This window comes from Bacteroides mediterraneensis, from assembly GCF_900128455.1.
Lineage (GTDB): Bacteria > Bacteroidota > Bacteroidia > Bacteroidales > Bacteroidaceae > Phocaeicola > Phocaeicola mediterraneensis.
In genome coordinates, this window is sequence record NZ_LT635783.1 from 3,263,560 (window position 1) to 3,321,230 (window position 57,671).

At 44.7% G+C, this 57,671-nt stretch carries 57 protein-coding genes (2 of these 57 only partly in view); 16 read left to right on the forward strand and 41 right to left on the reverse strand.

Going from position 1 to position 57,671, the window contains the following annotated elements:
* The 13 genes from BQ7480_RS13955 to BQ7480_RS14015 form a co-directional block, all read right to left on the reverse strand.
* Positions 1-581 carry the 5' portion of a hypothetical protein gene (locus BQ7480_RS13955; protein ID WP_072544055.1) on the reverse strand. 142 nt of this gene lie to the left of the window's left edge, so 581 of the gene's 723 nt are visible here — the first part of the coding sequence; the start codon lies at positions 579-581; its stop codon lies off the left edge, out of view.
* 15 nt (positions 582-596) lie between these two features.
* The gene (locus BQ7480_RS13960; protein WP_072543345.1) at positions 597-1,811 is read right to left on the reverse strand and encodes a porin; all 1,215 of its coding nucleotides are present in this window, start codon (positions 1,809-1,811) and stop codon (positions 597-599) included.
* Between the two features lie 25 nt (positions 1,812-1,836).
* A complete protein-coding gene (locus tag BQ7480_RS13965; RefSeq protein ID WP_072543346.1) occupies positions 1,837-3,264 on the reverse strand; it encodes a di-heme oxidoredictase family protein in 1,428 nt (475 codons plus the stop codon).
* Between the two features lie 27 nt (positions 3,265-3,291).
* Complete coding sequence (locus BQ7480_RS13970; protein WP_072544056.1) at positions 3,292-4,473, reverse strand: imelysin family protein; 1,182 nt, start codon at positions 4,471-4,473, stop codon at positions 3,292-3,294.
* Positions 4,474-4,503: 30 nt separating this feature from the next.
* Positions 4,504-5,868: a hypothetical protein gene (locus BQ7480_RS13975; RefSeq protein WP_072543347.1), complete on the reverse strand. Its 1,365-nt coding sequence runs from the start codon at positions 5,866-5,868 to the stop codon at positions 4,504-4,506.
* Positions 5,869-6,398: 530 nt separating this feature from the next.
* Positions 6,399-6,983: a hypothetical protein gene (locus tag BQ7480_RS13980; protein ID WP_072543348.1), complete on the reverse strand. Its 585-nt coding sequence runs from the start codon at positions 6,981-6,983 to the stop codon at positions 6,399-6,401.
* A gap of 10 nt (positions 6,984-6,993) precedes the next feature.
* On the reverse strand, positions 6,994-7,473 hold the full coding sequence (locus BQ7480_RS13985; RefSeq protein ID WP_072543349.1) for an RNA polymerase sigma factor: 480 nt from the start codon (positions 7,471-7,473) through the stop codon (positions 6,994-6,996).
* Positions 7,474-7,867: 394 nt separating this feature from the next.
* Positions 7,868-9,028, reverse strand: a complete 1,161-nt coding sequence (locus BQ7480_RS13990) for a sodium ion-translocating decarboxylase subunit beta (RefSeq protein WP_072543350.1) — start codon at positions 9,026-9,028, stop codon at positions 7,868-7,870.
* A 2-nt stretch (positions 9,029-9,030) separates the two neighbouring features.
* Positions 9,031-9,459, reverse strand: coding sequence for a biotin/lipoyl-containing protein (locus tag BQ7480_RS13995; RefSeq protein ID WP_007563146.1), 429 nt, complete (start codon positions 9,457-9,459; stop codon positions 9,031-9,033).
* A gap of 21 nt (positions 9,460-9,480) precedes the next feature.
* Entirely contained in the window at positions 9,481-10,410 is a 930-nt protein-coding gene (locus BQ7480_RS14000) for an OadG family transporter subunit (RefSeq protein WP_072544057.1), read from the reverse strand.
* A gap of 25 nt (positions 10,411-10,435) precedes the next feature.
* Positions 10,436-11,989: an acyl-CoA carboxylase subunit beta gene (locus BQ7480_RS14005; protein ID WP_072543351.1), complete on the reverse strand. Its 1,554-nt coding sequence runs from the start codon at positions 11,987-11,989 to the stop codon at positions 10,436-10,438.
* A gap of 48 nt (positions 11,990-12,037) precedes the next feature.
* Positions 12,038-12,442, reverse strand: a complete 405-nt coding sequence (gene mce / locus BQ7480_RS14010; protein ID WP_072543352.1) for a methylmalonyl-CoA epimerase — start codon at positions 12,440-12,442, stop codon at positions 12,038-12,040.
* Positions 12,443-12,605: 163 nt separating this feature from the next.
* Positions 12,606-13,574: a GNAT family N-acetyltransferase gene (locus BQ7480_RS14015; protein ID WP_072543353.1), complete on the reverse strand. Its 969-nt coding sequence runs from the start codon at positions 13,572-13,574 to the stop codon at positions 12,606-12,608.
* Positions 13,575-13,649: 75 nt separating this feature from the next.
* On the opposite strand from BQ7480_RS14015, the gene BQ7480_RS14020 reads away from it, so the two are divergent.
* The 5 genes from BQ7480_RS14020 to BQ7480_RS14040 are packed head-to-tail and all read left to right on the forward strand — an operon-like array spanning position 13,650 to position 16,460.
* Positions 13,650-14,186 (forward strand): nitroreductase family protein, encoded by a 537-nt coding sequence (locus BQ7480_RS14020; protein WP_072543354.1) that lies wholly within the window; start codon positions 13,650-13,652, stop codon positions 14,184-14,186.
* Complete coding sequence (locus tag BQ7480_RS14025) at positions 14,186-14,521, forward strand: hypothetical protein (RefSeq protein ID WP_072543355.1); 336 nt, start codon at positions 14,186-14,188, stop codon at positions 14,519-14,521. Before BQ7480_RS14020 ends, BQ7480_RS14025 begins: the two co-directional genes overlap by 1 nt.
* Positions 14,518-15,321: a Rossmann-like and DUF2520 domain-containing protein gene (locus BQ7480_RS14030; RefSeq protein WP_072543356.1), complete on the forward strand. Its 804-nt coding sequence runs from the start codon at positions 14,518-14,520 to the stop codon at positions 15,319-15,321. Before BQ7480_RS14025 ends, BQ7480_RS14030 begins: the two co-directional genes overlap by 4 nt.
* 10 nt (positions 15,322-15,331) lie before the next feature.
* Complete coding sequence (locus BQ7480_RS14035) at positions 15,332-15,850, forward strand: KdsC family phosphatase (protein WP_072544058.1); 519 nt, start codon at positions 15,332-15,334, stop codon at positions 15,848-15,850.
* Positions 15,851-15,872: 22 nt separating this feature from the next.
* Positions 15,873-16,460 carry a Maf-like protein gene (locus BQ7480_RS14040; protein WP_072543357.1) on the forward strand — a complete coding sequence of 196 codons (588 nt, stop codon included), beginning with the start codon at positions 15,873-15,875 and terminating at the stop codon, positions 16,458-16,460.
* On the opposite strand, the gene BQ7480_RS14045 is transcribed toward BQ7480_RS14040, so the two are convergent.
* Positions 16,457-17,488, reverse strand: a complete 1,032-nt coding sequence (locus tag BQ7480_RS14045; protein ID WP_072543358.1) for a glycosyltransferase family 2 protein — start codon at positions 17,486-17,488, stop codon at positions 16,457-16,459. The two genes, BQ7480_RS14040 and BQ7480_RS14045, sit on opposite strands and share 4 nt — an antisense overlap.
* On the reverse strand, positions 17,485-18,801 hold the full coding sequence (gene mtaB, locus BQ7480_RS14050) for a tRNA (N(6)-L-threonylcarbamoyladenosine(37)-C(2))-methylthiotransferase MtaB (RefSeq protein WP_072543359.1): 1,317 nt from the start codon (positions 18,799-18,801) through the stop codon (positions 17,485-17,487). Before mtaB ends, BQ7480_RS14045 begins: the two co-directional genes overlap by 4 nt.
* A gap of 304 nt (positions 18,802-19,105) precedes the next feature.
* Here mtaB and BQ7480_RS14055 point away from each other — a divergent pair, with 304 nt between their 5' ends.
* Positions 19,106-19,306 carry a PG1828 family lipoprotein gene (locus tag BQ7480_RS14055; RefSeq protein WP_072543360.1) on the forward strand — a complete coding sequence of 67 codons (201 nt, stop codon included), beginning with the start codon at positions 19,106-19,108 and terminating at the stop codon, positions 19,304-19,306.
* Positions 19,307-19,611: 305 nt separating this feature from the next.
* On the opposite strand, the gene rplI is transcribed toward BQ7480_RS14055, so the two are convergent.
* From rplI to rpsF, 3 genes are read right to left on the reverse strand one after another with little or no spacing between them, the layout of a single operon-like run.
* Positions 19,612-20,061 carry a 50S ribosomal protein L9 gene (rplI, locus tag BQ7480_RS14060; protein WP_022353203.1) on the reverse strand — a complete coding sequence of 150 codons (450 nt, stop codon included), beginning with the start codon at positions 20,059-20,061 and terminating at the stop codon, positions 19,612-19,614.
* 18 nt (positions 20,062-20,079) lie between these two features.
* Positions 20,080-20,349, reverse strand: a complete 270-nt coding sequence (gene rpsR / locus BQ7480_RS14065) for a 30S ribosomal protein S18 (protein WP_005841178.1) — start codon at positions 20,347-20,349, stop codon at positions 20,080-20,082.
* A gap of 2 nt (positions 20,350-20,351) precedes the next feature.
* Entirely contained in the window at positions 20,352-20,699 is a 348-nt protein-coding gene (gene rpsF / locus BQ7480_RS14070; protein ID WP_007563184.1) for a 30S ribosomal protein S6, read from the reverse strand.
* A 203-nt stretch (positions 20,700-20,902) separates the two neighbouring features.
* Here rpsF and BQ7480_RS14075 point away from each other — a divergent pair, with 203 nt between their 5' ends.
* On the forward strand, positions 20,903-21,349 hold the full coding sequence (locus tag BQ7480_RS14075) for a MarR family winged helix-turn-helix transcriptional regulator (protein WP_072543361.1): 447 nt from the start codon (positions 20,903-20,905) through the stop codon (positions 21,347-21,349).
* Between the two features lie 185 nt (positions 21,350-21,534).
* A complete protein-coding gene (locus BQ7480_RS17980) occupies positions 21,535-21,711 on the forward strand; it encodes a hypothetical protein (RefSeq protein ID WP_167363326.1) in 177 nt (58 codons plus the stop codon).
* 82 nt (positions 21,712-21,793) lie between these two features.
* Here BQ7480_RS17980 and rprY read toward each other — a convergent pair whose 3' ends face one another.
* The 3 genes from rprY to BQ7480_RS14090 all read right to left on the reverse strand — a co-directional run bounded on the left by rprY (position 21,794) and on the right by BQ7480_RS14090 (position 26,472).
* Entirely contained in the window at positions 21,794-22,492 is a 699-nt protein-coding gene (rprY, locus tag BQ7480_RS14080) for a response regulator transcription factor RprY (RefSeq protein WP_007563193.1), read from the reverse strand.
* Between the two features lie 3 nt (positions 22,493-22,495).
* Positions 22,496-24,046: a sensor histidine kinase gene (locus BQ7480_RS14085; protein ID WP_072543362.1), complete on the reverse strand. Its 1,551-nt coding sequence runs from the start codon at positions 24,044-24,046 to the stop codon at positions 22,496-22,498.
* A gap of 266 nt (positions 24,047-24,312) precedes the next feature.
* The gene (locus BQ7480_RS14090; RefSeq protein ID WP_072543363.1) at positions 24,313-26,472 is read right to left on the reverse strand and encodes an elongation factor G; all 2,160 of its coding nucleotides are present in this window, start codon (positions 26,470-26,472) and stop codon (positions 24,313-24,315) included.
* Positions 26,473-26,689: 217 nt separating this feature from the next.
* Here BQ7480_RS14090 and hemW point away from each other — a divergent pair, with 217 nt between their 5' ends.
* Positions 26,690-27,823: a radical SAM family heme chaperone HemW gene (gene hemW, locus BQ7480_RS14095; protein WP_072543364.1), complete on the forward strand. Its 1,134-nt coding sequence runs from the start codon at positions 26,690-26,692 to the stop codon at positions 27,821-27,823.
* Between the two features lie 75 nt (positions 27,824-27,898).
* Complete coding sequence (locus tag BQ7480_RS17905; RefSeq protein WP_154670767.1) at positions 27,899-28,057, forward strand: hypothetical protein; 159 nt, start codon at positions 27,899-27,901, stop codon at positions 28,055-28,057.
* A gap of 121 nt (positions 28,058-28,178) precedes the next feature.
* Here BQ7480_RS17905 and glmM read toward each other — a convergent pair whose 3' ends face one another.
* The 10 genes from glmM to BQ7480_RS14145 all read right to left on the reverse strand — a co-directional run bounded on the left by glmM (position 28,179) and on the right by BQ7480_RS14145 (position 39,558).
* Positions 28,179-29,567, reverse strand: coding sequence for a phosphoglucosamine mutase (gene glmM, locus BQ7480_RS14100; protein ID WP_072543365.1), 1,389 nt, complete (start codon positions 29,565-29,567; stop codon positions 28,179-28,181).
* A gap of 24 nt (positions 29,568-29,591) precedes the next feature.
* On the reverse strand, positions 29,592-30,260 hold the full coding sequence (locus BQ7480_RS14105; RefSeq protein WP_072543366.1) for a BamK family beta-barrel-assembly machinery protein: 669 nt from the start codon (positions 30,258-30,260) through the stop codon (positions 29,592-29,594).
* A 109-nt stretch (positions 30,261-30,369) separates the two neighbouring features.
* Entirely contained in the window at positions 30,370-31,407 is a 1,038-nt protein-coding gene (locus BQ7480_RS14110) for a DHH family phosphoesterase (RefSeq protein WP_072543367.1), read from the reverse strand.
* Between the two features lie 60 nt (positions 31,408-31,467).
* Positions 31,468-33,351 carry a ComEC/Rec2 family competence protein gene (locus tag BQ7480_RS14115; RefSeq protein ID WP_161946441.1) on the reverse strand — a complete coding sequence of 628 codons (1,884 nt, stop codon included), beginning with the start codon at positions 33,349-33,351 and terminating at the stop codon, positions 31,468-31,470.
* A gap of 90 nt (positions 33,352-33,441) precedes the next feature.
* On the reverse strand, positions 33,442-34,098 hold the full coding sequence (gene rpe / locus BQ7480_RS14120) for a ribulose-phosphate 3-epimerase (protein ID WP_072543368.1): 657 nt from the start codon (positions 34,096-34,098) through the stop codon (positions 33,442-33,444).
* A 69-nt stretch (positions 34,099-34,167) separates the two neighbouring features.
* The gene (locus BQ7480_RS14125) at positions 34,168-35,472 is read right to left on the reverse strand and encodes a porin family protein (RefSeq protein ID WP_072543369.1); all 1,305 of its coding nucleotides are present in this window, start codon (positions 35,470-35,472) and stop codon (positions 34,168-34,170) included.
* Positions 35,473-35,475: 3 nt separating this feature from the next.
* The gene (locus BQ7480_RS14130) at positions 35,476-36,018 is read right to left on the reverse strand and encodes an RNA polymerase sigma factor (protein ID WP_072543370.1); all 543 of its coding nucleotides are present in this window, start codon (positions 36,016-36,018) and stop codon (positions 35,476-35,478) included.
* A gap of 176 nt (positions 36,019-36,194) precedes the next feature.
* Entirely contained in the window at positions 36,195-37,166 is a 972-nt protein-coding gene (gene fmt, locus BQ7480_RS14135; protein ID WP_072543371.1) for a methionyl-tRNA formyltransferase, read from the reverse strand.
* A gap of 16 nt (positions 37,167-37,182) precedes the next feature.
* Positions 37,183-38,982, reverse strand: a complete 1,800-nt coding sequence (locus BQ7480_RS14140) for a chloride channel protein (RefSeq protein ID WP_072543372.1) — start codon at positions 38,980-38,982, stop codon at positions 37,183-37,185.
* Positions 38,983-38,994: 12 nt separating this feature from the next.
* Complete coding sequence (locus tag BQ7480_RS14145; RefSeq protein WP_072544060.1) at positions 38,995-39,558, reverse strand: L-threonylcarbamoyladenylate synthase; 564 nt, start codon at positions 39,556-39,558, stop codon at positions 38,995-38,997.
* A gap of 129 nt (positions 39,559-39,687) precedes the next feature.
* Between BQ7480_RS14145 and dinB the strand changes: the two genes are divergently transcribed.
* Positions 39,688-40,788 (forward strand): DNA polymerase IV, encoded by a 1,101-nt coding sequence (gene dinB, locus BQ7480_RS14150; protein WP_072543373.1) that lies wholly within the window; start codon positions 39,688-39,690, stop codon positions 40,786-40,788.
* A 22-nt stretch (positions 40,789-40,810) separates the two neighbouring features.
* On the opposite strand, the gene BQ7480_RS14155 is transcribed toward dinB, so the two are convergent.
* The 3 genes from BQ7480_RS14155 to BQ7480_RS14165 all read right to left on the reverse strand — a co-directional run bounded on the left by BQ7480_RS14155 (position 40,811) and on the right by BQ7480_RS14165 (position 45,335).
* Positions 40,811-43,939 carry a type I restriction endonuclease subunit R gene (locus tag BQ7480_RS14155; protein ID WP_072543374.1) on the reverse strand — a complete coding sequence of 1,043 codons (3,129 nt, stop codon included), beginning with the start codon at positions 43,937-43,939 and terminating at the stop codon, positions 40,811-40,813.
* 31 nt (positions 43,940-43,970) lie between these two features.
* Complete coding sequence (locus BQ7480_RS14160) at positions 43,971-45,005, reverse strand: AAA family ATPase (RefSeq protein WP_083581837.1); 1,035 nt, start codon at positions 45,003-45,005, stop codon at positions 43,971-43,973.
* A 150-nt stretch (positions 45,006-45,155) separates the two neighbouring features.
* Positions 45,156-45,335 (reverse strand): hypothetical protein, encoded by a 180-nt coding sequence (locus tag BQ7480_RS14165; protein ID WP_072543375.1) that lies wholly within the window; start codon positions 45,333-45,335, stop codon positions 45,156-45,158.
* A 515-nt stretch (positions 45,336-45,850) separates the two neighbouring features.
* Between BQ7480_RS14165 and istA the strand changes: the two genes are divergently transcribed.
* Together istA and istB are read left to right on the forward strand one after the other, a co-directional pair.
* Positions 45,851-47,413 (forward strand): IS21 family transposase, encoded by a 1,563-nt coding sequence (istA, locus tag BQ7480_RS14170; RefSeq protein ID WP_072542568.1) that lies wholly within the window; start codon positions 45,851-45,853, stop codon positions 47,411-47,413.
* 29 nt (positions 47,414-47,442) lie between these two features.
* Positions 47,443-48,198, forward strand: a complete 756-nt coding sequence (istB, locus tag BQ7480_RS14175; protein ID WP_071150252.1) for an IS21-like element helper ATPase IstB — start codon at positions 47,443-47,445, stop codon at positions 48,196-48,198.
* 199 nt (positions 48,199-48,397) lie between these two features.
* Here the strand turns inward: istB and BQ7480_RS18265 are convergent, their stop codons facing one another.
* The 7 genes from BQ7480_RS18265 to trmB form a co-directional block, all read right to left on the reverse strand.
* Complete coding sequence (locus tag BQ7480_RS18265; RefSeq protein WP_210436336.1) at positions 48,398-49,288, reverse strand: restriction endonuclease subunit S; 891 nt, start codon at positions 49,286-49,288, stop codon at positions 48,398-48,400.
* Complete coding sequence (locus BQ7480_RS18410; RefSeq protein WP_394332659.1) at positions 49,266-49,370, reverse strand: hypothetical protein; 105 nt, start codon at positions 49,368-49,370, stop codon at positions 49,266-49,268. The genes BQ7480_RS18265 and BQ7480_RS18410 overlap by 23 nt, the downstream gene beginning before the upstream one ends.
* A gap of 26 nt (positions 49,371-49,396) precedes the next feature.
* On the reverse strand, positions 49,397-49,618 hold the full coding sequence (locus BQ7480_RS18415; protein ID WP_210436338.1) for a restriction endonuclease subunit S: 222 nt from the start codon (positions 49,616-49,618) through the stop codon (positions 49,397-49,399).
* Positions 49,619-49,623: 5 nt separating this feature from the next.
* On the reverse strand, positions 49,624-50,724 hold the full coding sequence (locus tag BQ7480_RS14185) for a PDDEXK nuclease domain-containing protein (protein WP_072543376.1): 1,101 nt from the start codon (positions 50,722-50,724) through the stop codon (positions 49,624-49,626).
* Positions 50,725-50,766: 42 nt separating this feature from the next.
* Complete coding sequence (locus BQ7480_RS14190) at positions 50,767-52,275, reverse strand: type I restriction-modification system subunit M (RefSeq protein ID WP_072543377.1); 1,509 nt, start codon at positions 52,273-52,275, stop codon at positions 50,767-50,769.
* Between the two features lie 381 nt (positions 52,276-52,656).
* A complete protein-coding gene (locus BQ7480_RS14195) occupies positions 52,657-53,754 on the reverse strand; it encodes an Mrp/NBP35 family ATP-binding protein (RefSeq protein WP_022354847.1) in 1,098 nt (365 codons plus the stop codon).
* 17 nt (positions 53,755-53,771) lie between these two features.
* Positions 53,772-54,530 carry a tRNA (guanosine(46)-N7)-methyltransferase TrmB gene (trmB, locus tag BQ7480_RS14200; RefSeq protein ID WP_072543378.1) on the reverse strand — a complete coding sequence of 253 codons (759 nt, stop codon included), beginning with the start codon at positions 54,528-54,530 and terminating at the stop codon, positions 53,772-53,774.
* A gap of 136 nt (positions 54,531-54,666) precedes the next feature.
* On the opposite strand from trmB, the gene BQ7480_RS14205 reads away from it, so the two are divergent.
* From BQ7480_RS14205 to BQ7480_RS14215, 3 genes are all read left to right on the forward strand, one after another.
* A complete protein-coding gene (locus BQ7480_RS14205) occupies positions 54,667-56,391 on the forward strand; it encodes a fimbrillin family protein (RefSeq protein WP_072543379.1) in 1,725 nt (574 codons plus the stop codon).
* A gap of 69 nt (positions 56,392-56,460) precedes the next feature.
* Positions 56,461-57,330, forward strand: a complete 870-nt coding sequence (locus BQ7480_RS14210) for a hypothetical protein (RefSeq protein WP_072543380.1) — start codon at positions 56,461-56,463, stop codon at positions 57,328-57,330.
* A 10-nt stretch (positions 57,331-57,340) separates the two neighbouring features.
* Positions 57,341-57,671 carry the 5' portion of a S41 family peptidase gene (locus BQ7480_RS14215; protein ID WP_235816694.1) on the forward strand. 1,079 nt of this gene lie beyond the right edge of the window, so 331 of the gene's 1,410 nt are visible here — the first part of the coding sequence; the start codon lies at positions 57,341-57,343; its stop codon lies off the right edge, out of view.

Sequence of the window (57,671 nt, forward strand, 5' to 3'; positions counted from 1 at the left end):
GGCTCTACCCTCTTCCAGTCTGGTTGTACAGAAGAAGGCACGTCTACCAGTTGCTCGTAACTTTTTCCTTCGGTCAGAAACAGACCGGCAGCCGCCGATGTACTTCCTCCGTGGCAGTTTACACACCGAGAATCGAACACATGCTCCTGAATGGCTTGAAACATGCCTACCGACTGCTCACCTACCTCCAGACGGATGGTATCTTCCGTCACTTCCGAACAGTCTACCTTAACAAAAGTAACAACCCGCTCCCGGATACGGTTAATGACACACAATTCGACCTGTGTCACCTCATCCGTCACTCCCGACATCACGACCTGAATCGTTCCATCCTCTTCTGCCTGCGAAGGCATCACATTGGCAGAAGTCAGAGCATATTCACTTTTTGCATCAAAACCAGCCACTACCACCGTATAGCCCGAGGGCCAACTCTCAATGCCGGATACCTTTCCGATAAACTTTACCGTACGTCCTCCTTCTGCTGTGACAGAGACGGTATCATAAATTCGCCCTTCATCACAAGCAGTCAGCCATCCGGAAACAGCCACCCAAAGTATCCATAGAAACATATTTTTTCTCATACCCATTTCCTTTCCTTAGAATGTGTACTGAAGCAGTACCGTAGCGCTATGGGTAGCAATCCCCAAATCGTCATTATCACGGTCCAACTGTGTATCGTGCCCCCAGCGTCCCACAAACTGATACATAGCCTGCAATTTCAGGTTACATCCCCTGAAGAAATAGTTCACTCCTACTGCCGGCATATTCATAAATCCGTTTGTATCCATCCCGTTACGATTGAAAAAATCATAGCGAGCCGTAGCCTGCAAACGGGATGTCACAAAATAACCTCCCTGCACATATCCTCCCAAGTAATGATAAGCCTCATCAATTTTCTGTCGCTTGGTAAAACCGACACGCATATAATACAACTCCGCACCCAAATACAGTTTTCTTTTCAACATGGCAAACTCTAATCCGGCACGATAATCGTTCGTACTTTCATTCTCGCTTTCTACGTTCAACGAAGTAGATACCCCGAACATCAGCTTGTCTTCTTTCAGGCGATTGGGATTACCTTGCGTAGAAGGCATCACTCCTTTCGGCATATAAGTAAACCGTCCAGCATACAGCAAGGAAGGAATGTGCCAATCATCACTGAATGTCTTCCCTGCCGTATTGACCGATATACCCGTTCCATTAAAGAGTCCGACTTCATACCCAAATCTATCTGCTAACAAACCGTGGACTTCTACCCCCAAATCGAATCCCGTACCAATATTGGGAGTCACGGCATTCAACGAATAAGGCAAGATTACAGAGGAGGTCAACGAGAGCGGAAGAGAAGGCATCAATGTTTCTCCTAAAGTAGTCAGATAACCGTGTGAAAAAGGTGTCTTGAACTTTCCGACACGAATGGAAAACTGTTTTTTCAATTCTACATCAAACCATGCCTGCTGCAACAACGCTGCCCCTGTAGCTGCCGCATTAAGTGAAAGATTGAAAGAAACCTTTCCAAAAGCCTTTCCTGTAAATCCCAACACCGCATAAGGAATAGCAAATCCAGAATTAGCCACATTATCCTGATTATACGCCTTATCCAGCCCTTCATCGTCATACCAGTTGAAGTTTGCACTGGTCTGTACCAGCAGATAAGGCTTGAACACAAAGTCGCCCTTTTTAGAAGCGATGGTAAATCCCTCTCTCCCGGCCAGCGACACAACACCGTTTTCCGTATCCTCTTCATGCTGTGCCAAAACTGTCAGCGGCATCATGGCAGCCAGACACATCGCAATCATTATTCTTTTCATAAATCGTTCGTTTCAGTTCTAAAAATTAAAGTGAATTCAAAAACGCAATCAGCGCATCACGGTCTTCCTTACTCATGCGTTTGAACAGATTTTTCGAGGCTTCTGCCTCTCCTCCGTGCCACATGATGGCCTCCACCAGGTTACGGGCACGCCCGTCGTGCAGGAAATACGTATGACCGTTCACCACTTCCTGCAGGCCGATGCCCCACAAAGGAGTCGTACGCCATTCATTTCCGCGAGCCAGTCCACTCACATAATTGTCGTTCAACCCTACCCCCATGATCTCCGACCCCATGTCGTGCAGCAAAAAATCAGAATATGGATGAATGGTTTGATTTCCTAACCACGGCAATTCCGTTCCATTCAGTAAAGTAGCTCCTCTTGTCTTTGTGTGCAAAGTAGTAACATGACAAAGATGGCACTTTGCCTCGTAAAATTTCTGCTCACCTTGCTGTACCTGTGCATCATTCACATTCCGCCGAGCCGGCACTCCCAAACAATGCATATAAAGGTCCACATCTTCCATATCCTCCGTCGACACATCCAACTGATCGTACGAGAGCCCCATCATGCTTCCCTGATCCATCTGTATCTGTCCCTCGCAGATTTCTTCCGGATAACGGCTGTTGGTCACTCCCATGTCACTGGAAAATCCCAGCTCCACCGTCAGGTCGGCATGCTGTGCCTTGTTGCCTGAAAGTCCCAAACGGGTCACGCCACGCTCACTGATATAATTACACCGCCCACTAATACCGTATTCCGGATAATTGCTTTTGGCTGCCAGTGCTTCAATCTCTGTTTGGTCAAGTGCCATCATCTGCCCCATCCCAACATGACGCAACGGAATGCGAACAGAACAGAACAAATCTTCCGGACGAATACTGTCGGCATACCATTCTGTTATGGTATAAGTCGGCTTACAAAGCTCATACGTTTCTCCATCAGGAAATTCAAACGTCTGATAATCATATTTCACCGAAAGTTTTCCTTCCGGTTTGACTCCGTAGATAGCCTGATCGTGCAACACACGCCCATAGTTCTGGAAAAAAGCTCCATTCTTTCGAGTAATATACACCAGCATGGAAGAAAAACCGTAATTTCCCGAGCCACCTTCGCTCCATAATGTCGGTTTGGTACGCCCCGCATTCCGGTGGCAGCTTCCACATGAATATCCGGCATATACCGGTCCCAGTCCACCGCCCTGATTGCTGCTGGTACGTACATCGTCATACAATCCATCACCGTCATTAAAACGGGTACTATAGATTCCCGAAACCCATGGAGCTTCAAAATCGTATGCTTTCGACGAGGCTAGAAAATTGGTAGCAGTACCGGCGGACAATGCATATCCATCCGGTACTTCCACATATTGCTGGTCAATGCCTTCCTTGTGACAGCCCCACAAACAGCCAGGCAAAAAAACATATAATACAAACTTCAAAATCCTCCTCATTCTTCTTTCATTTAATATAGCCATGTTTCAATCCACCGAACGAGCCTGTCCGTCTTTGAACAACAGAAATTCCAGTGTATGGAAACCACGTACATTCTGTGCGGCAGAAATACTTTCACTATCTTCCGAATAGTCACCGCTCCATTCCATCTGACTGTAATCTCCCGAATTCAAAATATTTACGATGGCTGCCTGGTCAAGCGGCCAGCTGTCCATGTTCGGATCCAGTCCCTGGTCGGCTACAGGACCAAACAAAAACGCCTCACTCATTTCCCAAGGTTCACGGGCTGTAATCCAAGCATCACACGCATCCTTAAATGCCTGATTGGTCGGATTGGCAGCCAACGCATTCACTTTCTCATACAAAGTACCAACCTTCGACTTCAAATCAGCATAAGTAGGCAACACCACTACATCTACATAATTCTCTACCACCGGACTCAATACATTTTCAGATAATGCATCACAAGCTGGCTTCAACTGATTTTTCAGCAATACACTCAACTCACTGCAAGCTTCCTGTGCAGCCAGACTCTGTCCACTATTGATATGATTACGGAAAGGCTGAGGTATGGCCAGAATTTTATCGTAAGCATTCTTGATAGCTGTCAAGGTATTGTCGGCCAATTCCTGTTGGCCGTTGTTTACCAACGCTGCATACAACGATTTTCCAGCCACCTGACTCTTATCGATTGTAGCCCCACTGATCAATGACTCGCTACGTACTCCACAAATTGCATTGCAAATGGATACGATGTTATTGGAATAATCCTCACGTGAATGCCAGCTATACCACGACTCTACGGCATAAAGCGCTTCGGTCACGTTCCCTGCCTGATATTTGGAATAAGGATCACCGATTTTTGTCTCCCCCACTTCATTGGCGATATCCACACAACCATCTATCACCTGTTGCACGCACGAACCTGCACTGTTGAACGGAGCACTGTGGTTTTTAAAAGTTGTGGCATAACTTTCACCTCCTTTATAGGACACCGCCCAATAATCATACAAATCGGAAGCATCCTTACGGAGCAGAGTCACTACGGCTTTCATGTAATTATTCCAACTAGCAGCATTTTCCGATGTATAATCTATATCGGCCGCATCAATCGGTTCTGGTTGAGGATCATCATTGTTACTGCACGCGGTTGAAGCAAAAGCCAAGCCTACCGCAAAGGCTGCGGCATAAAAGAAATTCTTTTTCATATTCATAATCATTTTTAGGATTTAACAGATTCATTTTTTGAAGAACCAGCCTACGTATGCCAGTCCGATGGAAAACTCATTTTCACTGGTATAAGGCCCTGTACCAAACATCTTTCCTGTACCAATCTGACGAGTGGTATAATCCGCCTTTACCACCAGATTCGGCAATGCAAACCAGTTCAGTCCAGCCACCCACATGCTCACCTTATTACGCAAGTCCATAGTTTGTCCCACTTCTCCCTTCTCCTGCGGATTATAGTATTCATAGCGGAGAAATGGATAAATTACAGGAACCTTACAATTGTGATTGAAAATGGAGCGCAGATTAACACCTACTTCTCCGGCATAACTGGCCGCATTTTTTGCCACTGGCACCACCCGACTGTAGGAAGCATTGTTCGAAAGGCGGACATTCTTACTACTAATAAACTTAGAATTCGTCAAATTTCCATACAGCACATTGGCGCGCAGCGTCACGTAATCATTCTTATACTGCAAGTCACCTGAATAAATTCGCAGCGGAGCCTTCCGGCCTTCATAAAAGTCTGGTTTGTCGGAATTGCCGGCAGTATTGGCACAATAATAAAAAGAACCTCCCACACGCAGTCCCGGCACTCCCCGATAGTCCAATCGAACCACATAACCGGGAGAGTTGAAGTTATCTTCTTCAAAAATTCCTTGCTTGCCACTACCTACCCATGTATTCCGGTCGAAACCATTCGCATTCAAACCCGCTACGACCAGCACCTGATAATCAAACGTGGTATATCCCTTACCAAACGTACCGAAAAACTCAATCCCGGTCTCATGCCACGTAGAAGGAAGAATCGTCGTTTCTCCTTCCGGGCGCACTGTTCCAAAAAAATTAACCGGCTCATGATGCGCATTGGTCAGCCCCACAGGCACTATGATATGCCCGGCCCGCACGTTGAAAGCCGGATGAATCAGACGGGTAATATGAAACTGTTCCAAGGCCACTTCTCCTCCTTTTTCCATTTCGGTCTCATACTCGCCGTTCTCTGAGTTTTCAAGTTCCATAGCCGTACCTACTCCTCCGGATTCAAATTCTATCTCCGCTCCCAAAATCCATTTAGGAGTAAACTTATAATCAAAAGCCAAAACAAAACGTGGAATGGAAATCGTATTCCGATGGTCACGGGTATTCCCGTTCGGATTTCCATAATAGCGATTAATACCATAATCCTTGAAACTGGCCACAGCCTCTCCATACCCTCCTACACGAAAGCGGGTATATCCGTCTTTGTCCACACGTTGCTTCTGTATCGTTGTTTTCACATATTCTTCAGCTACCTGCACCGAATCAACTTCACTAGCTGAAGCAGCTCCCGCAATACAACAAAGAGCAGTAAAAAATAAACTAACTTTTTTTTTCATTTCTCTGCGATTTTGAACATCGCAAAGGTAAACTACCCAAAAAAGTTTATCAATACCTAAAAATCACGAAAACAACAAACAAAACCTACTTATTTCTCAGTATATATCCAACTTAATTTTTACATAAATCAGGACACCCTTATATTGCTGGTTTATAGAAACATAGAATAAATCGGTGGATAATTATCCTTTTAAACTTCTCCTTATAATCCTCCATTATATACCTAAAAGAGACTAATCCCAATATACCAGTCCAGCCCCAATTCATTTATTAAATTGAAACATTCACTAGAACATAGAAACCAACTTACCTCGGCATAAATATGACAAGGTATTTTCATGAAAACACTTTGAAGAAATGAATGAAACAAAATGAAATCACCTTTGACCTACCCGTACAAAATGAACATTATCTCAAATTAAACTGCCTCCAAAAGTTAAACACAAAACTTTTTGGAGGCAGCACAAAACAAAATTAGAATGACCCCTATTTTTCAAAACAGATACAACAAGAACCAATCAGTAATTGCTCAATTATCTATGGTGTATTCTTCAATGCCACGAATTGCCTCTTTGGCCTTACGACGCACTTGAACACAGTGTAAAATTCCTCCGACAGCACCCAATACAAAGCCGACACTACCCCCGTAGCATATCATTTCACCTCCCACTTTCGGATAGCTTTCGAACATAAACCATACAATCCAACACAAAGCAAAGGGAATACCGAAATAAAGCCATCTCAAACCAAGCTGGTTCATTCGTACCAATGCTTTGCTGATATCCAACAAGTTCCCCGTTGAAATGCAATCAATACTGACACCCTTATGGCTATATCGCTGGTAAATTCCGGCTATAATCAAAAACACAGAAGTAAAAACACAAAAGATCCACGAATATCCCATCAACAAGAAAAATGTATTGCAATACACCAGTGCGAAACCTATCAAAAAATAGATAAACCTTTTCTTCCGATTAATATAGGCAACCTTGTCCTGCGTAGAGTTTTTAAGTAACTTTTCACTAACGATGATTTCTTTGGCCAGCTTGTCCCTTAGCAACTGAATCTGTTGCTTCATCTCATCTAATTCAAATTCATCTACATAATTTTCCATGATAGCACAGTTAATGGTTCGACATTTTTTTCAACTCTTCTTTAATACGATACAAACGCACAGATACATTTTTGGTAGAAATTCCGACAATAGCACCGATTTCTTCATAACTCATATTTTCCAGCCACAACAAAACAATGGCACGATCAAAAGGATTCAGCCGATGAATGCGGTCATAGAGCAGACGAATCTGCTTGGAACTTTCATCTTTATCTTCAAACAGATTGATATCCATGGTCAAAGGAACAACAGCACGCCTTTTCTTTTTCCTTTCGTATGAAATGCAGGTATTGAAACTCACTTTCCATATCCATGTATTGACGTTAGTAAGATTCTTGAAAGAATCATATCCTTTCCAAAGATTAATAAGCACTTCCTGAAAAAGATCACTTACTTCATCAGCATCCTTCGAGAACATAAAACACACCGTATAAATGGTACTCTTATGCTCTTTGACCATTTGCGCAAATGCAGTATCCAATGTTTTCATATCGTATGAATTTGTTTTTGACCATTAGACGCTTAGACCATCAGAAAAACTACACAAAAGTAGAAACTTTTTTAAAGAAAATACGGAAATACAGAAGTAGGAACAAAGTTATCCCAAGTAATATGCTCGTTTTCCAACAACTGTTCTCAATTTTCTCAAAGACAACATTCCAACTTACCTCGTCACGAACGTGACGATATCTTGACACAAACGTGACGCGCTCTTATCAGCAACGTGACGAGGTCTCCGCACGATTGTACCGAGGTATATTCATAAAGACACTTTACCAAAATAAATGGGACAAAAGAGAATCATCTCTACTTGCCCCATACAAAAACAGAAGAGGGACGCACGGTTGAACATGCATCCCTCTTTCCTATGCTATGGTGATTTTTTAAATCAAGAATCCCAGCAAAATACCGGCAGCTACTGCCGAACCGATGACACCGGCCACGTTCGGACCCATGGCGTGCATCAGCAGGTAGTTACTCGGATCGTATTCCAACCCTACCACCTGCGAAATACGGGCAGAGTCGGGTACCGCAGATACACCGGCATTACCAATAAGCGGATTGATTTTATCGTTTTTGGGAAGAATCAGGTTGAATATCTTCACGAAAATCACACCGGAAGCGGTGGCAATCACGAATGACAAGGCACCCAGACCGAAAATCTTCAAAGAGTCCACGGTCAGGAACTCAGAAGCCTGCGTGGAAGCTCCCACGGTAAGTCCCAACAGGATAGTGATGGTATCAATCAGCGGACCACGGGCTGTTTCAGCCAGACGACGGGTCACGCCACTTTCCTTCAACAAGTTACCGAAGAACAGCATACCCAGCAAAGGCAAACCGGACGGAACCAGGAAACAGGTCAACAACAAGCCTACAATCGGGAACATCACCTTTTCTGTGTGGGATACGGCACGAGGTGCTTTCATGCGGATCAGCCGCTCCTTCTTGGTGGTAAGCAAACGCATGATAGGCGGTTGTATCACAGGTACAAGGGCCATGTAAGAATAAGCCGACACGGCAATCGCTCCCATCAAGTTAGGTGCCAGCTTGGACGAAAGGAAAATAGCTGTCGGACCGTCGGCACCACCAATAATACCGATGGCTCCTGCCTGCATCGGGTCGAACCCCCAAGCAAGGGCAATCATGTAAGCTCCAAAAATACCGAACTGTGCAGCCGCCCCAATCAACATCAGCTTTGGATTGGATATCAAGGCCGAAAAATCGGTCATGGCCCCGATACCCAAGAAGATGAGGGGCGGATACCAGCCGGAGGTCACTCCCTGGTATAGAATATTCAGAACGGAACCCTCTTCATAAAGCCCGACTTTCAGGCCAGCCTCCATGTTGAAGGGAATGTTACCAATCAAGATACCAAAGCCGATGGGAATCAGTAACATCGGCTCAAACTCTTTTGCCACAGCCAGATAAATGAAAAAGATACCGACCAGAATCATCACCACATGCTGGATAGTGGCGTTATGAAAGCCGGTATAGGTCCAGAAATCGGCCAGGTTATTCTGTAAAAAACTAGCAAATTCTCCCATAATTATTCAATGATTATCAGGTCTGTACCTTCGAGTATTGATTCTCCTTTGCTCACCTTGATGGCAGTCACCTTACCGTCACGGTCGGCTTTGATGTCGTTTTCCATCTTCATGGCTTCAAGCACAAGCAGCGTCTGCCCACGTTTCACGGTATCTCCTTCTTTCACCTTGATTTCCAGAATGACACCCGGAAGCGGAGACTTGATACCCGATTTGCTTCCTGCTACTACCGGACGGCTTACAGCTGGAGGAGGAGCAGCCGGAGTGGTAGCTGCCGTGCGAACTACCGGTTTAATTTTCGGACCGGCCTTTTTCTCCAGTTCTACGGTATAGGCCGTTCCATTCACTTCTACATGTACGTTGTTGTCTTCTATGTCTCCCACGGTCACCTTATAAAGATTTCCGTTGATTTTATATCTGTATTCTTTCATGGTTATCTTTTTCTTTAGAGGTTATTTCTTATGAGGAGTCTCACGCAAGGTATAAATCTTGGAACTCCATGGTGAATAGCTTCGTTTCACCCGACTGATGGTCAGAATGGTTTCTTCCACATCGTGGTCGGCACCTTGGGCTTCATGCAAAGCCATGGAAATGGCGGCAATCACTTCACCCGGAGCTTCACCTAGCTTGCGTTCCTTTGCCTCCTGCTTGTCGGTCACATTCTGGGCCTTCATCGCATTGCGTTTACGCAACTTGACAGCCAACTTACCTACAAACTTGAAACAGAGGTAAAGCAATATCAACCCGAAAAATACCACGCTCATAGCAGAAATGGCCATGCCGATACCTACCGGGTCATGCTGTTCGAACTTTTCCATCTTCGGGTTGCTTTCAATGGTCTGGTTGTTGGTGCTCGGAGTCACGTATTTATCCTCGCTTCCACCTTTTACCTCCCATTCCTTAGAACCATCCCCCACACGTGCATACGACTGATCGGCTTGAAGCACACCTGCCGGAACGACTACCTGGTCTAACAGCTTCTTACCCGAATCATACAAACCAATCCAGTTGTCCTGTGTCTTGCTCAAGACAAAATTCGTATGGAACGTACCTCTTCTTGGTGCACCGTCAGCCCAAAACAAGGCATGCTGGCGAGGCTTCAACAGGGTCAACACATCCCCTTTCGGAATAAAATAAGAAAGGGTATCACCAGGCTGACTACTTACCCTCAGATAACATCCAGCCAAGTCGGCACTACTGTATGCTCTGTTGAATATTTCCACCCATCCACTGTGTACGCCATAATCGTCCTGAAAATTGGCTTCATTATCCACCAGCACCTCATTGATGAGCAGCTTGGAAGTGGTGTTCTGTTCTTTACAGGACGAGAAACCAACCAACAGCAACAGGGCCAGAAATATTCCGCTTTTATGTATTTTCATCATTATTGTCGTTTTTTAGTTACTATTACAAAGGAATATTACCGTGTTTCTTGGCCGGATTGGTCAGTTTCTTGGTCTGCAACTGCTGCAAGGCGCGGATAATACGGAAACGCGTGTTACGCGGCTCAATGACATCATCAATATAGCCATACTTAGCTGCATTATACGGGTTGGCAAACAGCTTCGTATATTCAGCTTCCTTCTCTGCCATGAAGGCTTTCGGGTCGGGAGCTTCCTTGGCTTCCTTAGCATACAACACTTCTACAGCACCGGCTCCACCCATTACGGCAATTTCGGCAGTTGGCCATGCATAATTCATGTCGCCCCGCAACTGCTTACAGCTCATCACAATGTGAGAACCTCCATACGACTTGCGAAGAGTAACCGTCACTTTAGGTACAGTGGCCTCTCCATAAGCATACAACAGTTTGGCTCCGTGCAGAATGACGGCATTGTATTCTTGTCCCGTACCCGGCAAGAAGCCCGGCACATCCACCAATGATACGATAGGAATATTGAAAGCGTCACAGAAACGGACGAAACGAGCGGCTTTACGGGATGCATTGCAATCGAGCACACCGGCCAGAAACTTCGGTTGGTTGGCAACGATACCGACCGACTGTCCGTTAAAGCGAGCAAAACCGATGATGATATTCTTGGCAAAATCACGCTGCACTTCGAGAAACTCCCCATTATCGACAATGGCACCGATTACTTCGTACATATCGTATGCCTTGTTCGGGCTGTCAGGAATAATTTCGTTGAGTGAATCTTCCAAACGATCAATCGGGTCCATACAGTCCACATAAGGAGGCTCTTCCAGATTGTTCTGTGGGATATAGCTCAACAATTTACGAATCAATGCCAAGCCTTCTTCTTCAGTAGCTGCCGTAAAATGCGTCACACCTGAACGAGTGGAATGGACACTGGCACCTCCCAAATCTTCCTGTGACACATCCTCTCCTGTCACCGTTTTCACTACCTTCGGACCTGTAAGGAACATGTAAGAAGTACCTTCCATCATCAAGGTGAAGTCTGTCAAGGCCGGAGAATATACTGCACCTCCTGCACAAGGACCAAAGATACCGGAAATCTGCGGAATCACTCCTGAAGCTAGGATATTGCGCTGGAAAATTTCCGCATAACCCGCCAAGGCATTGATACCTTCCTGAATACGTGCACCTCCAGAGTCGTTCAATCCGATACATGGCGCCCCCATCTTCATGGCCATATCCATCACCTTACAAATTTTCAACGACATGGTTTCTGACAAGGAACCGGCAGAAACGGTGAAATCCTGAGCAAAAACATAAACCAGACGGCCTTCGATAGTCCCGTAACCGGTTACGACGCCGTCTCCCAAATAATGTTTCTTGTCCATTCCGAAATTTGTACAGCGATGCTGCACGAACATGTCCATTTCTTCAAAGCTTCCTTCATCAAGGAGCATGGCTATACGTTCACGTGCAGTGTACTTTCCTTTATCATGTTGTTTGTCGATGGCTTTCGTGCCGCCACCCAGACGAGCCTGCGCACGAAGCTCTATCAGTTCTTTTACTTTTTCAAGTTGGTTACTCATGGTATTAGTCTTTAATATGGATAAAATAAAAAAGAGGTTTCTGCCGGGTTATTTTTCACAAAGTTCTGTCAATACTCCCATGGTTGATTTCGGGTGCAGGAAAGCAATATGCAGTCCTTCTGCTCCTTTACGGGGAACCTTGTCAATCAAACGGATTCCTGCTTCTTCTGCCTGTGCCAACGCATTTGCCACTCCGTCTTCTACTGCAAAAGCCACATGATGTACGCCCATCCCGCGGTTTTCAATAAACTTGGCTATAGTACTGTCCGGACCCGTCGGTTCCAATAATTCGATTTTTGTGTCACCACATTTCAAGAAAGCAGTCTTTACCTTCTGGTCTTCTACGGTTTCTATGTTATAGCATTTCAATCCGAGGACGTTTTCATAATAAGGAAGGGCTTCTTCAATACTTTTGACTGCGATGCCCAAATGTTCAATGTGAGAAATTTTCATAATAGAATTGTTTTTTATGGGTATTAATTTAAAGCTGTGTATCAGATACACACAGACAAAGAAAAGAAAATTGCGGTGAAAAAAGAAACTTTTTGACGATTTTTTCAAAGAATACCCGTTGTTTAAAGAGAGCTTAATCCCTTTATGGCTTCCGTTTCAACAGCTATACATAGATTTTGGTAAGTAATCGGTTGAGCCACCCCCAACGCACATGAAACCAACGACGGCTGCTCATCTGCTTTCCTCCAAAACGCAGAATAAAGTCGCGATAACCGTATTTCTTAAAAGGCAGACCGGCATCAATAAACTCAAAGTGATCACATCCTTGTGAACGGGCATATCGAATGGCTCCCCATACAGCCAGCACACCCGGATACTGCAAAGGATAACTTTTACGCATCCCTCCGGAGAATAAAAGGTAGGCATCACTCCCCGAGAACAGACATACGGACCCCCCAATAATTTTATCCTTGTAACGCACGATAAAAATCTTTCCACAATGGGAAAAATGTTCCAACAAAGTACTGAAAAATCCTATATCCGGCAAATAACGGTGAATTTTGGGCGAATAATAACGTTTTAACATGCTAAAAAAAGCGTTCAGCTCTTCCTTTGTATGAGCCACCTCAATAACAGCCCCATTCTTCAGTCCGTGACTGATTTGCTTTTTACGGGAAGTACTCATCCATTTGTCCAAGGAATCATGGTGAAGAGAATTACGAACCCGTAGCCAGCGGACAGGGAAATAACCGTTCCGACGAAAATAGCGATAGCCAAACAGAGGCTCTTCCAAATTACGAAACTCCAACACAAAAGCCCGATCAGCAAATTGAAGGGTAAAATACGAGAGCAATTCCCGAAAAATCTCTTCCCTTCGGTAAGAGGAAGGAAAATATTCACCCACTCCATACGCATATCCTTTCTCCACAAAACGACTCAGGCGCGTACTCTTACGCAAAATACACAGTAACTTACCCACAGGGGTCACTCCTTCGTAAGCGACCAGTAAACGTGGACAGTATCCTTTCGTCTGTTCCAATACATGAAACAGTTCGGTAGAATGAAAGATGTTGGAACCCGGCAGTTCGGGTACATCCTTAGCGTGGTAATATGTAGCTAAACGGATGCTCATGTCACGCAAATTTACATTTTTTTATTGAGGATTTAACAGGGAAGCCTTATATTTGTCCACGTAAACTTATTTTTTATGGAAAACTTCAGTGATTTAATTAGAAACAGGCGAAGTATGCGTAAATTCACAGGTGAGGAACTTACCCAAGACCAAGTGCTCACCTTACTGAAAGCAGCCTTGATGTCTCCCTCATCCAAACGCTCCAACTGCTGGCAGTTTATTGTCATCGACGACAAAGACACATTGGAAAAGCTTTCTTTCTGCAAGGAATCGGGAGCTGCCTTTGTAAAAGATGCAGCGGTAGCCATTGTGGTTACAGCCGACCCTCTTGCCAGTGATGTGTGGATTGAAGATGCTTCCATCGCCTCTATCATGATACAATTGCAAGCCGAAGATCTGGGATTGGGAAGTTGCTGGGTCCAAATCAGGGAACGTTTCACAGCCAACGGTCTGTCTGCCAACGAATATGTCCACGAATTGCTGGATCTTCCCTTACAATTACAAGTACTGTCTATCATCGCCATAGGACACAAAGGAATGGAGCGAAAGCCTTTCGACGAGTCACACCTGCAATGGGAAAAGGTACACATTAATAAATATGGAGGAAAATAATGGCTACAGCAATAGGTAAACACAAGGATACGTACCGGGCTACCGCCGTTTTCCTCGTACTGACGGGACTGCTCTATCTGATTGACAAATGGGTGGGATTCGGGAATCTGGGACTACCATGGGTAATGCAGAAAGATACCATGCTACTCTATGCAGCCGTAATTTACCTATGGTTTAAAAGTGACAAGTCGGTTGGCCTCATTCTATTGGGTATCTGGCTGATACAAAACATCGGGCTGGTGATTTCCCTGCTGGGACAAATATCGACATTTCTGTTACCTGCAGTCCTGCTGGCCATTGGAGTTTTATTGTATTTCTTATCTTCACGCGGATGATGAACACGAATAACAAATCGATTGTATGCATCGGGGCTGGCAACGTGGCCACTCATCTTTCAAAAGCCTTGCAACAAAAGGGCTTCCAGTTACAGCAGGTGTACAGCCGAACCGAAGAGTCTGCCCGTACGTTAGCAGACATACTGGGATGCGAATGGACTACCCAACTGACACAAATCCACGCAAAAGCTGACATATACATTGTTTCGGTAAAAGATGCCGTACTGGAAACGGTTATTTCACAATTGACTCACTGCAATCCCAATGCGCTCTACCTGCATACGGCAGGAAGCATGCCCATGGAGGTGTGGAAAGGAAAACAAAAGAACTATGGCGTAGCATACCCCATGCAAACTTTCAGCAGGCAGCGGGAAGTACGGATAGAAGAAATTCCGTTCTTCATTGAAGCCAATACGGCAGAAAACCTTTTACAGCTCCGAAAGATTGCCGAAGTCTTGAGTCCCAAGGTATATGAAGTCACTTCTGCACAACGGAAATACCTGCACATCGCAGCCGTATTTGCCTGCAACTTCAGCAACCACATGTATGCCATCTGCGAGCATTTGCTCACGGCACATCAGCTGCCTTTTGAAACCATGCTGCCCCTGATTGACGAAACTGCCCGGAAAGTACACGAACTGCCGCCCGTCGAAGCGCAGACAGGCCCTGCCCGAAGGTATGACGAGAATGTCATCCACCGGCATCTGAACATGCTGAAAGAAGAAGAACCACAACTGGCCGAAATCTACCGGATACTGAGCCTGCATATCCACCAATATGAAACTGAACATCAGAAATAAAAATCCAAATATGATTAATTACGATTTGACGAAAATAAAAGCTCTGTTCTTCGACGTGGACGGAGTATTGAGTGCGGAAACCATTTTCCTGCACCCGGATGGAGAGCCGATGCGCTCTGTCGATATCAAAGACGGATATGCTCTTCAGTTAGCCGTGAAATGTGGCCTTCATGTAGCCATTATCACAGGAGGAAAAACAGAAGCCGTACGCAAACGCTACGAGGGATTGGGTATCAAGGATGTCTGCCTGGGAGCCGCCATCAAGACCCGTGAATATCAGGAATTGCTGACTAAATACAACCTACAACCGGAAGAAGTACTTTACATGGGAGACGATATTCCGGACTATGAAGTGATGCAACTGGTAGGATTGCCCTGCTGTCCGGCGGATGCAGCTCCGGAAATCAAAGCCATCAGCAAATACATTTCTCATTGCAAAGGTGGATATGGTTGCGGAAGAGATGTGATTGAACAGGTACTGAAAGCACAAGGAAAATGGATGGCCGGACAGGCCGCTTTTGGCTGGTAAACCATTGAAGATTTATAAAGACATGAAACCACTGGAGAATATTCAACATTATAAAATTGTATTGGCTTCCAATTCCCCGCGTCGCCAGGAATTGTTGAGCGGACTGAACCTAGGCTACACAATAAGAGTGTTACCGGGAATTGACGAAAGTTATCCGGATTACCTGAAAGGAGAAGAGATACCGATGTACATCTCACGTAAAAAAGCAGATGCCTATCGTAATACCATGGGAGAAGATGAACTGATTATCACGGCAGATACGGTAGTATACATCCACGGAAAAGTGTTAGGGAAACCCAAGTCGTTGGAAGAAGCCAAAGAGATGCTGCGGGAGCTTTCTGGTGATACCCACCAAGTGATTACCGGTGTTTGCCTGACCACCCGAGAAATACAACGCACGTTCTCGGCAATGACACAGGTAACCTTCGACACGCTGACCGAAGACGAAATAGAATTTTATGTAAAAACATATCAACCCTTGGATAAAGCCGGAGCCTACGGAGTGCAGGAATGGATTGGCTTCGTAGGTGTATCGAAATTGGAAGGTTCGTATTTCAATGTCATGGGACTCCCGGTGCAACGCCTGTACCAAGAGCTCAAGAAACTTTAATGCAAAACTCTAGAAAGGGCTGAATAGGTGTTTCGGCCCTTTATTTTTGCCTGCCAAATCAAACTGAAACCCCACCGCTCAGGAATTGTTTTCAATACGGTATTCGCCAAGTTGTGCCGACGGTCGGCTGCGAACTGTGGGCGGAGACGGTGAAATTCCTTCCGTGCCTCACACACGGCTTTCACATTGGCCCAATCACCTTTCAACAGCCAGACAAGGGCAGCACAATAATCCAGAATAGTACGCACACGCATCACCGGAGCAAGCTCTTCTTCCGGCAAATTCTTATAGAGCATCAGCAGATTATTGCGGAAATTCAAAAAGGTTTTCCGTGGATTTTCTTTCTTCAACGTAGCTCCTCCCACGTGATACACCTTACTTGAAGGGACACAGACCAATTGAAATCCTCGGCTGCGCAAACGCCAGCACAAATCGATTTCTTCCATGTGAGCAAAAAAGCGGGCATCCAGTCCCCCGATTTTCCGATAGACCTCCAGGCGAATCAGCAAAGCAGCTCCTGTAGCCCAGAATACCGGGATAATCTCCTCATATTGACCTTTATCCTCTTCCACCGTATCCATCACACGTCCACGACAAAACGGATAACCATAACGGTCCATAAAACCTCCACTGGCACCTGCATATTCAAACATGTTTCGATGACGATAAGAAAGAATTTTAGGCTGGCAGGCAACTGTATCGGGATGGACATCCATATAAGCCACCATATCCCGAAGCCAACCTTCGGTCACCTCTACATCACTATTCAACAATACCACATATTCAGCCTCGACCTGTTGTAAAGCTCGGTTATATCCCTCGGCAAAACCGTAGTTTCTGTCCAGACGTATTAATTGTACAGAAGGAAATTCTTTTTCTACCACCGCACACGAATCATCGGTAGACGCATTGTCTGCGACATATACCACTGTCCCTTCTTCACAAGAACCGGAAACCACCGAAGGAAGGAACTGACGAAGCATTGCCTCGCCGTTCCAATTCAAGATGACCACTGCTGTCTTTATCATAAAATTGTACCTTTAAGCGACGTTTCGTCTTCGTTGAAATCTCCCAGACGGACTTTCACCAGATGATTGTCCAGTTTCTCATCATGAGCCAACTCCACCCGGATATAGTTCTTCGTAAAACCGTGCATAGGGGCACCTGACTTGGATTTTTCCATCAGTACTTCCGCTTCCAGCCCTATATGACTGGCATAGAAGGCCTTCGTCTTCTCATCCGATAATTCAAGCAGCCGCTGACTTCTGGCGTGTTTTTCAGGCGCAGGAACTACATAATCTATTTTTAAGGCCTGTGTCCCGGGACGCTCAGAATAGCTGAACACGTGCAGCTGTGTTACATCCAAACTTTTAATAAACTCATACGCACGCTCAAAATATTCAGGGGTCTCTCCTCTCGTCCCCACAATCACATCCACACCTATAAAAGCATCAGGCATCAAGGACTTTATCTTAGCCACTTTCTCCGCAAACAAGGCGGTATCATAACGGCGACGCATCAACTTCAACACTTCATCGCAGCCAGACTGCAAGGGAATATGGAAATGAGGCATGAAACGACGGGAACGGGCTACATACTCAATAATATCATCCGTCAACAGATTTGGCTCAATGGAAGAGATACGGTAACGTTCAATGCCTTCCACCTCGTCCAGCGCCTTGACCAAATCAAAAAAGGTTTCTCCGGTAGTTTTCCCAAAATCTCCGATATTCACCCCGGTCAACACAATTTCTTTTCCACCTTCAGCTGCCGCCTGACGAGCTTGTGCCACCAAATCTTCAATCTTTCCATTTCGGCTTCGCCCACGGGCAAAAGGAATAGTACAATAAGAACAGAAATAATCGCAACCGTCTTGCACTTTCAAGAAATAACGGGTACGGTCACCGCGTGAACAAGAAGGCGAAAAAGTGCGGATATCTTTCGTAGCCGTCACTACCGCCTCACCATGAGCATGCTTTTCCAAATTACCCAAATATTTCATAAGTTCACCTTTCTGCTCTGCCCCTAAGACCAAGTCTACTCCTTCTATATCAGCCACCTGTCCTGGTTTTAACTGTGCATAACATCCAGTCACCACAATAAAGGCCCCCGGATGCTGGCGGGAAAGACGATGAATCGCCTGACGGCATTTCTTGTCGGCCATCTCCGTCACCGAACAGGTATTAATCACACAAATGTCTGCCTTCTCACCTTTCCGAGCCGTACGAACTCCCGCCTCTTTTAAAGTCTTACCAATAGAAGAAGTCTCTGCAAAGTTTAACTTGCAGCCCAGCGTATAATAAACAGCTACTTTATCCTGAAAAATAGTTGTATCAATCATATCTCTTTATCATTTTAGAAGTCTGCAAAGGTACACATAATTCACGACTCATGAAACGAGTTCGCATAGATTGAAGTCTCCATTAGGAGTTTTTGAGGGCTTTTCATTCTTCTTCTAAAAAAATATCAAATTAAAAAACAAAAAAATATGTTTTGCAACACGTTATAATTCAAGCAGATAAGTTTTAAAACATATTTTTTTGAAAAAAAATCGCTCAAAAGTGAACAACGTATTAGAAAAGTCTATATCTTTGCAACGTTTTAAGAAAACAACATAAGTATTACAGATTTAAAAAGCAAAGAAAATGAAAAAATTAGTATTTTTGTTCGTAGCATTTGCTGCAGTTTCTTTCGCTTCTTGCGGAAACAAAGCAGCTAACAGTGAAGCAGCATCTGATTCAGATTCAGTAGCAGTAGTTGAAGAAGCAGCTCCGGTTGTTGATTCAGCAGCAGTAGTTTGCGACTCAGCTGCAGTATCTGCTGACTCTGCAGTAGTAGCTGAATAATCTCGAACACTAGAGAGAATTGAAAGTCTGTAAGCTCAGCCTACAGACTTTTTTTTATGCCTTTTTTGCTGTAATATACGATTTCCACACACTTCTATTTCTTCCCAACCTTTTTCATCTAGAGGCAATCCATTACAACACCCTCTCTCCTATCCCTCCCTACTCACCCTCATCCCGAACAACCACTAACAAAATCTACAACCACCCAGCCCTATTACCGCCTCCTTACTCATCAGACAAAAATTAAAAACCCCGAACAGACAAACGTCCATTCGGGGGATTTATCAAGTATTTACAGATACGAATTAAGCTTCTTCTGCGACAACTTCGAAAGGAATTTCTACAGAAACTTCCTTGTGAAGTTTAACGATAGCTTTGTAGTGTCCAACTTCCTTTACATTGTCTTTTACAACGATAATCTTACGATCGATGTTGTGACCCAACTTAGCCAATTCATCAGCAATCTGAATGCTGCCTACTGAACCATAGATTGAACCAGTTGCACTAACCTTAGTAGCAATAGTCAATGAAACGCCCTTCAGTGTTTCTGCTACAGCTTCAGCATCTTTCTTAATCTTCTCCAATTTATGAGCACGCTGCTTCAATTCTTCAGCCAACATTTTCTTTGCAGCCGGAGAAGCAATCACTGCTTTACCAGTCGGAATAAGATAGTTACGACCATAACCAGACTTAACGGTTACAATATCATTCTTGTAGCCCAAGTTAACTACGTCTTCTTTCAAAATCAGTTCCATATTCTTATTCCTCCTTTATTATTTCATCATATCAGTTACGAAAGGCAGCAAAGCCAAGTGACGAGCTCTCTTAACAGCCTGCGCAATACGACGCTGGAACTTCAATGAAGTACCTGTAATACGGCGCGGAAGGATCTTTCCCTGTTCGTTCAAAAATTTCTTCAAGAATTCAGGATCTTTGTAGTCGATATACTTAATACCGCTCTTTTTGAAACGACAGTATTTTTTCTTCTTCACGTCTACTGAAGGCGGAGTTAAATATCTGATTTCTGATTGTTGCTGTGCCATGATTAGTTTTCCTCCTTTTTAGTTGATTTTACATTTCTTCTCTTAGCAGCGTATTCTGCAGCATACTTATCCATCTTGAAAGTCAAGAAACGGATTACACGTTCGTCACGACGGTAGTTTACTTCCAGCTTCTCGATTACAGACGGTTCTGCTTTGAATTCAATCAGCTGATAGAATCCTGTAGATTTTTTCTGAATTGGGTAAGCCAATTTCTTCAATCCCCAGTTTTCTTCATTGATGATCTCCGCACCTTCCTGAGTCAGGATAGCTTTGAACTTCTCTACCGCTTCCTTCATCTGAACATCAGACAAAACGGGAGTTAAAATGAAAACGGTTTCGTATTGATTCATACTATTCGTTGATTAAATTATTAATAATGATTTTTTATTTGCGCGGCAAAGGTACGACTTTTCAATCAAGAAACCAAAGTTTCTCAATGATTTATACAATAAAGATTCTTAAAAAAAGATGAATTACCCAAGAAGAAGCCTTTTCCTTATTTTAATCTACATGAAATATCGTATATTTGCAAAGTTGCTTAAACAATAATTACATGATAGAACAGTTCAATTTTGACATTCAACTAATATTTGCCATCCTGAATGGGAAAGTATCTGCCGCCATCAACCGTAAGTTAATCCGCAACTTCCGTTTGAACGACATGGAAATTACGCCTGAACAATGGACCGTACTACTCTACCTATGGGAAAAAGACGGAGTAACCCAACAAGAATTGTGCAACGCCACTTTCAAGGATAAGCCCAGTATGACCCGCCTAATTGACAACATGGAAAAGCAGCACTTAGTGATACGTGTACCGGACAAGAAAGACCGCCGTACCAATAAAATCCATCTGACCGAAAACGGCAAGAAATTGGAAGAGAAAGCACGGTTCATTGCCAACAAGACATTAAAAGAAGCCTTGCACGGACTTACCTTGGAAGAACTGAGAGTAAGCCAGGAAGTGCTTCGCAAAATATTCACCAACACCAAGGATTAGACACGTATTTCCACACAGCCAATGCTTACAAGAAAGCTAAAAATCATTACATTTGTCAAGCTTTTATAAAAGGCAGTATATATATGCTTGAATTTCCGTTTTTTTTCACGAAATAATTTTTTGAATAGAAGAATTATGCTTTAATTTGTAACCATGAATAAATAAACCATAAAAAGAAGACACACATGAAAAGCTTATTACAGAATTTAGGAGTGATATTAGTCATCATTGGTGCTGTGATTCTCATTGCAAGCTATGCAGTGGGTAATGTGAACAACAACGCCGTATTAGGAGGTTCCTTGGCACTTGTGGTAATAGGACTAATTGCTTACATCATCCTGAACAAAAGAATTACAGACTGAATTTTCTCAGCCAAAAAACAGCAATAAAAAAGCCTGAATTTTTCAATTCAGGCTTTTTTATTGCTCACTCGGAAACTGAGTCTTATTCACCTTCCGGAGTAATCAATTTATATCCCTTTCCATGGATATTGATGATTTCAATTGAATCATCTTCCTTCAAATGCTTACGCAACTTAGTGATATACACATCCATACTTCTTGCATTGAAATAGTTGTCATCAATCCAGATAGTCTTTAATGCAAAATCACGCTGCAAAATTTCATTGGCATGCGCACAAAGCAAACCTAACAATTCAGATTCTTTCGTAGTCAATTTCGTCTGCTTGTCACCGATAGACAAAATCTGCTTCTGGGTATCAAACGTAAAGCGGCCAATTTTATACACCGTACTTTCACGATTACGTTTGCCACGTACACGGCGCAGAATAGCCTCAATACGGAAAGTCAATTCTTCCATACTGAAGGGTTTCGTGATATAATCGTCCGCACCAATCTTAAAGCCTTCCAATATATCTTCCTTCAAAGTCTTTGCCGTCAAGAAAATAATAGGCACTTCCGCATTTGCCTGACGAATTTCCTGTGCCAAGGTAAAACCATCTTTTCTCGGCATCATCACATCGGTCACAACCAAATCATATTTACTCTTCAGGAAAGCCTTAAAACCAACTTCTCCATCTGGGAAAAGATCGGCGTTATAACCTTTCGCCTGTAAATATTCTCTCAAAAGCATGCCAAGATTCTCGTCATCTTCGCATAACAAAATACGCAATTTGTCGTCCATATCTTATTCTTCTTTAAATAGTGGTATCGTTATTATAAATTTCGTTCCTACGTTCAATTCACTCTCGGCACGGATAGCCCCCTTATGGTCTGTAATTATTTTCTTCACATAAGCCAATCCGAGGCCAAAGCCTTTCACGTCATGCAAGTTCCCAGTATGTACCCGGTAGAACTTATCAAATATCTTTTTTAAATTCTCCTTCTTAATACCAATTCCATTATCCTCTATGGATATGCACAGCTTACCGGTTTCGTTCCAAGTACGAATCTTCAAAGCAATATCCCGATCCGGACTCTTATATTTCACCGCATTATCCAGCAAATTGAATATCACATTCGTAAAGTGCATCTCATCCACAAAAATAACAGGATCCTGTGCATTCAATTCCGCATCCAGCGTACCGTTATTCTTTTCGACCTTCAAACGGAAGGTATTCACCACTCCGTTAATCAGTTCATGGGCATCGATTTCCTTCTTTTTCAGCGTCACACTCTGTCTTTCAAACATAGACATCTGCAACACCTTTTCCACCTGGAACCTCAAACGCTTCGTCTCATCGTTAATAACGCCGGAGATATGCTTGAACATGACAGGCGACTTACCTACCGCCGGGTCATTCAACATCTGTGCGGCCAGAGATATGGTAGAAATCGGAGTTTTAAACTCATGCGTCATATTATTGATGAAATCATTCTTTATCTCTGTCAGGCGTTTCTGACGGAAAATAATGTAAATCGTAAAAATAAAGGTAATCAGCAATACCACCGTAAAAATAATGGAAGGTATCATGAATTTCACCGAACTAAAAATATAGTTATCCAATGTGGGGAAAAAGATATTCACAAATCCCATTTTGGCCGGAGGATCTTTCTCAAAAATCAATCTGGAATAAACCTTCTCGTCATCATGCACATAATCCGAACAACGGTACACCTCTTTTCCATCCCGGTCTGTCACTGAAAAGTGATAGGGTATATCTATCCCGTTATTGAACAGTTCCGTTTTCAGGAAATGATCCAGCTGCTTAAAGTTGATTCTTTCCTTCAGCGGTTTGTCACTTGCCGTATAGAGGATGTTATAAACCACCTCGTCAAGCAACGCCCGTTGGTACACATAACGCTCCTTCAACACCTCCTGCAAGGCACGTGAGGTTTGTGGGATAGTCCTCCCCGTAGAAATCACGACTTTCGGCACATTGGAAGGCCGATTCATGATAGTCTTTAATTCAAACGTGGAGTAAGTAGAACCGTCGGGAGCCGTAATCGTGTATTGATGATGCTCTACCACATTCTCTCCCGCGTCATTTCCCTCCTGGTATCTTTTCGATAAAAGTGCCGCCCGTTCTTGCGCCGCGACATCTTTTTCAAGATATCTTTTCGTTTCTACCAGTTCCAGATTATGCACAGCCTTACCCAGACTGCGGTTCACATTCTCTTCAAACTGACTGCGCCGCATTTTGACCATCTCTTCAATGTAGCTCACCTGCAGATAAAGCAAGCTTAAAAAGGACAGTCCCATTACAACTCCTAATATCCAAATAGTAGACTTTTTCATACGGGCAAATTTAACAACCTCACAAATACCACACTAGCTACTTAACAAGCTTTAAACCGGCGTTTGTCGTATATTAACCAAAATCCGAATTTTACCTGATAAAACATTCATCATCGTCACTTTTTCACCCACACACATCGCAAAAATAATAAAATATTAGATTAATAACAAATAAACAAGCCGATTTGTTTAAGCAAAGTTAAACAAAAAAGGCCGCGTTTTTTAAGAAACGCAGCCTTTTTATCTATAAAAATCACAACTAGCACTTATGCTTCGTCCTTTTCTTGCTCTTCAAATTCTTTCATCAACTTGGTCTGTACATCCGTCGGAACCAGTTCATAGCTGGCAAACTTCATGATAAACGAAGCGCGCCCTCCAGTCAATGAGCTCAAAGCAGTAGAATAGTTCGACATTTCCTTCAGAGGAACCTTGGCACTCAGCTTCTCGTAACCTTTTTCACTGGTCATGCCCATAATCATACCGCGACGTCCCTGCATATCGCTCATCACGTCACCCAATTTATCGCTTGGCACGAACACTTCTACATCATAAATCGGTTCCAGAATCTTCGGACCGGCATTCTTGAAGGCTTCACTGAATGCATGACGTCCAGCCAACATAAAGGAAATTTCATTGGAATCTACCGGATGCATCTTTCCATCATACACAATGACACGTACGTCACGTGCATAAGAACCTGTCAACGGACCTTGCTCCATACGGCTCATGATACCTTTCAAAATAGCCGGCATGAAACGTGCATCGATGGCTCCACCTACCACACTGTTCACGAATACCAGTTTTCCACCCCATTCCAGGTCGATAACTTCCGTACCTTTCACGTTCATCTTATATTCCTGTCCGTTGAACTTGTAGGTCTCCGGAGCTGGCATACCTTCATAATATGGCTCTACAATCAAGTGTACTTCACCAAACTGACCGGCGCCTCCCGACTGCTTTTTATGACGATAGTCGGCACGTGCAGCCTTTGTGATGGTTTCACGATAAGGAATCTTCGGTTCATAGAACTGAATCGGCAATTTCTCATTGTTTTCCAGACGCCATTTCAACGTACGCAAATGGAACTCACCTTGTCCGTGTACCAGAATCTGACGCAGTTCTTTGGATTGCTCTACGACCCATGTCGGATCTTCCTCACGCATACGATTCAATACCGCCATCATCTTTTCTGTATCCGCTTCATTGACCGGTTTGATGGCTCTTGTATATTTCGGATTCGGATACTTGATAAAGTTGAAACGGTTTTCACAATCCTTGCCGTTCAACGTATTTCCAGTCTTTACGTCTTTCAGTTTCACCGTACAACCGATATCTCCCGCACGAAGTTCATCCACTTTTTCACGAGTGGCACCTGCACACACATAAAGCTGTGCCATACGTTCCTTCGAGCCACGATCGGCATTGCTCAAGTCGTCTCCTTCGTGAACCACTCCACTCATCACCTTGAAATACTGTACATCACCGATATGAGGTTCTACAGCCGTTTTAAAGAAATAAAGTGAAGTCGGACCATTCGGATCAGGAGGAACAGGTACACCGCGTGTGTTATGCACCACCGGCATTTCATCTACAAACGGAACCACGTTGCCCAGGAATTCCATCAAACGGCGAACACCCATGTCTTTTCCGGCACACACACAGAATACAGGGAACATCCCTCTGGCTGCCAATCCCTTTCGGATACCTTCACGCATTTCGTCTTCCGTCAGTGATTCAGCCTCAAAGAATTTCTCCATCAGACTTTCATCATGTTCCGCAGCGGCTTCCACCAAAGTCTTATGCCATTCCTGCGCTTTTTCCATCTCTTCCGCCGGAATATCTTCGATGGTAGGTGCTCCACCGTCAGGTCCCCAAGAATATTTCTTCATTAAAAGTACATCAATCAACGAATTGAAGTCGGGTCCTGTAGCCAACGGATACTGAACCGGAACAACCTTAGAGCCATAATTCTCTTTCAACTGTTCAAGCACATGGTCGAAATCACATTTTTCACTATCCAGCTGGTTCACCAGGAAAATCACCGGTTTACCCAGTTTTTCAGTATAACGGAAGTGATTCTGCGTACCCACTTCCGGACCATATTGCCCGTTCAGCAACAAGATGGCAGTATCAGTCACATTCAACGCGGTAATGGCAGCCCCTACGAAGTCATCACTTCCCGGGCAGTCTATGATATTGAGTTTCTTCCCGTTCCATTCCACATGATATACAGTAGAAAATACTGAATACCCATATTCCTGCTCCACCGGGAAATAATCACTCACCGTATTCTTGGCAGTAATTCTTCCGCGACGTTTTATAATACCACTCTCATAGAGCAAGGCTTCTGTGAGAGTGGTTTTACCTGAGCCGTCATTACCGAGAAGGGCAATGTTCTTGATTTCGTTTGTCTGATATACTTTCATGGTATTTCAAGATTTAGTTTAGTAACGAAAGGATATGCTTTTCATATCTCTTATTTTTTAACGAAGCGCAAATTAGAGATTATAATTCAGAAAAACAATAAAAAGTTTCGTGTTACTAAACTATGTTTTCAGACATAGTAATCCGAAATTTCTTCCGTCCTCCCCAAATTATCCGTATATTTACACCCGCAAAACCAATTCTTACAGTTAATTGTTTATGGCTGGAATCTATCTTCATATCCCCTTCTGCAAACGACGTTGCATTTACTGTGACTTCTTTTCCACTACTGAAAATGAAAAGAAAGAGGCCTATATTCAAGCCCTCGTCAAAGAACTGGAACTCCGGAAAGACTACCTAAGTGGAGAAGCCATAGATACCATTTACTTTGGAGGGGGTACCCCTTCCCAACTGGAAGAAAAAGATTTTGCCCAGCTGTTCGACCATATATATAAGGTATATACTGTAAACCCTGAAGCTGAAATCACACTCGAAGCCAATCCAGACGATTTGACACCAGCATACGTGAAGATGCTCCGCAAACTTCCTTTCAACCGACTGAGCATGGGCATACAGACTTTCAAGGAAGACACCCTCCGCCTGTTGCATCGCCGGCATACAGCCGCCCAGGCTCAACAAGCATACCAGTGCTGTCGAGAAGCCGGATTTCAGAACATCAGCATCGACTTGATGTACGGACTACCCGGTGAAACACTGGAAGACTGGCAGAAAGACCTGCAAACAGCCATCGATATGCACCCGGAGCATATTTCTGCCTATCACCTGATTTATGAAGAAGGTACCCCCCTGTGGAAACTGAAAGAAGCGCACAAAGTGGAAGAAACCGACGAGGACTTGAGCGTATCCTTGTTCAAGGAACTGATTCATACCTTAAAAGCCCATGGATACGAACATTATGAGATATCCAACTTCTGCCAACCTGGGTATTATTCACGCCACAATTCAAGTTACTGGACGGGCAAAAAATACTTAGGATGCGGGCCTTCCGCCCATTCATACAACGGCATCTCCCGCCAATGGAATGTGGCCTCCCTTTCCCAATATATACAAGGTATCCAACAGGGAACACCCTGCCAGGAGAAAGAAGAGCTTGATCTCTATACCCGCTACAACGACTTTGTCATCACCCGCCTGCGTACAGCTTATGGAATCCCTACCGAGCTATTGAAAAATGTATTTGGTGAAACTTTATACAACTACTGTATGCGTATGGCCTCGTCTTATCTGAAACAAGGCCTGCTGACTTGGGACCATCATATCCTGAAACTGACCGAAAAGGGGATATTTATCTCCGATGGAATTATGAGCGACCTGCTTTGGGTGGAAGATTAGATTTTTTAACACTCTTTCTGTAGGGGATTTACCACACTTCTGCGTTTTCATAACAAACCCCTAAAAACAAATGTCATGGAAACTCAAAAAGTAATTCTGCCTTTCTTTTACGCGTTGTTCCTTCCGGACTTTCCTCAGGAAAACAAATCTGATTCCCATCCGATGGAAAACAATGAAAAGTCACACTCCCAACCCACCCATTCTACACCTCAAATCACGTTGGAAAAGAAATAAATCACACAAAACAACTTCTTATTCATTCAAACTTACAAAAAAATCCCGGAAGAAGACGGAAGTACCACTTCCACCTCGTTCCGGGATTCCTCTTATTGCTTAATAAACGTATAAAGCCCCCTTATTTGGCCAGACTGTACACGATATCCATAATCTGCTTGCCCAATTCCTCTGCCGCTTCCATGGTAGAAGCTTCCGAATACACACGGATAATCGGTTCCGTATTACTCTTGCGGAGGTGCACCCACTTGTCCGGGAAATCAATCTTCACTCCGTCAATATCATTGATTTCTTCGTTCTTGTACAATTCCTTCACCTTCGCCAGAATTGCATCGACATCCGTTTCCGGAGTCAAATCAATGCGGTTCTTGGCAATGAAATAGTTCGGATAAGTAGCACGCAGTTCGCTCACCTTCTTTCCTTCATGTGCCAGATGGCTCAGGAACAGAGCGATACCGACCAAGGCATCCCGTCCGTAATGAGATTCCGGATAAATGACTCCACCGTTTCCTTCTCCACCAATCACGGCATGAGTCGCTTTCATCTTGGCAACCACATTGACTTCGCCTACCGCAGAAGCATTGTATTCCATGCCATACTTACGAGTCACATCACGCAACGCACGGGTAGAACTCAAGTTGGATACCGTATTACCCGGAGTGTGTTTCAACACATAGTCCGCTACAGTGACCAACGTATATTCTTCTCCGTACATCGCCCCATTCTCACAGATAATGGCCAAGCGGTCTACATCCGGGTCTACTACGAAAGCCACGTCACAAGTACCCTTTTTCATCAATCCCATGATGTCGCCCAAGTTCTTTTCCAACGGTTCGGGATTGTGCTGGAAATCACCCGTCGGTTCACAATACAGTTTTTCCACATGCTGCACACCCAATTGTTCCAGCAATTGGGGAAGTACGATACCTCCTACTGAGTTCACGCAGTCGATAGCTACACGGAAATTAGCCTTACGGATAGCTTCCACGTCCACCAGCTTCAACGCAAGCACACTGTCGATATGCTTCTGGTTGTATGTATTGTCCTCACGATATTTACCGATATGGTCTACATCTGCAAATTCAAATTCTTCGGCAGCAGCAATGCGCAACACTTCGTTTCCTTCGGCTGCATTCAGAAATTCGCCATGTTCATTCAACAGCTTCAGGGCATTCCATTGTCTTGGATTATGACTTGCAGTCAGAATAATTCCACCGCAAGCTCCTTCCATTGTCACCGCCAGTTCTGTGGTAGGAGTAGAAGCCAGTCCGATGTTCACCACATCGAAACCCATTCCCATCAATGTACCACAAACCACATTTTTCACCATCTCACCTGAGATACGTGCGTCACGTCCTACTACAATCTTATTGGTTTTGAGGGTAGTCGTCTTCCGAATCAGGGTCGCATAGGCAGAAGTGAATTTCACGATGTCCAAAGGATTCAATCCTTCACCGGCATGGCCGCCTATCGTACCACGAATACCGGAAATAGATTTAATAAGTGTCATAAATAAAGGTTTTAGTTATTTAGGTTATCTTGTCATGTTATAGGTCAGTTCATAAAAGCAAGGGTATACTGACTGGGTAGCAGAAGAAGTTCCCTCACTGTGCGGCACAATCAGTTTCACACGTGCAATCTTCTCTGAGTCATTTGTCCGTCCCGGCTTCAAATAACGCAAAGGAATCAGCCACCCTGAAGGTACAGCTACCGTGCCATACGTCCCATACATACTATAGTCATCACTGCGAGTAAATGAAGCGGAATAAGATTCGCCACTAATGGTCAATTTAAAATCCTCTCCATTAATCGTATAAGAAGGATTGGCCACGTGCATGTTAGCCAGCAGGGTGTCTCCGGCCGTCATACCCAAATCGCTTCTTGTCTGTAGAGCCACTTCCACAAAACGGGCCACCATGTCATAGGTTCCGTCGCCCAGCACTTCCTTACCCGGTCCACGGTTATCCACGTGCATGTAAACCCCGCTTTCATCCAGCAGCACATATTCATTCTCTTTGGTAGTAGAGTCCTGCGCTGCAAAATCCGCTTCCGAAATCACCTTGATGTCGTTCTCCAAAATATACTTATTGATGGCATCGGCCTCTTCTTCCTTCATTTCAGCGTACGTCTTTCCATTGTTACAGCTTTGCAAGGCAAACATCATCAGGCCCACTACAGCCAAGAGCAAATTGTTCTTTTTCATATTACCTGTATATATCTTTTTACAAAGGCAAATGTAGTAAAATGTCCCCAAACATTCCCTCTAATTTACCCAATTATGTCTAATATTGTTCAAGAATAAAATTTTCACATCAATTTTTCAATAACAGGCTTTCATATTTCACCAGTGCCTGTTTAAACAATTCAATGGCTTCGTCCATGCTGCCATAGAACTCTCCACCCGACGCGTTCAGATGGCCACCTCCATTAAAGAATTCTGCAGCCACTTTGTTACAAGGGAATGCTCCTACCGAACGAAGCGACACTTTAATCATATTTTTATCCGTATCCTCCCGCAGGAACACGGAAAAACAGATACCTTTCATTTGAAGCGGCATGTTTACAAATCCCTCTGTATCACCCTTCACATACTGGAACTTGCTCTGTTCGTTTTTCGAAAGGCAAATCAGTGCCGAACGGAATTGCGGATAAACCTGCATTTTCTCATACAACACATACCCCATCAGGCGGAGACGGCCTTCAGAATAGGTATTGAACACTTTCCGATAAATTTCATCTTTGTCTATTCCCTTTGACAGCAACTCACCGATAATAAAATAAATCTCCCGGTTATTGGAATTATAAGTGAAACCTCCCGTATCGGTCATCATTCCGGTATAGATACATTCCGCTCCCTCCAGCGTGATGTCATCAAAACATCCCAACCGGCAAATCAAGCGGAAAATCAATTCGGAAGTCGATGAAATTTCCGGATGGGAAATGGTTACCCGACAAAACGGTTCCGGATTCAAATGATGGTCAATCATCACCTTCCGGCCTGGCGCCTCCCTTACCGCATCCGCCATCTGGTCAATGCGGGACAAGGCATTAAAATCCAAGCAGCAGATTACGTCAGCCTCTGCTATCAGTTTATCGGCAAACTCTGCATATTTGTCATAACGGATAATGTCTTTTGCACCCGACATCCAGCGCAAAAAATCAGGAAATGCGTTCGGCACAATCACATTGACTGTCTTTTCATGTACCGACAAGAAATGATACAATCCCAGTGAAGAGCCCAATGCATCACCGTCGGGAGAGACATGCGTGACAATCACTATTTTATCAGCCCGATCGAAATAGGTTTCCACCTTATCAATGTTGGCCTGAAGAATCACTTTTGACAACATATTCTTTTTCTTAAACTATTCTTTTTTGAAGGAGCAAAAGTACAAATTTATTTTCAGAAACTAGAGCTCTATGGAATAAGAACCTCGCACAGACAGGTCGGAATAAGATATTTTAAGTAATTGACATTCTTTTATCAACATTTCCCGGTAACCTTCACCCAAAGAAGCATCCAGAATCACCATCTTCAACTCAAACAGGTCGTTCAAATGAGACAGGTCCCCTTTAAACCCTCTACAAATATAGGCGTAATCCAGCGGTAAACGCCAAGATGTCTTGCAGGTCTTCCAGCGTCCGTCATTGAGCAGCCCTACACGCAATGCACCAATGCGTATCAAGCCCGAATCCGATGTATGAGTGGAAACACAATGTCCTTTACGGGTATATATTTCCGCCCGTGAAAAATACAATCGTTCCGGCTTTGCCTGAAAATACATTCCAACACTCAAGGCTACAAATACATTACAGGCCATTAACAAGCAAATCCAGTGTCGGGCTTTACGGTGTAAACCAGCCGACCAACAAAGATACAAACAAATGAAAATCCCAGCCAACAGACAAGCCTGCCCAGCCGACAGATACACCGAAGTAAGCTGAGAACCAGAAAAATGTGTCACCATCCGCATGGTTTCATTGAGAAAGGAGGTCGCCCCATCCAGTAAGCCTACAAGTCCACTTCCAACCCATGGCACAGCAGAAAATCCTAAGGCCAGCAACGCCACAATCAAGATACAGGCAGCCAACGGAGAAACAACCAAGTTAGCCAGTAGAAAATACGTCGGAAAGGTACCAAAATACAACAGAACGAAAGGCAAAGTACCCACCTGAGCCGACACGGACAAACAAAGCAAATTAAATAAATAGCGAAACAAACGGTTTTGTATCACAACCCCTCGCGTACACAACGGATAAAACGCCAAAATGGAAGCTACAGCAGCAAACGACAACTGGAAACTAAGGTCGAACAAAAAGAAAGGATTGTACAACAACATCAGAAACGCGGCAAGCACCAGCGAATGGATTCCCGAAAAACGTTCCTCGGAACAACAGGAAGCAAAGGCATACAAACTGAACATCACCACAGCCCGCATCACCGATGAACTCAGTCCCGAAATGAACGCAAATCCCCACAATAAAGTCACCACCAATAACATCCTCACCATGCGTCCATATCGTTTCCAATAAGTCAACGGATAAAAAACGAGGAAAAGAAACCCTGAAAGGATTCCCACATGCAAGCCGGATAATGCCAACACATGACTGGCTCCTGCCGCACTATAGACATTTTTTAAGTCTGTACTTAAATCACTTTTATCCCCGATGGTCAGTGCTGCAATCACGGCCTGCACTTCCTCATCCAGTCCCCAGCTCCGATATACCTCCACCACTTTTTGCTGACAAACCCGTGCCCGTTGTGAGAAAGTCAACCATCGGGACTTCCCCACACGATACCAATTGCCCGCATATACCAGGCCCGTGCCACTGATACCCTTCCGTAACAAATAATCGCCATAATCGAACCCGGTCAGTTCCTTTTCTGAAAAAGGACGTGAGATTTTCGCATAGAAACAAAGAGTGTCCCCGCACGCCAACGGTTCAGCCACAGAATCCGGCATCCATGACAAAAGCACACGCCGGTCCACCTTCTGCCATTTCCTTCCGTCCAAGCGTTTACCTGCCACATAGATTTCCGCACGCCATGTCTTTCCCCTGATTTCCGGTACAGTCTCCACAATCCCCTTGTAAACTTGTGGAGCATCCTCCCACACATACTCCACCTTTTCTCTCTGATGTACGACTGAACATCCTCCCCACAAGAAAAAAGCCAGTCCGGTCACCCCGCCGAAAAGCCAGCGCCATCGCCAGGCGGACACACGAAGCAATCCTACGCAAAGTAAAATACAGCATATTCCACCCCACAAAGGCCACGAAACACCTTCCGGCAAAAAACTGTCGAATAAAAAAATTCCGGTTGCCAGACATATCGTCAACCGGAACAAAGGGTAAGTAATCCAAGAAGGTGAAGTTTCCAATCCTTATTTCACATTTTTCAGCTGATGGATGGCCTCCAGCATATCTGGTGCTTTAAAAACGGCATTGCCAGCCACCAGCACATCGGCACCAGCCTGTTTCAACAAAGGAGCATTCGACACATTGACCCCTCCATCCACTTCAATCAAAGTCGATGCATCGTAACGGGCAATCAGCTCACGCAGCTGCGTAATTTTCTTGAATGTATTCGGAATAAATTTCTGTCCTCCAAATCCGGGATTGACACTCATCAACAACACCATATCCACCTCCGTGATGATATCCTCCAACATGGCGACGGGTGTAGACGGATTCAACGTCACTCCAGCCTTCATCCCTGCCTCCTTTATCTGCTGTACCACACGATGCAAATGCGGGCAAGCCTCGTAGTGTACATTCATCATCATCGCTCCCAATGCCTTCACTTCAGGTATGAATTTTTCGGGTTGCACAATCATCAAATGCACATCCAAGGGTTTCTGACTAAGCTCAGCCACATATTTCAATACTGGAAAACCAAACGAAATGTTAGGCACGAACACACCGTCCATAATATCCAGGTGCAACCAGTCTGCCTCACTTTGATTGATTTTTTCCAAGTCACTCTTCAAATCCGCAAAATTTGCAGAAAGCAAAGAGGGAGCTACTTTCATGTCTTTCATTGTTATTTTTTACTAGCCTGATTGATTTATCCTTCAACAAAGGTAAGTATATTTTTCAATAAATCCATATTATTTGCTCACATTCACACGCAAGCCCAGCTGCAAGTTAAAATTCAACGGATGTTCCTTACGTATGGTCTCTACCTTGCTATGGTCGTCAAAGTAATAGGCGATGCCCGGTTCTACATACAGTCCCAACCGGGAAGTAAAATTGACTTGCGCCCCGGCAGCCGCAACTACCGACCATTGCAACGGATTAATATCCAATGACGTCTGTTCAGAAAAGCGGTTTCCTCCATTGGTCACCGTCACTGTTTCCAGTCTGCCAGACACACATTTTTCTACCTCGCCTCCTGCCGACGCATAAATGGAAAGCCAGCTGTTCTTCCATATAGAACGATGCAATTTTACGGGGATACCCACATAATGCAATTTCTGACTTTCTTCGACATACGACTTGGATCCAGAATGAATATCGGAAGAGAGCAACGTATAGTTCAGCCCCGTTTCCAGCGCCCAATCCTTATGAAAGTGCCAGGCCACCGAAAATCCGACAGTCACCGGCATGTGATGCTTCACACGGGTCTGGGGAGTCTGAACGGCATTTTCCAATAAGACCTGACTATAGGCCAATCCGCCGTTATCGGTAGGAGACATGGGGGCATCGGAAACCGTATAATAGGCAGAACGTGACACAAAGCTGCCCATTCCGTCAAATGTATTCAACGAACTATAGGGTGTATTTCCAGCTCCCACTCCGAGTGAAAAGCCCGATGACTTATCCGCTTTCTTCTTTACCGCCACAGCATTCTGCTCCATCCGTTTCCGGTCTGCTACCCGTTGCGCCTGTAATTGTCGGGTATGTTCCTGCTCTGCCCGCACCTTCTCTTCAGCCTGCTCCCGTTTTTCTGCCGGCTCATTTATCTGCCGATTCTCCTCAGAGGAAACTGCCTCCAACGGCAAATCGGCTATCCCTTCATGCAGCGTATCCGGAAGCACCTCCAACAAACGTACAGAGGAAGAAAGGGCTGAAGGCTGTGAACGATGGATTTCCGGTCTCTCGGCATCTGCAATCTGCTCTTCCATGGCGCTGGGGACATGTTCCGGCAAAGGAGTATCTTCTACTTCCGCAGCCAGTTCCTGATTCTGGAAATCAGCTTTGGGCGAAGACCAGAACCAATACGTCAATGAAGAGGCCAACAAAACCAGTACCGCAGCAGCTGCTTGCCAGCGTCTCCATATAGGAATCACCTTAGGAGCTTTCCGTACCTCCAGTTCTTTGGACAAGGTATCCCATAGTCCTTCTGGAAGAGGTTCCGAATATCCCTCCATCCGGTTCCGTAAATGATCAATCCACTCTTTTTCGTCCTTCATTGCCTATAATTTCTTTCTATATTCATTTATTTTCTTTGCCAGCAAGGTCTTTGCCCGATAGAACTGGGAAGAAGACGTATGCTCAGTAATTCCTAGCATCTGTGCAATTTCCTTATGACTTTTTTCCTCAAACACATATAAGTTGAACACCGTGCGATATCCGTCCGGAAGTTCCGCAATCATTTTCATCAATACCGACTGTGGAATCTCGTCCATACCATCGTCCGTTTCTTCCGTATCGGGCAGCTGTTCCACCAATACCTCTTGCTGGGCCAGCTGGTTCTGCTTCCGCAAATACCCTAACGCCTCATTCACCATCACCCGCGAAAGCCATGCTTTCAAAGACCCGTTTCCCTGATAAGTAAACTGACCGATTGATTGAAAAATCCGTATAAACCCATCATGCAACACGTCCTCTGCCGCTTCCCGGTCACCAATATAACGGAGACAAATAGCCATCAACGAGCCTCCATACAGCTCGTACAACTCCTTGCGAGCCTGGTTGTCTGCCAGCTTGCATTTCGATGCCAATTCTTCTTCCGTCATATCCAGCTTATCGTGCTTTGGTTAATAAATGATGAATGCACAAAAGTACTGCACCTTTTCCGAATAAAATCCTTGTTAAAAAGTTTTTAACTAAAAGAAAAAGATGCATCGTGCAAAAACAAAAAAAGGTAGCAGAATGTAAGCGACTGCCACCTTTATATTATATCGGGATTCTCTTATTCCACGAAGGAGTCTTCCACATGGCGATAGCCGCGAAGGAAATCGGCCACATCCATCCGTTTCTTTCCGGCCAGCTGCAACGACAACACACGCAGGAAGCCATCGGTTGAAGCGATGTGAAAATAAGTTTTCTTATCCGTCACTACCGTTCCCGGTTTCAAGGAATGAGGAGTAAACACCTTTTCCGTTTCAAAAATCTTCAACGACATGGGAGCCGCTTCTCCCTGATGCAATTCCGTCCACGCGGCTGGATAAGGAGAAAGCCCACGCACAAAATCATACACTTTCTTCACCCCTGCATTCCAGTCAATACGGCAGGTCTCCTTGAAAATTTTGGGAGCCGGACGCAATTCCGTAGCCGTAGCCAGCTGCTCTTGCGGAATGGTCTTGACATTTCCCTCCAGAATGGCATCCACTGTCTTCACCACGAGGTCGCCCCCCAGTTTCATCAGCTTGTCGTACACCACTTCCACATTGTCCGTGTCGGCAATGGGTACCCGCACCTGATCGATAATCTCTCCGGTATCAATTTCATGCTTCAGGAAAAAAGTCGTAATTCCGGTCTCAGTCTCTCCGTTGATGACAGCCCAGTTGATAGGAGCTGCCCCACGATATTGCGGCAACAAAGAGGCGTGCAGGTTGAACGTACCCAGACGAGGCATGTTCCACACCACTTCCGGCAACATGCGGAAAGCCACGACAATCTGCAAATCCGCCTTCAGGGCCCTCAGTTCTTCCAGAAATTCTTCGTTTTTCAATTTTTCCGGCTGGAGTACCCTCAACCCCTGCGATACGGCATACTGTTTCACCGGGCTAGGCTGGAGAACACTTCCATGCCGCCCCATGGGCTTATCGGGCATCGTAATGACTCCTACCACCTGATAGCCCCCTTCCACCAGGCGCTTCAAGCTTTCCACGGCAAATTCAGGGGTACCCATATATACGATTCGTAAGTCTTTCTTTTCCATATTTCTTGTTTGTTGTTTATTCTGCTGAAAAATCCACCATCACCTGACGGTACGTCGACAGGATACGCGACTTGGACACGAAGCCGATGTACTTGTTGTCTTCATCCACCACCGGGAGATTCCAGGAGCCAGTCTTGTCAAACTTGTCCATCACGTCCTCCATGGAGTCTGTGGTAATGATACGTGCCTTGGGAGCCACCATAAAATTCTCCACATGGTACTTGTGATACAGTTCCTGACGGAAAATAATGTTACGGATATCGTTCAGAATCACGACCCCAAGCAACTCATTGTGCACATCGACCACCGGGAACAGATTGCGAGCGGATTTGGAAATCGCCTTCACCATCTCTCCCAAATCCATGTCCGGACGAACCACCTGGAAATCAGTTTCAATCACGCTCTCCATGCTCATCATGGTCAGCGCAGCCTTGTCTTTATGGTGGGTAATCAGCTCGCCACTCTTAGCCAGACGCATAGAGTAGATACTGTGCGGTTCGAATACGATAATGGTCAGGTAGGCGCATACAGACACAATCATCAGCGGCAGGAACAGGTCATATCCTCCGGTCAGCTCCGCAATCAGGAAGATACCGGTGAGCGGCGCATGCATGACACCCGACATCAGCCCGGCCATTCCCATCAGGGCGAAGTTTTTCTCCGGAATGTAGGTTCCTCCCAAATGGAACTCATTGCAGACGTAGGAAAACACAAAACCGGCAATGCAGCCCAGAAACAGACTCGGTGCAAAGATACCACCACAACCGCCACCTCCATTCGTCGCACTGGAAGCAAATACCTTAAACAGAATTATCAGTATCAGATACAGTACCAGCAAATGGGAGTTGCCATAAAACAAAGAATTGTTCATCACCGTATCCCAGTCGGCCGAAGAGGTTCCGTTGAGCAACAACGAAATGGTGTCGTATCCTTCACCGTAAAGCGGCGGGAACAAGAAAATCAGAATACTCAACATCGCTCCTCCAATGACAAACTTCACATAAGGGCTGTTGTAACGGCGGAAAATATTCTCAATCCAGTTCATGGAACGGGTGAAATACCATGCCACCAAACCGCAAAAGATACCCAATGCAATGGCATAGGGAATACGTTCCAGCGAGAACGGATAATCCAGGTGAAACTGGAACATGGCTTCCGTACCCGTCAGCAGATACGACACAGAAGCTGCCGTCACACTGGTAATCAGCAAAGGCAGCAACGAAGCCATGGTCAAATCAATCATCAGCACTTCCAGCGTAAACACCACACCCGCAATCGGGGCCTTGAAAATGCCCGAAACGGCTCCGGCGGCTCCACAGCCCACCAGCAACATCAACGTCTTGTGGTCCATGCGGAAAATACTGCCCAGATTCGACCCGATGGCAGAACCTGTCAGCACAATCGGAGCTTCGGCTCCTACAGACCCACCACAACCGATGGTGATGGCAGAGGCAAAAATAGAAGACCACACATTATGCCGCTTGATACGGCTCTGCTTACGCGATATGGCATACAGGATTTTGGTCACACCGTGGCTGATGTCATCGCGCACCACTTTGCGGATGAACAGTCCGGTCAGGAAGATACCCACTACCGGATAGACCAAATACAGCCAGTTTACACCTGTGGAATCGAAGTTCTCTGTCAGGAACTCCTTGATGTATTCCACGAGAAATTTCAGCAAAAAAGCGGCCAAGGCCGTAAAGATTCCTACCAGGAAACTTAAAATCAAGACGAACTGCTTGTCTTTTATGTGTTTCTCCCTCCAATGAAGAAACCCCTGCAGCAGTCCGTTTTTCTCATCTACCACTTTCATGAAAGGAACTATTTATTCTCTAATAATCTTTACTACGCCCCCTTTGCCCAGCTTGATGATGCTGGAAGGTTTCGGGTGTCCGGTTTCTTCCCGGCGATAATCGACCACATAATCCACAGCCTGCTTGATTTCCTCGCTGATTTCACTGAATACAGCCGGAGCCGGCTGTCCGCTGATATTGGCCGAAGTAGACACAATGGCCTTGCGGAAACGGAAACACAGCTGTTTGGAGAACTCCTCCGAAGTGACACGGATGCCTACACTGCCATCGGCAGCAATCAGATTCGAAGCCAAGTTGCGTGCCCCGTCGTAAATGATAGTCAGCGGCTTGGTCGTCATTTCAATCAAATCCCATGCCACCGAAGGCACATCCTGTACGTAAAAATCCACTTTCACCGGACTGTCCACCAACACCAGCATGGCTTTGCTGTCGGCACGCTGCTTGATTTCAAACACGCGCTTCACCGCCTCCTCGTTCGTGGCATCGCATCCTATCCCCCACACGGTATCCGTAGGATAGAGAATCACTCCTCCCTTCTGCATCACCTCGCAGGCTTTCTTAATTTCATCTTTCATCATAATATCTTTAGTTTTTTGTGGTCAAAAAGTCATCAAAAGCGATTTTACAAACAGCAAAATTACAAATGATTTTTAGGATATCCCAAGAATGTTTTGTTTTTTTGCAGAAAAGCTATCAGCCCTCCCATGAATACCGAACGGAAAATCATTCACATAGACATGGACGCCTTCTATGCGTCGGTCGAACAACGCGACCATCCTGAGCTGAAAGGAAAACCCATCGCGGTGGGGCATGCGGAAAAAAGGGGCGTAGTGGCCGCCGCCAGCTACGAGGCCCGCAAATTCGGGGTACGTTCGGCCATGTCGTCTCAAAAGGCCAAGAAACTGTGCCCGCAGCTGATTTTCGTGGAGGGCCGGATGGAGGTGTACAAAAGTGTGTCGGCACAGATTCACGAAATTTTCCACGAATATACCGACCTCATCGAACCCATTTCGCTGGATGAAGCCTTTCTGGACGTCACCCACAACAAGAAAGGGATTCCCTTGGCCGTAGACATTGCCCGGGAAATCAAACAGCGCATCCGCCAGGACCTTCATCTGATAGCCTCAGCCGGGGTGTCCTACAACAAGTTTCTGGCAAAGATAGCCTCCGACTACCGGAAGCCCGACGGACTCTGCACCATTCATCCCGACCAGGCCGAAGAGTTTATCCGGCATCTGCCCATCGAAGCTTTCTGGGGAGTGGGGCCCATCACGGCCAAAAAGATGCACACGCTGGGCATCTACAACGGGGATACCCTCCGCCAATGTTCATTGGAAATGCTGCAACGGCAGTTTGGAAAGAACGGTCTCATTTATTTCAATTTCGCCCGCGGCATCGACGACCGCCCCGTGGAAGCAGTCCGCATCCGCAAGTCCATCGGCTGCGAACACACGCTGGAGAAAGACCTCTCAGCCGAAATGGCCCTCATTATCGAGCTGTATCACGTGGCGCGTGAACTCATCGAGCGGCTGAAAACCAAAGATTTCAAGGGAAACACCCTCACCTTGAAGGTGAAATTCGACGATTTTTCCCAAATCACCCGCAGTGTCAGTGTCAAGCACCCCCTGCAACGTCTGGAAGAGATTCTTCCTTTGGCCAAACGGCTGTTGAAAGGAGTAGACCACAGTCAGCATGCCATCCGCCTGCTAGGGCTGTCTGTGTCCAATCCTCCGGAAGAAAAGGAAAGAGATACAGCCCACACTTCCGGCCCCATCCAGCTGGAGCTGGAGTTTAAAGAGGAATGACCAAATCGTAACTTAAAAAACACTACTTTTTATGATATTCTACGTCTTCTTCTGCTGCCATTGAATGATCAACTCCACCAAAGTAATACACTTTCGGTTCATTTATAGTGGAGTCATTATCCGTCCACTGCTCGCATTGGCGTATCACCGTTTCAAGAGCATTAGCGGCTTCTTCAGGAGGATAGTGGTATTTTTTCAACAACCGCTTCACCATTTTACGCATACCCGCACGGGCCGACTCCTTCTTCTGCCAGTCTATCGTACGGTTTTGGCGAAGAATTTCCGTCAATTCTTTGGTCATGGCCACCAGTTGCTCGTTGGTATAGACATCCTGCACAGCCTGTGGCTTGGTCAAGGCATCGTAAAAAGATTTCTCCTCCCTCGTAAGTCCCAAATCATTCCCTGCCGATTCGGACGAGGAAATTTCCTTTGCCAGTGTCAAGAGCTCCTGTATCACTTCTTCGTTGGTTAGCAACCCTTTCAGATAGTTCGATAAAGAACGATTCAGCAGGTCTGAGAATTTTTCTGCTTGCACGATATTTGTCTTCTGATATAAGGAAACCCGTTCGGCCAAGAGCCTTTTCAATAATTCGACTGCAATATTCTTCTCTTTCATCTTGGAAACCTCCTCCAAAAATGTGGTATCGAACAATGAAAATTCCGCTTTGACATCCGAGAAAAGATTGATTACGCCATCACTCTTGACACTTTGCTTGAGCAACTCACCAATACGCGCATTGATTTCACGTTTAGACACTTTTCCTTTTCCTGTCATCCGTGAAAGTAAGGTACGGACGGTTTCAAAAAATGCAGCTTCATAGCGTTGCGGTTCATCCAGCAAACTACGGCACAATGTAATAGAGTTGTGCAACAACATCGCTTCTTTCAAGAATAACTGTTGCTGCTCCTGCTTTTCAGCCGATAGGATAAAATTTACACCCCCTTTTATGATTTGGGCACACTCTGCATCTGATGCTGTACGGAAACGGCTGTAATCGTAGCCATGAAACAAATCCTGACATATTTCCAACTTCTCCTTAAACTTGAGCAAAGCCGTTTCTTTAATGTCAGGATTACCAAAGTTTTTACGGTCACGCCGGGTGTAATCATGCATAGCTTCCTTTAAAGCCTTGGCTATGCCGATATAATCCACAACCAATCCACCCGCCTTACCGTTGAATACCCGGTTCACACGTGCTATAGCCTGCATCAAGTTGTGCCCACTCATGGGCTTGTACACATACATGGTAGCCAGCGACGGCACATCAAATCCTGTCAGCCACATATCCACCACAATGGCAATCTTCATCGGGTCCTCATTATCCTTGAAGCGCTTGGCCAGTTCTTTTTTGTATTGTTTGTTACCTATGATGGCATGCCATTCTTCAGGATCTTTGTTGCTGGCCGTCATCACCACCTTCACTTTTTCTCCCCAATCGGGACGCAGTTCTAGCAATTTATTATAAATGCGCATGGCTATCGTGCGCGAATAAGCCACAATCATAGCTTTACCCGTCAGCTCATATTGCCGGTTTTCTTCGTAATGTTTCAATATATCACGGCACAAAGAATCAATAGTAGCAGGGGCACCTAAAATTTCTTCCAGATGCGACATCTCCTTTTTGCTCTTCTCTATCTGTTCCTCCGTAGCCCCTTCGTCGGCCAACAGTTCATATTCATCATCAATGGCTTTCAGGGTCGCTTCATCCAGGTTCAGATTAATCACACGCGATTCGTAATAGACAGGACATGTAGCTCCATCGGCCACTGCCTGTGTCATGTCGTAGACATCAATATAGTTGCCGAACACTTCTACCGTATCCCTGTCTTTTGTAGAAATAGGCGTACCTGTAAAGCCGATGTACGAGGCATTGGGCAAACAATCGTGAATAATCCGGGCGGTACCTATAACCCGTTTGGCCACTTCTTCCCCTTTCTTGTTTCTCGTCATCCGGATCTTTTCTTCAAAACCGTATTGCCCACGATGCGCCTCATCGGTCATCACCACAATGTTTTTTCGGAGAGAAAGCGGTTCGGGCGACTCTTCAAACTTCTGCATGGTGGTGAAAATGATACCGTTAGCTTCACGCCCTGCCAACAGCGATTTCAAGTCTTCACGACTTTTGGCTTGTACAGGTTCCTGACGCAAAAAATCTTTGCATTTGGCAAACTGTGTATAAAGCTGGTCGTCAAGGTCATTACGGTCAGTAATCACCACGATGGTAGGTTGCGACAATTCGTTTTGCAACAGATGAGCATAAAACACCATCGACAAGGATTTTCCACTACCTTGGGTGTGCCAGAAAACTCCAATCTTACCGTCATTCTGTACCGCAATTTTGGTTCGTTCGATGGCTTTCTTCACGGCAAAATACTGATGATAGGCCGCCAGTATTTTAGCTGCCCCTGCTTCATCTTTTGAAAAGCAGACAAGATTCCGGATGATGTCCAGCAGCTGTTCACGTTGGAAAATCCCTTCAACAAACGTATCATAGTCCGCAAAATCCGTACTTTCATAATCTCCGTCCTTGGTTTTCCATTCCATGTAACGATCTTCCTTGCTGGTAATGGTTCCAGCTTTCGAGCAGGCCATGTCACTCATCACACAGAACACATTGTAGACGAACAGCGAAGGAATCTCCTGCATGTAGTTGCGCAGTTGCCGATAAGCCTCCGAAGCATCCGTTTCCTCCCTCGAAGGTGATTTCAGTTCCATCACTACCAGAGGCAGTCCGTTGACAAACACAATGAGGTCTGCCCGTTTCTCCGAATGTTCCACAAATGTCCATTGATTGACAATCTGAAAATCATTTCGTTCTGTATGGTCATAGTCTATCAGATACACCAAGTCGTTGCGCTGCTCCTTTCCATCGAAGTACGACACCTCAACGCCGTGTTGCAAATAGTCCATGAACAGTTCGTTCTTCTGGTTCAGGCTCCCTGTATCTATATCCTTCAGTTTGGCTATCGCTTCCTGTATGGCAGCCCGCGGCTTTCCTCTGTTCAGATTGCCGAGACTTGTCAACAGCTGCTCTTCATAAAATGGTACATAGTAATCTCGCTCAATATCAGGCCCATACAAATGCTGGTAACCCATCTGTTCGAAAAGGGCTATCAACGCTTTTTCGTAATTATCTTCCGTGAATGACATGACGCATCCGTTTTAACAAGTTTCCAACCGTTCAATCCATTCGTTGAACAGAATACATTTCTTTCTGATAGTCTCCAGTCCTATTTCTAAAGCCAAGATCTAGCCTTTCCATCACTGACACACCTTCAACCTGATTGACAGTAATCACATTTTCGGCATCGAAATTGGTAATCAGGTCCGCACTTTGAGTTGCAACAATGACTTGCGTCCCTCTGGCCGCAACCGATTTTATCAGTCCGGCTAATTTCTGAATAGCCAAGGGATGCAGTCCCAGTTCAGGCTCGTCAATGATAATAACCTTGGGTGGAACAGGTTGCAAGAACAGCGTTGTCAACGCAATGAAGCGCACTGTGCCATCGGAGAGGTCCGTCGGCCCGTAAATGGTCGAGCTGAATTTATCTGTCCACTGCAGACGAACCGTATCGGCTGCGCTTACGTTGAAATAGAAATCGCTGAAATAAGGAGCAATGCTCTGAATGACACGTACAATCCGTTTGTAGGTAATAGGAGAATTCTCTCGGATACCATACAGAAAAGCCGCCAGATTTTCCCCTTTCTCATACAGATAATACACATCGTTCACAATGTGACTTTCTTTGGTGAACGGGGAGCTTTTGCCCGTGTCATGGAAATGATACTTCTTTATCTCAGACAGGTATTTCTTGATGTATTCACCTCTTGACAGTCCGTTATACGACTTGATATTGGCTTCATTCCCAAAACTGGCTATATCAAAAGACGAATTGTGATACCCCAGCTTTTCTTTAGAGAAAACAAATCTATTGTCTCCTTCTTTCAGTTCAAATGAATAGAAATTATCTTTGAAATAAATTGTGGCGCAAATCGTATCCGTAACCTTGCTGCCCTGAAAGAAGTATTTGTCTATGCCTCCTCCCAGTGCCACATATTCCGTGAGCTTTTGTTCATATAGTCGATTCAGAAACTCGAAGAAGGACAGGAAGTTACTTTTTCCTGATCCGTTTGAACCTATCAATATATTGATGGGAAGCAAGTCAAGTGTCAGATTCCGGAAAGACTTATATCCTTTTATTTCTATTTTGTCCATAATTTGATGTTATTGGGGAGTGACTATCGCAAAGATAGTAATTTTTCTCCGCTAAACTATCTGAAGTTTTCGGATAGTTGACTTTTGCAATATCTCTTCCAAGTATATTCTCAAGAGATGATTAATAACGGCTAGTCAATATATTAATTATCAATATTTTTTGTTCCATTTAGGAAGTTTGGAATGCTTTGAATAATAATCTTGAATTAAGGCAGCTTCATAATATGCTGGAAGAAAAAGTTTCTCATCTATAATAAACCATTCTATATATAAAACTTTTAATCGTTTGTCTTCGTTTATTTTCTTGATGAAAAAATCTTCTCTGCGCATATTTTCTTGTTTGTTCTTTATGCGCCTCTTTAATTGTTGTTCCGTAAAATTACCATCTGTATAGGCAGTTCCTCCTTTTCCAATATAAAGTAATTCACCTTCACTGGAGTTTGCATATATTCTGCCGAAAACGGAGCATCCCCACCCACTCTGAACGGCTTAATCCATCCAGTTTTACCGCTAAATTGGCCTTGAAAAGTGCCTGAAAAACGGAGTATATCCGTTCATTTCAGCTAAAAACGCCACAAAACGCCATAAAAAACGGAGCATATCCGTTCAGTGGTTTGGATATTACGATAGAATCTCCGTTTTCTCTACAGAAATCGGAGTATATCCGTTCACTAATGAGAATGTAATAATACTATAATCAGTTGTCTACATACGGAAAACGGAGTATATCCGTTCACCTTCTCACAGAAACGACAATGCCTGCATAAAAAACGGAGCATGTCCGTTCACTTGCTACTCTTTTCCCGTATCTTGTATGCAGAAAACAATCTTCATACGATACGACTATGGCAGGAAAAAGTAAGAATATGAGCCAGATCAAACAACTTCTTCTACTAAAGAAGAGCGGAATCTCCAACCGCAAGGCTGCTGATATAATCGGCATGAACAAGGAGACAGTGAACAACTACATGAATAAGGTCAACGCTGACAGTCTGAGCCTTGATGAACTTATCAGGTTGGATGATCCCATTCTTGAGCACCGTCTCAAGGGCGGCAATCCTGCATATAGCGACAAGCGTTTTGAAACATTCAAAGCCCTTCTTCCATATCTTCAGGAGGAGATGAAGCGCAAGCATGTCACGCTGAAGCTGCTTTGGGAAGAATACCGTAATGAGCATCCGGATGACCACTACAGCCTGACACAGTTCCGTTTTCATTACAATCAGAACACAGAGGCCAGGAAGGAGTCGCCATCCACCATACTTGCCGACATGCGTACGGGCGGCGAAAAGCTTTTCCTCGATTTTGCCGGTGATACTATGGGATACGTTGACATGGAAACCGGTGAGGTCGTCCAGTGTCAGGCTTTTGTAGCCACTCTGCCTGCAAGCGACTACGGTTATATCCTCTTCGTACGTTCACAGCGTACAGAAGACTTTGTATATGCCATAACGCAGTGCCTGAAACATCTTGGCGGCGTACCAAAGATGCTTGTCCCTGACAACCTTAAAGCTGCTGTTGTCAAGACCGACAGATATGAGCCTTCACTTAACCGTGTAATGGAGGATATGGCCAATCATTACGGTACGGTCATCATACCGGCACGTCCCGTACACCCTAAAGATAAAAGCAACGTGGAAGGGACCGTGAGGCTTGTCTATATGCGTGTGTTTGCCGAACTCCGCAATGAAACCTTCCATTCACTGGAAGAGCTTAACCGGGCAGCCTCACTCAAAATGAAAGCGCACAACCAGAAACGCATGCAAAAGCATCCTTACACGCGTGAGGAACGGTTCCTTGCCGTAGACAAGCCAAATCTTATGCCACTGCCTGACAGAGATTTTGAGATTGTGTCATATACCGATTTGAAGGTGTCAACCAACTGCTGTATCTATCTTGGACGTGACCAGCACTATTATACAGTACCGTATCAGTATATATCCAAAACCGCACATGTCGCATATACACGCACACTGGTAAAAGTATATGTGGACGGTGAGCTTGTAGCCACTCACCTACGTGATTACAACAGGGGAAAGTATACTATCGTAAAGGAGCATCTTGCAAGCAATTCCCGGGAATACAGAGGGATGAGTGCAAAATCATACATAGAGCGTGCCGAGCGTGCATCCGGCATACTGGGAGATGTAATCCGCCGCATATTTTATTCTTCCACAATGCCTCCGGAGACTCATTACAAGACCTGCGACGGGCTTCTAAACCTGCAAAGGAGCAGTGATCCGGTCGTTTTCCAAAAAGCCTGCGAGGCAGCCCTGAATGTAGACAGATGCAACTATCGCTTTATCCGTTTACTGGTAGAGAGCAAGTGTGCCGGTGTGGGGCAACCTTCATCTTCCTTTGCTCCTCCGCAGCACTGTAATATCCGTGGAAAAGCACAGTTCAAATGACAGACTTCTAACACTCAAAACAAATAACGATGGATGAAATTATCAATGCTCTAAGAAACCTTAAGATGCCTGGAATGGCCCATTACTGGGCTACCATGCAGGAGACGCGACAGGCAGAGTCGCTCTCCTTGAAAGACGGTCTGCAACTGCTTATACAGGCTGAACTGGATAACCGGAATCAAAGCCGGAATGCCCGTCTGATAAAAAAAGCACACTTCCGTTATCAGGCTTCCATAAGTGAAGTTATCTATGACTGCAAGCGTGGCGTGGACAAGCAGAAAGTACTTAATCTTGCCACTTGTGACTATGTGAAAAACGGGGTATCCATACTTATTACGGGTGCTGCCGGTACCGGTAAAAGCTGGTTGGGTACAGCGTTTGGTCATCAGGCCTGCATGAACGGATATAAGGTTGCTTATTATAACCTGTACAGGCTCTTCGAGGAAATAAGCCTTGCCCGTATATCCAGTACCCTGCATCGTTTCTTCGCCAAGCTGGCACAGACTGACCTGCTTATACTGGACGACTTCGGCATGAAAGTTCTTGACGGACAACAGTTACTTGACTTTATGGAGATTATAGAAGACCGCCATGGACAAAAAGCTACGATCATCATATCACAACTGCCGGTTGCCAACTGGTACGATGTGATGAAAGGCAACACGACTGCAGCTGATGCAATATTAGACAGGTTGGTACACACAAGTGTGCGCTTCGAGCTACAAGGCAGCAGTTTACGTCAAAAAAGACATCAAAACTGCAACGTTACAGACGAAAATCAATAAATTTGCATCGCCATAGGTAAAGAGTATGAAAAGTGAACGGATATCACCGTTTTGGGTGAACGGATATCAACCGTTTTCAGCATATATTCTATAAACTCCATATCCATTGGGTATTTCTTTTGTTTTTTGTGATAAAGAGTCACCTATTTCAAAAGTGAAATATCCTTGTTTTATGAATTGAAAATTGTCCATTATAGTTTTAATTGTTAGAATCGTTTATCTTTAGTTCACCTGACATGAGTTTGGGGAGGAGGGTGTCGCGAAGATAAGCAAGCTCAAATGTTTGCTTTGATAATATTTCAATCTCTTTAAACAATGGCTCTACTATATGTGAGAATTTATCTAATACCTCATTATTAGGAATGATTATTCTAATTTTTCCAAACAATGTAGTATTAATATTTAAAGTTGCAGTTCCACCTCTTCCCATATTTTCCAATTGTTTTTTCATCAGAGTTAAGTTTAAATATAGATAATATAAACTGTTCTTATTTTGTGGTACTATTGAATTAATCTGTTGATTAGTATGAGAAGTTCTTGTATTTATGGCAACCAAACCAACAGTTGCGATACAACTAACTAAAAGTGAATATGGAGGTAATAATTTAGTTTGTTGAGTTTGACTGCCTTCAACAGATAATGAATCTTCGGTATTTATAATAAATAATTGATTATGCATATCGGGAATTTTTATAAACGGAATATCTCCACAAAAAAATTCTTTTATATTCTTTGAGGGTGTTTTTCCACATATAATTTTCCCGAAATCTAAAAGTTGGCCAACTTTCCAACCTTTTGGTATCATCCCAAGCTCCGAATCCACAAACTTGCCGTTCTTGAATGGTTCGAAATCTACAAACCAAGACTTGAATAATGTTTGTGCTTGCTGCTCTAAATTTTCATTTATGCGGCGGTTGAGTTCGATTTTATCATCAAGGGTAGACAGGAAAGATGATATACGTTTTTGTTCATCTAAATGAGGAATGCTACATAATAGTTTTTCAAACGTGTCTCTAGTTATAGTATCGAATACACTACCATGAGAAGATTTCTTCAATTCTTCAACCTTAGTTTTTGTTATATAATACAAAAAAATGATTATCTACCAATGAGTTAGCACGAATGCCAAAGCAAGATTGGTTAAATGCCATTGGAAAAGGTATCATTGCCATTTCACCGACCGTACCTCTAGCAGAAATTATAATATCATCTTTTTGTAGCAACTTTGTTGCACTATTATTAAGTCCCTTTTCGTGATTGTTTTTTCCGTTTTATAAACATACTTTCTATCACCATTAAAATCTTTCACAGAAAGCCATGGAATATTACCATTCCAATATTCAGGAACAGAAGTTTTAGGTGTACCTCCTCCTAATATAAGACACAAATCTGAATACTTATATGTTTTCCATTCTTCCATAATATCTATCTATTTATTTGATTATCCAATTTGGCTTCTATTTCTTTAATAGATGGCATTGTACCTTCTATTTTCTCGGGATATAGCTTTTCAAGTTCATATTCGGATATTCCAAGAGGTTGACTGCTTGATTCGAGTGCATATTGAGCTAAAGTGTTGTTCTTTTGTTTACAGATAAGCAATCCGATTGTCGGATTATCACGCCCTTCTTTTCGAAGAAGATGATTGCATGCAACAACATAACCACCTAACTGACCTACATCAGCAAAATCAAACTCACCGATTTTTACCTCAATCACTACATAACAAGATAGTTGCAGATTATAAAAAAGCAAATCTATAAACTTTTCTTTCTCCGCTATCTGTAAACGATATTCTTTACCTACATAAGCAAATCCGGTACCTAGTTCCAACAGAAAATTAGTAATGTTCGTTAGCAGAGTATCTTTCAATTTGCGTTCATTGTATTTTCCTCGCAAATTAGTGAATGAGAAATCGTAGGGGTCACGTGTCAATTCTTGTGCTAAATCACTATCCATATCTGGAAGTGTATTCTTGAAATTGGTCAAAGCCTTACCCTTCCGTTCATAGAGATTTGTACTTAACATGTTGAGCAACATATCTCTACTCCAACCATTTGCTAGTGTTTGGCGAACATAAAACAATGCTTTTTCTGAATCATTTGAGCACTTATCTATAATATAGCGATGGTGCCCCCATGGAATTGAAAACAAATCGGAGTATAATCTTTCCACAAGTTGTGGAAAATTTTCCTTATCAGATTCTTCCACAGCTTGTGGAAGAATCATAAACTGCTGGTTATAAAGAGAATAAAATCTTTTTGCATAACGAATTGAAGTTTCAGACAGACCTTCCACATCAGGCATCGCATGACGTAAATCACGACTTAATGTAGCGTAAAACTTACTGCCATACTTGTTGTCAGCTTGTTTTTCTTCAATATCTTTACCAAGCTCCCAATAATAGCGAAGCAATTCTTTATTTACTTGTATTGCCGCTTTAATTTGACTACTACGATAGCGTTTTACAAGTTCTCTGACCCATAAAGAGTAGTCTTTATCTAATATACTAATAGATTTATCCACAATATTACTTCTATTCTACTGATGAAAGTTTATTACATCTTATTAAATCTTAAACCCAATACTCCCCAACTGTTTCCGAATCTCTTCCTCCAACTGGTGCGACTTCTCAAACATCTCAGACAATTCCGAAGTGAGTCGCTCCATTTTTTCTTGGAACGGTTCGCCGTCGTCTTCCGCTTCAGCTATGCCCACATAGCGGCCAGGAGTAAGGATATAATCCTGCTTGGCCACGCCATCAAGCGTAGCCACGGCACAATATCCCTTTTCAGGTTCCAATGTGCCTGCCTCAAACGCTTCAAAAGTGCGGGCAATACGCTGAACGTCTTTTTCTTCGTCCAACTCGCGCAGCTTGCGTGTCACCATCGTTCCCATCTGGCGGGCATCGATGAAGAGAATTTTCCCCGGTTGCTTCTTAGCGCGGTTGAGGAACCACAGCGAAACGGGAATACCTGTGGTATAGAACAACTGGGAAGGCATCGCCACAATACCTTCCACCAAATCGGCCTTGACGATGTTTTCACGAATCGTACCTTCACCGCCCGACTGGGAGGAAAGTGATCCGTTGGCCAATACCATACCGATACGTCCACGGGGAGAGAGATGATAAATCATGTGCTGAAGCCAGGCAAAGTTGGCATTACCGGCAGGAGGAATCCCATAACGCCAACGCGGGTCTTCCTGCAATTTATCGGCTCCCCAATCGCTCAGATTGAAAGGTGGATTGGCCAGGATATAGTCGGCCTTCAACGTAGGATGCTGATCGTCAAAGAAGGTATCCGCAGCAAACCTGCCCAAATCGGCTTCAATGCCTCGGATAGCCAAGTTCATCTGTGCCATTTTCCACGTGGTGGGGTTGCTGTCCTGACCGAACACGGAAATGTTGTTAAGGCTACCCTGATGTTCGCTGATAAACCGGGCCGACTGCACAAACATACCACCCGACCCGCAGCAGGGATCGTACACGCGACCGCTAAAGGGTTGCAACACCTCGACCAACGTACGGACAATACAGGCCGGCGTGTAGAACTCGCCGGCCAGCTTGCCTTCGGCTTCGGCAAACTTGGAAAGGCAGTACTCGTAAGTACGCCCCAGAATGTCTTTCGTGTCGCCATGCTCTTTCATCTGAATGTTGGTGAAAAGGTCCACCACATCCCCCAGTCTACGCTTGTCCAACTCAGGGCGGGCAAAATTTTTGGGAAGTATACCCTTCAGGCGTGGATTCTCTTTTTCTATCAGACGCATGGCATTGTCAATCACCGTACCAATCTCAGGGGTATGTGCTGCTTCTGCCACTACCGACCAACGGGCTTCCTGCGGCACGAAGAAGATATTTTCGGAAGTATATTCGTCTTTGTCTTCCTCAAAACCATCACCTTCTTCCACCAGTTCCTTGTATTTCGTTTCAAATCGATCGGAGATGTATTTCAGGAAAATAAGTCCCAGAACTACAGACTTATATTCTGAAGCATCAAGATTTCCTCGCAACAGGTCTGCCGCTTTCCAAATTTCTTTTTCAAAACCAATCTCTGCCGTATTGTTTTTCTTCGCCATAGGAATATTTTATTTTTCGTTTATTATAATTTTCAAGTGCGTGAATAGGTACACACAACCCTACAAAGGTAGAAAGATTATGCTACATCAAAGAAAAATGGAATAAAGAAATGAAATGACATCTTAAATAACCTTCGTCATTTTTCAGCGAACGACTTTCTGTTTTTTATGTTTCACGAGTCCAAACCGTATGTTTCCCTCCCGTAAAACATACGGTTTCCAAGGCGGAAACGAATGTTTCACGAATGGAAAACATAAAACAATCAAATGCAAATTTTCATCTGCGCCTATGAGTTTTTGAATCCACGTAGAAGGGACACAATCAAAAAAGGCAGTGAGCCATTACACTCACTGCCTTTTTCGAAAATAACTTCCTGTATATCAATGTGTATGCACAATCTCCGTAGGCGCCTGCTCAGCATTGCGCTTTTCGGTCTGTATCACGACGTTGCGTGCCAAATCCATAAAGGCCATGCCGGTGACTGAATTTTCATCGAGGGCAGCCGGCGTACCTGCGTCGCCGCTTTCGCAAATGCTCTGTACGATAGGAATCTGTCCGAGCAGCGGCACATGCAGTTCTTCTGCCAAGCGTTTGGTACCTTCCTTGCCAAACAGGTAGTACTTGTTGCCCGGAAGTTCGGCCGGAGTGAACCACGCCATGTTTTCCACCAGCCCGAGGATAGGCACGTTCACCTTGTCGTTGGTGTACATGTTGATACCCTTACGTGCATCGGCCAATGCCACTTGTTGCGGAGTGCTGACAATCACGGCTCCTGTAATGGCCAGGGTCTGGAGCAAGGTCAGATGGATATCGCTGGTGCCCGGAGGAGTATCCAGTACGAAATAATCCAGTTCGCCCCAGTTGGCATCGGCTACCAGCTGCTTCAGGGCATTGCTGGCCATACCGCCACGCCACAGGGTAGCCTGGTCAGGGTCTACAAAGAAACCGATGGAAAGCAGTTTGATGCCGTATTTTTCAACCGGTACAATCAGATCGCGGCCGTTCACTTCTTCTGCATACGGACGGGCGTCTTCCACCTGGAACATCTTAGGTACCGAAGGACCGAAGATATCTGCATCCAGCAAACCTACCTTGTAACCCAGCTTGGCCAAAGCCACTGCCAGGTTGGCGGCTACCGTAGACTTACCGACTCCTCCTTTACCGGATGATACGGCAATCACGTTCTTCACCTGCGGCAGCATCTTGCCCGGTTCGGGACGGGCTGCCTGCTTGCTTTCGGTGGCAATCGTCACCTCCACGTCCTTCGACACATAGGTATGAATGGCGGTTTCAGCCGATTTGACTACCGATTTCATGAAAGGGTCGGTCGGCTTCTCGAATATCAGCGAGAAACTTACCTTCATCCCGTCAATGCGAAGATTGTCGGCCACCATCTCCGCTTCCACAATATTTTTTCCGTTGCCCGGATAACGCACCGTAGCCAGTGCGTCCATAATCAATTTCGGATAAAGTGTCATATCTTTTCAGTTTTAAATCATTTGCTTGTTTTCAGTCCGCTCCGCTTGCTCCGGTTGTAGCTCCGGTAATCGTCCAGTTCGATTTCCACGTCGGGTTCCTGAAGTTCTCCTTCCTGCGGCAGACGGAACTGGATGTACTTGATGTTCAGTCCGCGGTCGAGCCATTGCTGTTCGTAATAGGTACGGATGCTCAGAATGTCATCGTCCATGCCGGAGTGATACAAATCGTCGGTGATGAATTCCACCGGGAAATGATTGGCCTCTACCATATATTTAGTATAGGTAAACATGAAATTACTGTCCGTCTTCAGGTGTACCAGTCCGTCCGGAATCAGGAAACGACGGTAACGGTTCATGAAATAGGTAGAAGTCAGGCGCTTGGTAGCTTTCTTCATCTGAGGGTCCGAGAAAGTCAGCCAGATTTCGCTCACCTCACCCGGCGCAAAGAAGCGCTCAATGATTTCGATGTTGGTACGCAAAAAAGCCACATTCTTCAAACCTTCATTCAGTGCTTCGGTGGCTCCCGTCCACATGCGGGCTCCCTTGATGTCCACCCCGATGAAGTTCTTGCCCGGATAGCGGCGTGCCAGTCCTACGGTGTATTCCCCACGTCCGCATCCCAGTTCCAGAACAATCGGATTCTCGTTCTTGAAGAAATCCTGGTTCCAGCGTCCCTTCATCTCGAAAGGGACTTCATCCACCACCGAATACGGATATTCAAACACATGCGGATATTCCGCCATATCTGCAAATTTCGCTAATTTTCCTTTTCCCATATTTTTCGTGAAACGTTTCCTTAATGCCCGCAAAGGTAAAGTTTTTCGATGGAACACACAACTTTACCCTCAATTACCCGAAAGAATCGGGAAACGAAAACATATATCTGCGTTTATATGAAAAAAACTCAAACGTATGAACAGAAGAATATTTCTCCCCCTCCTCCTGATTGCCTTCGTGTCCGGCTGCACAGAGGAATCCACAGAAAAACAGCCTACACCTTCTTTTATTCAAGGAGCAGAAGTTGCCAGCTTTGCTTCTTCTTCCCGTAGCAACACGACGGAGAAGCTCATCCCCCTCGGGAGCAAACTTACCTTTTACAGCCAAGGAGGGATTCAAGCCGAAGAAAGGGAACTTTCCTATAACGGAACAAGCTGGGAAGGCGACTTTCAGACAAAATGGGGGAACACACCTCAAAAAGCGACAGTGACCGCCTTCTGCCCTCCCCTTTACCGCGACCAACACAATTTCTACCAAGACGGACAGTTAAGGGACCAGCTCATGGCACAAGGTGAATATGCCTACAAGGAAAGCATCACCTTGTCTTTCAGACACCTGTTCGCACAAATCTGCTTCACTGTATCCAACAAGCTGAACCCGCAAATCAGCCAAATCGAATTCACCCCTACCGTATCGGTGTCGGACATTTCCCCGGAAACAGGAGAAATCACCTACCAGCGTACGGCTCCTTCCCTCTACATGGAGCACAATGAGGAAGGGAAATACAGCTTTCTGATTCCTCCCACCAGCCAGTCCATCCATATACGTCTCCACACTACGACCGGAAGCATCCATGAAAGCACCTTGGAAACCTACCCGTTCCAAAGTGGCTACACCTACACCTGTCCGCTGAAGCTGTCCGGAGAACTCCAAGGTATTTCAACCGTAGAAGATTTCATTGCCTTCACTTACCTGATAAATGGAGAAAACTACGGAAACCGCAGTCTAGAAGAATTCGGGAAAAAGACCGGAGAAAGGATGACTTACTACCTGAATGAGGACCTGACCTTCACTCCGGAAGAAGCTGCACGGGTCAAAATGATCGGGAACTACGGTATCGGCAGCACCACGCAAAAAGAGGCTTTCAACGATGTCTTCGACGGACAAGGACATAGCCTGAACAACCTGCGCTTCGAGCAACCGGTAAACGGCTCTTATTATGCCGGTCTATTCAGCGGCATATCCGCTACCGGCGTAGTGAGAAATCTGATTCTCAGCCAAGCCGTATACGACAAAGCGCAAGACACCAAGAAAGCGGCTTTTCTGGCAGGAATCAATCTGGGAGAAATCAACCACTGTATCCTGCGCGACTGTACCATCGAAAATCTAAGAGATGACGGAGAATTTGGCAATATATCATCCCGAAACGAAGGAATTATCGCCAACTGCCAGCTTCTTAACATCAGATTCAAGAACGAAGTCAAAGTCGGCAGCGGAATCACACGCTATCATTACGGAAAAATCATCAACTGCGCCGTAAACAATTGCCAATTCAAGAAAACCTCTATGGGAGGTGGCCTTATTTGTAACCTCATCAAAAACGGAGAAATACAAAACTGTTATGTATCGGGCAATATCAGCCAATGCTACGCTATCTGCCAGCAAGTACAGGAAAGCAATGTTATCCGGTGTTGTTTTTATCCCCAAAGTTATACCAAAGCTCCCATCGGGAACGATTACCCCAATACCCCCTCCGATTCACTACTGAAATACGGCAACCAGCAGGCTGTCACTGAAAAAAAACTGCCCCAAGTACTCAACCAGTGGGTGTCCGGCAACGGGAAACGGCTTTTTCCCACTCTGTCGCTCAGCACGTGGGAACAAGGAGAAACTCTGCCGGCCGTACTGGTATCCCCATAATTTTTCTAAAAAATAAAAAATGGTATCCATAAATATTGTATTTTTGCGGCGAACGAAAAATTCGGAATCATGAACAATAAAAAATTAATTATCGCGATCATTATATTGGCTGTAATTGCAGCCATTGTATCGTTTTTTGCCGTTAATGAAGCACGCAAGAACAAAGAAATGAGTCAGCTCTTCGCGGTAGAAAAACAAGAAATGGAAAACGAATACAGCACGTTTGCCACACAATATGACGAACTGCAGGTTCAGATAAACAACGACTCTCTTCGCGAAAAACTGGAAAGTGAGAAATTGAAGACACAACGCCTGCTCGAAGAGCTCCGCCAGGTGAAAACAAGCGATGCAGCCGAAATCATGCGACTGAAAAAGGAACTGAAAACCGTACGTGCCGTCTTGCGGAGTTACGTCATGCAAATCGATTCCTTGAACAAAATCAATGCGGCGCTGATGCAGGAAAATCAGGAAGTGAAGACCAAATATTCTGCCGCGACCGCACAAATCACAAACTTGTCACAAGAGAAAAAGAGCCTGAACGAAAAAGTGACATTGGCCGCACAGCTGGATGCCACCAACATCCGGGTACAGACCTTGAACAAACGGGGACGCCAGACCGAGCGGGTGAAGAACATCAAGAAAATTGCCATTTCATTCACTATCGTCAAGAATATCACTGCCCAGACAGGAAACAAAACCCTCTACGTGCGCATTGCCAAACCAGACAATGAGATTCTGACCAAGAGTGCCGGCAACCAGTTCAAGTATGAAGACAGAAACATCGCTTACTCCATCAAGAAATACATTGAATATACGGGTGAGGAACAAACCGTCACGGTATATTGGGACGTGGAGGAATTCCTGTCAGCCGGTACCTATCAGGTATATATCTTTGCAGACGGCAATATGATTGGACAAGGCTCATTCCGAATGAAATAATTTTAGAAACATGAGAAAGCATATCAGCTGTCTGATTTATGGTTGCCTGGCATTAATGGGCTTACTGTCTTCCTGCGGTGAAGACCGTTCGGGAGAATATTATGCCTTGATTGCCACGAAAACCTGGATTTACGAGGTAATGCAGGAAAATTATCTTTTTTATGAAGATATTCCGGCAGAAGAAAAACTGGACTTTTTCAAAAAACCTGCGGAATTCCTGTCTTCTGCCGTTTCTTCCAAAGACCAGAAAAACGGCTATGTGTTCTCTCATGTAGATTCAGTATTGTCACGTGCCACCAGCACCTATCCTTGCTTCGGGCTAGAAGCCACTTTGGTACGTA

Coding starts and splice junctions, on each gene's coding strand:
- BQ7480_RS13960 (WP_072543345.1), bottom strand. CDS start 1,811: ATGAAAAGAATAATGATTGCGATGTGTCTGGCTGCCATGATGCCGCTG.
- BQ7480_RS13965 (WP_072543346.1), bottom strand. CDS start 3,264: ATGAGGAGGATTTTGAAGTTTGTATTATATGTTTTTTTGCCTGGCTGT.
- BQ7480_RS13970 (WP_072544056.1), bottom strand. CDS start 4,473: ATGAAAAAGAATTTCTTTTATGCCGCAGCCTTTGCGGTAGGCTTGGCT.
- BQ7480_RS13975 (WP_072543347.1), bottom strand. CDS start 5,868: ATGAAAAAAAAAGTTAGTTTATTTTTTACTGCTCTTTGTTGTATTGCG.
- BQ7480_RS13980 (WP_072543348.1), bottom strand. CDS start 6,983: ATGGAAAATTATGTAGATGAATTTGAATTAGATGAGATGAAGCAACAG.
- BQ7480_RS13985 (WP_072543349.1), bottom strand. CDS start 7,473: ATGAAAACATTGGATACTGCATTTGCGCAAATGGTCAAAGAGCATAAG.
- BQ7480_RS13990 (WP_072543350.1), bottom strand. CDS start 9,028: ATGGGAGAATTTGCTAGTTTTTTACAGAATAACCTGGCCGATTTCTGG.
- BQ7480_RS13995 (WP_007563146.1), bottom strand. CDS start 9,459: ATGAAAGAATACAGATATAAAATCAACGGAAATCTTTATAAGGTGACC.
- BQ7480_RS14000 (WP_072544057.1), bottom strand. CDS start 10,410: ATGAAAATACATAAAAGCGGAATATTTCTGGCCCTGTTGCTGTTGGTT.
- BQ7480_RS14005 (WP_072543351.1), bottom strand. CDS start 11,989: ATGAGTAACCAACTTGAAAAAGTAAAAGAACTGATAGAGCTTCGTGCG.
- mce (WP_072543352.1), bottom strand. CDS start 12,442: ATGAAAATTTCTCACATTGAACATTTGGGCATCGCAGTCAAAAGTATT.
- BQ7480_RS14015 (WP_072543353.1), bottom strand. CDS start 13,574: ATGAGCATCCGTTTAGCTACATATTACCACGCTAAGGATGTACCCGAA.
- BQ7480_RS14020 (WP_072543354.1), top strand. CDS start 13,650: ATGGAAAACTTCAGTGATTTAATTAGAAACAGGCGAAGTATGCGTAAA.
- BQ7480_RS14025 (WP_072543355.1), top strand. CDS start 14,186: ATGGCTACAGCAATAGGTAAACACAAGGATACGTACCGGGCTACCGCC.
- BQ7480_RS14030 (WP_072543356.1), top strand. CDS start 14,518: ATGATGAACACGAATAACAAATCGATTGTATGCATCGGGGCTGGCAAC.
- BQ7480_RS14035 (WP_072544058.1), top strand. CDS start 15,332: ATGATTAATTACGATTTGACGAAAATAAAAGCTCTGTTCTTCGACGTG.
- BQ7480_RS14040 (WP_072543357.1), top strand. CDS start 15,873: ATGAAACCACTGGAGAATATTCAACATTATAAAATTGTATTGGCTTCC.
- BQ7480_RS14045 (WP_072543358.1), bottom strand. CDS start 17,488: ATGATAAAGACAGCAGTGGTCATCTTGAATTGGAACGGCGAGGCAATG.
- mtaB (WP_072543359.1), bottom strand. CDS start 18,801: ATGATTGATACAACTATTTTTCAGGATAAAGTAGCTGTTTATTATACG.
- BQ7480_RS14055 (WP_072543360.1), top strand. CDS start 19,106: ATGAAAAAATTAGTATTTTTGTTCGTAGCATTTGCTGCAGTTTCTTTC.
- rplI (WP_022353203.1), bottom strand. CDS start 20,061: ATGGAACTGATTTTGAAAGAAGACGTAGTTAACTTGGGCTACAAGAAT.
- rpsR (WP_005841178.1), bottom strand. CDS start 20,349: ATGGCACAGCAACAATCAGAAATCAGATATTTAACTCCGCCTTCAGTA.
- rpsF (WP_007563184.1), bottom strand. CDS start 20,699: ATGAATCAATACGAAACCGTTTTCATTTTAACTCCCGTTTTGTCTGAT.
- BQ7480_RS14075 (WP_072543361.1), top strand. CDS start 20,903: ATGATAGAACAGTTCAATTTTGACATTCAACTAATATTTGCCATCCTG.
- BQ7480_RS17980 (WP_167363326.1), top strand. CDS start 21,535: ATGAAAAGCTTATTACAGAATTTAGGAGTGATATTAGTCATCATTGGT.
- rprY (WP_007563193.1), bottom strand. CDS start 22,492: ATGGACGACAAATTGCGTATTTTGTTATGCGAAGATGACGAGAATCTT.
- BQ7480_RS14085 (WP_072543362.1), bottom strand. CDS start 24,046: ATGAAAAAGTCTACTATTTGGATATTAGGAGTTGTAATGGGACTGTCC.
- BQ7480_RS14090 (WP_072543363.1), bottom strand. CDS start 26,472: ATGAAAGTATATCAGACAAACGAAATCAAGAACATTGCCCTTCTCGGT.
- hemW (WP_072543364.1), top strand. CDS start 26,690: ATGGCTGGAATCTATCTTCATATCCCCTTCTGCAAACGACGTTGCATT.
- BQ7480_RS17905 (WP_154670767.1), top strand. CDS start 27,899: ATGGAAACTCAAAAAGTAATTCTGCCTTTCTTTTACGCGTTGTTCCTT.
- glmM (WP_072543365.1), bottom strand. CDS start 29,567: ATGACACTTATTAAATCTATTTCCGGTATTCGTGGTACGATAGGCGGC.
- BQ7480_RS14105 (WP_072543366.1), bottom strand. CDS start 30,260: ATGAAAAAGAACAATTTGCTCTTGGCTGTAGTGGGCCTGATGATGTTT.
- BQ7480_RS14110 (WP_072543367.1), bottom strand. CDS start 31,407: ATGTTGTCAAAAGTGATTCTTCAGGCCAACATTGATAAGGTGGAAACC.
- rpe (WP_072543368.1), bottom strand. CDS start 34,098: ATGAAAGACATGAAAGTAGCTCCCTCTTTGCTTTCTGCAAATTTTGCG.
- BQ7480_RS14125 (WP_072543369.1), bottom strand. CDS start 35,472: ATGAAGGACGAAAAAGAGTGGATTGATCATTTACGGAACCGGATGGAG.
- BQ7480_RS14130 (WP_072543370.1), bottom strand. CDS start 36,018: ATGACGGAAGAAGAATTGGCATCGAAATGCAAGCTGGCAGACAACCAG.
- fmt (WP_072543371.1), bottom strand. CDS start 37,166: ATGGAAAAGAAAGACTTACGAATCGTATATATGGGTACCCCTGAATTT.
- BQ7480_RS14140 (WP_072543372.1), bottom strand. CDS start 38,982: ATGAAAGTGGTAGATGAGAAAAACGGACTGCTGCAGGGGTTTCTTCAT.
- BQ7480_RS14145 (WP_072544060.1), bottom strand. CDS start 39,558: ATGAAAGATGAAATTAAGAAAGCCTGCGAGGTGATGCAGAAGGGAGGA.
- dinB (WP_072543373.1), top strand. CDS start 39,688: ATGAATACCGAACGGAAAATCATTCACATAGACATGGACGCCTTCTAT.
- BQ7480_RS14155 (WP_072543374.1), bottom strand. CDS start 43,939: ATGTCATTCACGGAAGATAATTACGAAAAAGCGTTGATAGCCCTTTTC.
- BQ7480_RS14160 (WP_083581837.1), bottom strand. CDS start 45,005: ATGGACAAAATAGAAATAAAAGGATATAAGTCTTTCCGGAATCTGACA.
- BQ7480_RS14165 (WP_072543375.1), bottom strand. CDS start 45,335: ATGCGCAGAGAAGATTTTTTCATCAAGAAAATAAACGAAGACAAACGA.
- istA (WP_072542568.1), top strand. CDS start 45,851: ATGGCAGGAAAAAGTAAGAATATGAGCCAGATCAAACAACTTCTTCTA.
- istB (WP_071150252.1), top strand. CDS start 47,443: ATGGATGAAATTATCAATGCTCTAAGAAACCTTAAGATGCCTGGAATG.
- BQ7480_RS18410 (WP_394332659.1), bottom strand. CDS start 49,370: ATGGCAATGATACCTTTTCCAATGGCATTTAACCAATCTTGCTTTGGC.
- BQ7480_RS18415 (WP_210436338.1), bottom strand. CDS start 49,618: ATGGAAGAATGGAAAACATATAAGTATTCAGATTTGTGTCTTATATTA.
- BQ7480_RS14190 (WP_072543377.1), bottom strand. CDS start 52,275: ATGGCGAAGAAAAACAATACGGCAGAGATTGGTTTTGAAAAAGAAATT.
- BQ7480_RS14195 (WP_022354847.1), bottom strand. CDS start 53,754: ATGACACTTTATCCGAAATTGATTATGGACGCACTGGCTACGGTGCGT.
- trmB (WP_072543378.1), bottom strand. CDS start 54,530: ATGGGAAAAGGAAAATTAGCGAAATTTGCAGATATGGCGGAATATCCG.
- BQ7480_RS14205 (WP_072543379.1), top strand. CDS start 54,667: ATGAACAGAAGAATATTTCTCCCCCTCCTCCTGATTGCCTTCGTGTCC.
- BQ7480_RS14210 (WP_072543380.1), top strand. CDS start 56,461: ATGAACAATAAAAAATTAATTATCGCGATCATTATATTGGCTGTAATT.